52 protein-coding genes are annotated in these 50,483 nt (G+C 73.3%); 16 read left to right on the top strand and 36 right to left on the bottom strand.

The window, feature by feature from the left end:
* The 10 genes from C5507_RS17425 to C5507_RS17385 form a co-directional block, all read right to left on the bottom strand.
* Positions 1 to 195: hypothetical protein (locus C5507_RS17425; protein WP_158657637.1), on the bottom strand; the 195-nt coding region annotated here is incomplete at its 3' end.
* The gene (locus C5507_RS17420) at positions 186 to 485 is read right to left on the bottom strand and encodes a hypothetical protein (RefSeq protein ID WP_104529774.1); all 300 of its coding nucleotides are present in this window, start codon (positions 483 to 485) and stop codon (positions 186 to 188) included. The genes C5507_RS17420 and C5507_RS17425, both read right to left, overlap by 10 nt.
* Positions 482 to 724 (bottom strand): hypothetical protein, encoded by a 243-nt coding sequence (locus C5507_RS17415; RefSeq protein WP_104529773.1) that lies wholly within the window; start codon positions 722 to 724, stop codon positions 482 to 484. Before C5507_RS17415 ends, C5507_RS17420 begins: the two co-directional genes overlap by 4 nt.
* Entirely contained in the window at positions 721 to 1,434 is a 714-nt protein-coding gene (locus C5507_RS17410) for a hypothetical protein (RefSeq protein WP_104529772.1), read from the bottom strand. Before C5507_RS17410 ends, C5507_RS17415 begins: the two co-directional genes overlap by 4 nt.
* The gene (locus tag C5507_RS23550) at positions 1,431 to 1,616 is read right to left on the bottom strand and encodes a helix-turn-helix domain-containing protein (RefSeq protein WP_130504335.1); all 186 of its coding nucleotides are present in this window, start codon (positions 1,614 to 1,616) and stop codon (positions 1,431 to 1,433) included. The genes C5507_RS17410 and C5507_RS23550 overlap by 4 nt, the downstream gene beginning before the upstream one ends.
* 68 nt (positions 1,617 to 1,684) lie before the next feature.
* Positions 1,685 to 2,311: a hypothetical protein gene (locus tag C5507_RS17405; protein ID WP_104529771.1), complete on the bottom strand. Its 627-nt coding sequence runs from the start codon at positions 2,309 to 2,311 to the stop codon at positions 1,685 to 1,687.
* A gap of 80 nt (positions 2,312 to 2,391) precedes the next feature.
* Positions 2,392 to 3,918 carry a terminase large subunit domain-containing protein gene (locus C5507_RS17400; RefSeq protein WP_104529770.1) on the bottom strand — a complete coding sequence of 509 codons (1,527 nt, stop codon included), beginning with the start codon at positions 3,916 to 3,918 and terminating at the stop codon, positions 2,392 to 2,394.
* A complete protein-coding gene (locus tag C5507_RS23360) occupies positions 3,915 to 4,460 on the bottom strand; it encodes a hypothetical protein (protein WP_104529769.1) in 546 nt (181 codons plus the stop codon). The genes C5507_RS17400 and C5507_RS23360 overlap by 4 nt, the downstream gene beginning before the upstream one ends.
* Entirely contained in the window at positions 4,457 to 5,224 is a 768-nt protein-coding gene (locus C5507_RS22895) for a RusA family crossover junction endodeoxyribonuclease (protein WP_207225618.1), read from the bottom strand. The genes C5507_RS23360 and C5507_RS22895 overlap by 4 nt, the downstream gene beginning before the upstream one ends.
* The gene (locus C5507_RS17385) at positions 5,221 to 5,424 is read right to left on the bottom strand and encodes a hypothetical protein (RefSeq protein WP_104529768.1); all 204 of its coding nucleotides are present in this window, start codon (positions 5,422 to 5,424) and stop codon (positions 5,221 to 5,223) included. Before C5507_RS17385 ends, C5507_RS22895 begins: the two co-directional genes overlap by 4 nt.
* A gap of 38 nt (positions 5,425 to 5,462) precedes the next feature.
* Here C5507_RS17385 and C5507_RS22445 point away from each other — a divergent pair, with 38 nt between their 5' ends.
* Positions 5,463 to 5,663 (top strand): hypothetical protein, encoded by a 201-nt coding sequence (locus C5507_RS22445; protein WP_130504116.1) that lies wholly within the window; start codon positions 5,463 to 5,465, stop codon positions 5,661 to 5,663.
* Here C5507_RS22445 and C5507_RS17380 read toward each other — a convergent pair.
* The 8 genes from C5507_RS17380 to C5507_RS17345 all read right to left on the bottom strand — a co-directional run bounded on the left by C5507_RS17380 (position 5,656) and on the right by C5507_RS17345 (position 12,977).
* The gene (locus tag C5507_RS17380; RefSeq protein WP_104529767.1) at positions 5,656 to 6,327 is read right to left on the bottom strand and encodes a recombinase family protein; all 672 of its coding nucleotides are present in this window, start codon (positions 6,325 to 6,327) and stop codon (positions 5,656 to 5,658) included. The genes C5507_RS22445 and C5507_RS17380 overlap by 8 nt on opposite strands.
* Positions 6,328 to 6,607: 280 nt before the next feature.
* Entirely contained in the window at positions 6,608 to 7,744 is a 1,137-nt protein-coding gene (locus tag C5507_RS17375) for an AAA family ATPase (protein WP_104529766.1), read from the bottom strand.
* The gene (locus C5507_RS17370; protein ID WP_104529765.1) at positions 7,741 to 8,115 is read right to left on the bottom strand and encodes a hypothetical protein; all 375 of its coding nucleotides are present in this window, start codon (positions 8,113 to 8,115) and stop codon (positions 7,741 to 7,743) included. The genes C5507_RS17375 and C5507_RS17370 overlap by 4 nt, the downstream gene beginning before the upstream one ends.
* Before the next feature lie 98 nt (positions 8,116 to 8,213).
* Positions 8,214 to 8,429, bottom strand: coding sequence for a hypothetical protein (locus C5507_RS17365; RefSeq protein WP_104529764.1), 216 nt, complete (start codon positions 8,427 to 8,429; stop codon positions 8,214 to 8,216).
* A gap of 165 nt (positions 8,430 to 8,594) precedes the next feature.
* Positions 8,595 to 9,998, bottom strand: a complete 1,404-nt coding sequence (locus tag C5507_RS17360; protein ID WP_104529763.1) for a recombinase family protein — start codon at positions 9,996 to 9,998, stop codon at positions 8,595 to 8,597.
* A 9-nt stretch (positions 9,999 to 10,007) separates the two neighbouring features.
* A complete protein-coding gene (locus tag C5507_RS17355; RefSeq protein ID WP_104529762.1) occupies positions 10,008 to 10,883 on the bottom strand; it encodes a type II secretion system F family protein in 876 nt (291 codons plus the stop codon).
* Positions 10,880 to 11,743, bottom strand: coding sequence for a type II secretion system F family protein (locus C5507_RS17350; RefSeq protein WP_104529761.1), 864 nt, complete (start codon positions 11,741 to 11,743; stop codon positions 10,880 to 10,882). The genes C5507_RS17355 and C5507_RS17350 overlap by 4 nt, the downstream gene beginning before the upstream one ends.
* A 13-nt stretch (positions 11,744 to 11,756) precedes the next feature.
* The gene (locus tag C5507_RS17345) at positions 11,757 to 12,977 is read right to left on the bottom strand and encodes a TadA family conjugal transfer-associated ATPase (RefSeq protein WP_242610903.1); all 1,221 of its coding nucleotides are present in this window, start codon (positions 12,975 to 12,977) and stop codon (positions 11,757 to 11,759) included.
* A gap of 266 nt (positions 12,978 to 13,243) precedes the next feature.
* On the opposite strand from C5507_RS17345, the gene C5507_RS17335 reads away from it, so the two are divergent.
* Positions 13,244 to 13,651, top strand: coding sequence for a YciI family protein (locus tag C5507_RS17335; protein WP_104529759.1), 408 nt, complete (start codon positions 13,244 to 13,246; stop codon positions 13,649 to 13,651).
* Between the two features lie 4 nt (positions 13,652 to 13,655).
* Positions 13,656 to 14,804 (top strand): RNA polymerase sigma factor, encoded by a 1,149-nt coding sequence (locus C5507_RS17330; protein WP_242610902.1) that lies wholly within the window; start codon positions 13,656 to 13,658, stop codon positions 14,802 to 14,804.
* A 38-nt stretch (positions 14,805 to 14,842) separates the two neighbouring features.
* Here the strand turns inward: C5507_RS17330 and C5507_RS17325 are convergent, their stop codons facing one another.
* Complete coding sequence (locus C5507_RS17325) at positions 14,843 to 15,085, bottom strand: hypothetical protein (protein ID WP_130504115.1); 243 nt, start codon at positions 15,083 to 15,085, stop codon at positions 14,843 to 14,845.
* 267 nt (positions 15,086 to 15,352) lie between these two features.
* Here C5507_RS17325 and C5507_RS22720 point away from each other — a divergent pair, with 267 nt between their 5' ends.
* Positions 15,353 to 15,490 (top strand): hypothetical protein, encoded by a 138-nt coding sequence (locus C5507_RS22720; RefSeq protein ID WP_165400413.1) that lies wholly within the window; start codon positions 15,353 to 15,355, stop codon positions 15,488 to 15,490.
* 53 nt (positions 15,491 to 15,543) lie between these two features.
* Here C5507_RS22720 and C5507_RS17320 read toward each other — a convergent pair whose 3' ends face one another.
* Positions 15,544 to 17,082 (bottom strand): acetolactate synthase large subunit, encoded by a 1,539-nt coding sequence (locus C5507_RS17320; RefSeq protein ID WP_104529757.1) that lies wholly within the window; start codon positions 17,080 to 17,082, stop codon positions 15,544 to 15,546.
* 2 nt (positions 17,083 to 17,084) lie between these two features.
* The gene (locus tag C5507_RS17315; RefSeq protein WP_104529756.1) at positions 17,085 to 17,396 is read right to left on the bottom strand and encodes an EthD family reductase; all 312 of its coding nucleotides are present in this window, start codon (positions 17,394 to 17,396) and stop codon (positions 17,085 to 17,087) included.
* Positions 17,397 to 17,627: 231 nt separating this feature from the next.
* Between C5507_RS17315 and C5507_RS17310 the strand changes: the two genes are divergently transcribed.
* On the top strand, positions 17,628 to 17,924 hold the full coding sequence (locus C5507_RS17310) for a WXG100 family type VII secretion target (protein ID WP_104529755.1): 297 nt from the start codon (positions 17,628 to 17,630) through the stop codon (positions 17,922 to 17,924).
* 104 nt (positions 17,925 to 18,028) lie between these two features.
* Here C5507_RS17310 and C5507_RS17305 read toward each other — a convergent pair whose 3' ends face one another.
* Both C5507_RS17305 and C5507_RS17300 read right to left on the bottom strand, forming a co-directional pair.
* Complete coding sequence (locus tag C5507_RS17305; protein ID WP_104529754.1) at positions 18,029 to 22,375, bottom strand: type VII secretion EssC family protein; 4,347 nt, start codon at positions 22,373 to 22,375, stop codon at positions 18,029 to 18,031.
* An 83-nt stretch (positions 22,376 to 22,458) separates the two neighbouring features.
* On the bottom strand, positions 22,459 to 23,394 hold the full coding sequence (locus tag C5507_RS17300) for an NADP-dependent oxidoreductase (RefSeq protein WP_104529753.1): 936 nt from the start codon (positions 23,392 to 23,394) through the stop codon (positions 22,459 to 22,461).
* 188 nt (positions 23,395 to 23,582) lie between these two features.
* Here C5507_RS17300 and C5507_RS17295 point away from each other — a divergent pair, with 188 nt between their 5' ends.
* The gene (locus C5507_RS17295; RefSeq protein ID WP_104529752.1) at positions 23,583 to 24,275 is read left to right on the top strand and encodes a DUF4230 domain-containing protein; all 693 of its coding nucleotides are present in this window, start codon (positions 23,583 to 23,585) and stop codon (positions 24,273 to 24,275) included.
* Between the two features lie 22 nt (positions 24,276 to 24,297).
* Here C5507_RS17295 and C5507_RS17290 read toward each other — a convergent pair whose 3' ends face one another.
* Together C5507_RS17290 and C5507_RS17285 are read right to left on the bottom strand one after the other, a co-directional pair.
* Positions 24,298 to 26,739, bottom strand: a complete 2,442-nt coding sequence (locus C5507_RS17290) for a DUF3376 domain-containing protein (RefSeq protein ID WP_104529751.1) — start codon at positions 26,737 to 26,739, stop codon at positions 24,298 to 24,300.
* Positions 26,740 to 26,965: 226 nt separating this feature from the next.
* A complete protein-coding gene (locus tag C5507_RS17285) occupies positions 26,966 to 28,165 on the bottom strand; it encodes an acyl-CoA dehydrogenase family protein (protein WP_104529750.1) in 1,200 nt (399 codons plus the stop codon).
* Between the two features lie 210 nt (positions 28,166 to 28,375).
* On the opposite strand from C5507_RS17285, the gene C5507_RS17280 reads away from it, so the two are divergent.
* Positions 28,376 to 29,020 carry a dihydrofolate reductase family protein gene (locus tag C5507_RS17280; RefSeq protein WP_104529749.1) on the top strand — a complete coding sequence of 215 codons (645 nt, stop codon included), beginning with the start codon at positions 28,376 to 28,378 and terminating at the stop codon, positions 29,018 to 29,020.
* Positions 29,021 to 29,083: 63 nt separating this feature from the next.
* On the opposite strand, the gene C5507_RS17275 is transcribed toward C5507_RS17280, so the two are convergent.
* The 3 genes from C5507_RS17275 to C5507_RS17265 form a co-directional block, all read right to left on the bottom strand.
* Positions 29,084 to 30,034 carry an HpcH/HpaI aldolase/citrate lyase family protein gene (locus tag C5507_RS17275; RefSeq protein WP_104529748.1) on the bottom strand — a complete coding sequence of 317 codons (951 nt, stop codon included), beginning with the start codon at positions 30,032 to 30,034 and terminating at the stop codon, positions 29,084 to 29,086.
* Between the two features lie 122 nt (positions 30,035 to 30,156).
* Positions 30,157 to 31,119 carry a DMT family transporter gene (locus tag C5507_RS17270; protein ID WP_242610901.1) on the bottom strand — a complete coding sequence of 321 codons (963 nt, stop codon included), beginning with the start codon at positions 31,117 to 31,119 and terminating at the stop codon, positions 30,157 to 30,159.
* Positions 31,116 to 31,988, bottom strand: a complete 873-nt coding sequence (locus tag C5507_RS17265) for a PhzF family phenazine biosynthesis protein (RefSeq protein ID WP_104529747.1) — start codon at positions 31,986 to 31,988, stop codon at positions 31,116 to 31,118. Before C5507_RS17265 ends, C5507_RS17270 begins: the two co-directional genes overlap by 4 nt.
* 104 nt (positions 31,989 to 32,092) lie before the next feature.
* On the opposite strand from C5507_RS17265, the gene C5507_RS17260 reads away from it, so the two are divergent.
* Positions 32,093 to 33,331, top strand: coding sequence for a magnesium transporter MgtE N-terminal domain-containing protein (locus tag C5507_RS17260; RefSeq protein WP_104529746.1), 1,239 nt, complete (start codon positions 32,093 to 32,095; stop codon positions 33,329 to 33,331).
* Positions 33,324 to 33,857 (top strand): DUF1003 domain-containing protein, encoded by a 534-nt coding sequence (locus C5507_RS17255; RefSeq protein ID WP_104529745.1) that lies wholly within the window; start codon positions 33,324 to 33,326, stop codon positions 33,855 to 33,857. The genes C5507_RS17260 and C5507_RS17255 overlap by 8 nt, the downstream gene beginning before the upstream one ends.
* A 39-nt stretch (positions 33,858 to 33,896) precedes the next feature.
* Here C5507_RS17255 and C5507_RS22440 read toward each other — a convergent pair whose 3' ends face one another.
* From C5507_RS22440 to C5507_RS17245, 3 genes are all read right to left on the bottom strand, one after another.
* Complete coding sequence (locus tag C5507_RS22440; protein WP_158657636.1) at positions 33,897 to 34,055, bottom strand: hypothetical protein; 159 nt, start codon at positions 34,053 to 34,055, stop codon at positions 33,897 to 33,899.
* Positions 34,056 to 34,631: 576 nt separating this feature from the next.
* Positions 34,632 to 34,943: an AzlD domain-containing protein gene (locus tag C5507_RS17250; protein WP_104529744.1), complete on the bottom strand. Its 312-nt coding sequence runs from the start codon at positions 34,941 to 34,943 to the stop codon at positions 34,632 to 34,634.
* Entirely contained in the window at positions 34,940 to 35,629 is a 690-nt protein-coding gene (locus C5507_RS17245; RefSeq protein ID WP_242610900.1) for an AzlC family ABC transporter permease, read from the bottom strand. Before C5507_RS17245 ends, C5507_RS17250 begins: the two co-directional genes overlap by 4 nt.
* Before the next feature lie 163 nt (positions 35,630 to 35,792).
* On the opposite strand from C5507_RS17245, the gene C5507_RS17240 reads away from it, so the two are divergent.
* Positions 35,793 to 36,944 (top strand): Mrp/NBP35 family ATP-binding protein, encoded by a 1,152-nt coding sequence (locus C5507_RS17240; RefSeq protein ID WP_104529743.1) that lies wholly within the window; start codon positions 35,793 to 35,795, stop codon positions 36,942 to 36,944.
* 164 nt (positions 36,945 to 37,108) lie between these two features.
* On the opposite strand, the gene C5507_RS17235 is transcribed toward C5507_RS17240, so the two are convergent.
* Together C5507_RS17235 and C5507_RS17230 are read right to left on the bottom strand one after the other, a co-directional pair.
* Positions 37,109 to 37,471: a twin-arginine translocase TatA/TatE family subunit gene (locus tag C5507_RS17235; RefSeq protein ID WP_104529775.1), complete on the bottom strand. Its 363-nt coding sequence runs from the start codon at positions 37,469 to 37,471 to the stop codon at positions 37,109 to 37,111.
* 174 nt (positions 37,472 to 37,645) lie between these two features.
* Positions 37,646 to 38,554 carry a bifunctional methylenetetrahydrofolate dehydrogenase/methenyltetrahydrofolate cyclohydrolase gene (locus tag C5507_RS17230; RefSeq protein ID WP_104529742.1) on the bottom strand — a complete coding sequence of 303 codons (909 nt, stop codon included), beginning with the start codon at positions 38,552 to 38,554 and terminating at the stop codon, positions 37,646 to 37,648.
* 223 nt (positions 38,555 to 38,777) lie between these two features.
* Between C5507_RS17230 and C5507_RS17225 the strand changes: the two genes are divergently transcribed.
* From C5507_RS17225 to C5507_RS17205, 6 genes are all read left to right on the top strand, one after another.
* On the top strand, positions 38,778 to 41,225 hold the full coding sequence (locus C5507_RS17225) for a GcvT family protein (protein WP_104529741.1): 2,448 nt from the start codon (positions 38,778 to 38,780) through the stop codon (positions 41,223 to 41,225).
* Positions 41,222 to 42,073, top strand: coding sequence for a formyltetrahydrofolate deformylase (purU, locus tag C5507_RS17220; protein WP_104529740.1), 852 nt, complete (start codon positions 41,222 to 41,224; stop codon positions 42,071 to 42,073). The genes C5507_RS17225 and purU overlap by 4 nt, the downstream gene beginning before the upstream one ends.
* A 343-nt stretch (positions 42,074 to 42,416) precedes the next feature.
* Positions 42,417 to 43,715 (top strand): flavin monoamine oxidase family protein, encoded by a 1,299-nt coding sequence (locus C5507_RS17215; protein WP_104529739.1) that lies wholly within the window; start codon positions 42,417 to 42,419, stop codon positions 43,713 to 43,715.
* A 51-nt stretch (positions 43,716 to 43,766) separates the two neighbouring features.
* The gene (locus tag C5507_RS22435) at positions 43,767 to 43,937 is read left to right on the top strand and encodes a hypothetical protein (protein WP_158657635.1); all 171 of its coding nucleotides are present in this window, start codon (positions 43,767 to 43,769) and stop codon (positions 43,935 to 43,937) included.
* A 5-nt stretch (positions 43,938 to 43,942) separates the two neighbouring features.
* Positions 43,943 to 45,391, top strand: coding sequence for a purine-cytosine permease family protein (locus C5507_RS17210; RefSeq protein WP_242611348.1), 1,449 nt, complete (start codon positions 43,943 to 43,945; stop codon positions 45,389 to 45,391).
* A 111-nt stretch (positions 45,392 to 45,502) separates the two neighbouring features.
* Positions 45,503 to 45,835, top strand: a complete 333-nt coding sequence (locus tag C5507_RS17205) for a DMT family transporter (protein WP_104529737.1) — start codon at positions 45,503 to 45,505, stop codon at positions 45,833 to 45,835.
* A gap of 34 nt (positions 45,836 to 45,869) precedes the next feature.
* On the opposite strand, the gene C5507_RS17200 is transcribed toward C5507_RS17205, so the two are convergent.
* The 3 genes from C5507_RS17200 to C5507_RS17190 all read right to left on the bottom strand — a co-directional run.
* On the bottom strand, positions 45,870 to 47,390 hold the full coding sequence (locus tag C5507_RS17200) for a PucR family transcriptional regulator (protein ID WP_104529736.1): 1,521 nt from the start codon (positions 47,388 to 47,390) through the stop codon (positions 45,870 to 45,872).
* 170 nt (positions 47,391 to 47,560) lie between these two features.
* Entirely contained in the window at positions 47,561 to 49,078 is a 1,518-nt protein-coding gene (locus C5507_RS17195) for an aldehyde dehydrogenase family protein (RefSeq protein WP_104529735.1), read from the bottom strand.
* A 127-nt stretch (positions 49,079 to 49,205) separates the two neighbouring features.
* Positions 49,206 to 50,483 (bottom strand): S1C family serine protease (locus tag C5507_RS17190; RefSeq protein WP_104529734.1); only part of this gene is annotated, 1,278 nt, incomplete at its 5' end.

Here is a 50,483-nt window from a genome sequence, read left to right as displayed (position 1 = left end):
CTGCAGATCGGAGGCGGCGCCGGTCAGGCTGAAGAAGCCCGCGCTGATCTGGGAGAACGCGAACAGGCCAGCTGCAGCGCCGACTGCGCCCTTCACTGCCCCGCTCACCTTGCTGCCCAGCCCACCCAGGGACCGGTCCAAGGGCCGCTCGTCCACCGAGTAGACGGCCTTGAGCTCAGCCACGGTCAGTGACATGTCGGGACCCCCCTCCAGGTCGTGACCGCCTGCCCCCAGCCCTTCAGCAGCTGACCGGAGGCGGACAGCCGGGCCTGGGCGCCGCAGCGGCGGAGTCGGCTGGCGTGGCGGCGACCGAAAGCCGCAATCTCCACGGCGGCGATGTGCGGCGCGGCAGCGGCCATGTCGGTGTCACCGCTGACCACCAGCGATTCGGCGGCGAGTGCCCGTAGCGCCTCCACGTGGCTGCGGGCGGCCGCCGGCATGGTGTCGGGGGCGCGCAGCGTCAGCCCGCCGGCGCGCACGATCACCGGATCGTCCCTGCTGCGAGCTGGCGGTGGATGGCGTCGGCGTTGGCGTCGAACTCGGCCACGGTCAGCGTGGACAGCTCCTCGCGGGTGAAGACGTGCCCGTCGGGGCGCTTGATGTCCGGGGGTGCCTGCCCGTCGACGGCGCCGGCGGCGGCCCACGCGGTGATCGCGTCAGCGTTGTCGGCGAGCTCCTGCGGGCCCATCGCGTCCAGCTCCGCCCGGGTGAACGCCCGGCTCATGCGCCGAACATCCCAGACGGCCGCAGCAGCCGCTGCGCCGATTCCCTGATGTCTCGGGGCAGCACGTCGGCGACCTCGCCGAGGACCATGCGGTCCACGGCCAGCGGCTCGAGGCTCGTGCCGTCGATGATGACCGCGGCGACCCGGCCGCCGGCGTTGTTGACGATGCCGTCCCAGCGCACCCGGACGCCGGCCACCTCCTCGTGGACCCGCTGGGACTCGATGACCTCCCGGCCGTCGACGGTTCGGGCGACACCGACGGTGAAGGTGCCCGCCGCGTCGGCGAACAGGTCGGTGAGGGCGGCGTTGTGCTCGTCGGCCACTTCGCGCAGCTCGGCGACGGCGGCGGCCAGCTTGCGGCGGGCACGCTCCAGGCGGCTGTCGTCACCGTCCAGGGTGGCGGCGACGGCGCGCGCCCGGTCGGCGACGACCGGCATGTGCGCCACGGTTGCCTCGTTGCGGCGCACCCGCTGCCGGTTCTGGATGCCCATCAACCGCACCTGGGCCATGTGCTTGCGGGAGGTGGCCCGCTCCAGCTCCAGCGGGTCCACCTGGCCGCTGCCGTGCAGCAGCTCCCGGTACAGGGCGTCGTACTGGGCTTCGGCCTTCTCGGCCTCCTGCTGGATCTCCTGGTACTCGAGCGCCTCCTGGGCGCGGAGCCGCTCGTCGCCGTCGATCCACGTCTCGGCGGCGGTCTCGGTGGCGGTCATGCGACGGCGGTCCTCTCGCTGGCGGTCGGCTGTGACCGGCGGGCGAGAGCGGCGGCGACCGCCGAGGCCGGGATGTCCCAGTCCCGACCCCGGCGGACCGCACCTGGCAGCTGGCCCCGTCGGGCACGCTTCCGCACCGCATCTGGCGTCACCCCGAGAAGGGGCGCCACCTCATCCGCCATCACGTGCCCAGCGTCAGGCCCGCGGTGTCAGCCCGGTCGTGCGTACGCGACCGTGGTGGGGCCAGCGGCTAGAACTGCCACTCCCAGCCCGACCCGTCGTAGACGGACGAGGGGCTGTAGACGAGCGTCCCGCTGGGCGCCGGCAGGTCCAGCAGCAGAGTGCCGGCGTACTGCGACCCCGGGCGGAGGGTGTCGGAGGGGAACAGCGCACCTTGGGCCAGACAGCTGTACGTGGCGATCGTGTCGAGGTTGGTGACGGTCACACCGTCAGCGCCGATGAAGTTCCAGTCGTAGGCGCTGACGGAGAGGAACCCTAGGTCCTCTGCGCTCACACCTGGCGCCGTAGCGACCCGCAGTTGCACCGCAGTGAGGTGTCCGTTCTCCGGCGGAGACGCGTAGTCCTCAGTGCACTGCACATCCGGGGTGATCGAGTCCACCGCGAAGGTTAGGACCGGGTCACCGTCCGGACCGGTCAAGCCACCCTCCTCGCCGATGGCCTTCACGATGTTGCCGCGCTCGTTGCGCTCCGGCTGCCCGGCCTCCGCCTCGGCGTCCGCGCTGGCGTTCGCCTCCTCCTCGGTCTGCACGTCGGGGAGCTCAGGGCCGGCGGACGAGTCCTCGGAGACCGAGCTGCCACAGCCGGCCAGCACCAGCACTGCGGAAACGAGGACGGGCAGAGATGACTTGAAGCGCATGGTTCCTCCGGGTTCGGTTTCGTGCAGCTCACCACGAAGAGACGCCCCTGTCTCGTAACGGTTGCGTCACGCCGCGGGGATCAGAACTCGTCACGGCCGTCCCCTCCCCGCGGGGCGGTGAAGGCGCGGGTGTCGTGCACGCACCGCGGGCGGGCGTGGATGCGCGTCCCGGACAACGTCTCCATCACCTCACCTTCGGACCGGGGCTGGCCGGACGGCCGGTCCTGCCAGCGCCTGGCCCGCGGCTTCACCGCGGCCATGGCCTGGGCCAGGCTGAGCGCCAGGTCGTCGTGCCCGAGCCGCTCCGGGACGGCGATCTTCAGGTGACCGGAGTCCCGCGTCTCGAACTCCAGGTTGTTCAACTGCCGCAGCAGCCCCGTCTGCGACTTCGGCAGCAGCAGCCTTCCCTGCTGGATCAGCAGGCGGAGCTGGGCGAACGCGTTCTCCTTGTAGGCAGCCGTCGTGTTCACCCCGACGATGGCCCGCGGGTACCCCCATCGCTCGGCCGCCATCTCCCGCATCGACTGCACCACCGGCGTGCCGGGGCCGTTCAGCTCGGCCAGCACGTGCCGCATGGTGAACCCCGGCCGGTACTTCCACACGCTGGGGTCGTGGTCGCCGTGGTCGATGATCCTGCGCGCGAACTGCGAGTAGGGCATGGCGAAGTTCTCCTCCACCCACGCCACGAAGTACACCCAGCCGTGCGGGTGAAGGTCGGTGTTGAGGTCGCCGTCCTCCAGGGCGCCCACCAGCGCCAGGGCGTTGGCGTCCTGCGCGAAGCCGAAGTCCACCCCGCCGACGACCAGGTCACCGTCCGCGGTCGCCGGGTCGATCAGCTGGTAGTCGGCGGTGACCGCCTCGAGCTCCGCGGTCGGGAAGTAGGAGCCGGCCTCGTCCACCCACTCGGCGAGGACCTCCTGCCGCCACTCCCGGTCCGACACCGCGTTCGACCGCCACATGTCCAGCAGCGTCTGATCCACCAGCGGCGACATGGTGGAGGGCCACCGCCACGACTCGTGGCCCTCCGCCGGCCGGTGCAGCAGCCGCTTCTCCCCGGCCCGCCACGTCACGGCGAAGAACCGGTCCTGCCGCCCGTACGGGGTGGAGGCCATCAGGATGCGCGACCCGGGGCGGGCGATGATCGTCCACCGGGCGGCCGTCCAGATCTCCTCCGCGATCTGGCACGCTTCGTCGAGCACGAGGAGGTCGACGCTGTGCCCGCGGATCTGCTTCTCCGACGCCGGCACCGACAGGATCGTGGACCCGTTCGACAGGGTGACCAGCGACTTGCCCTCGTCCACCAGCGACCCGCGGAGCAGCGGAGACGCCGCCAGGGCCGCGATCTCCGCCAGCAGCCGCTTCGCCGCCTCCTCACCCGCCGACAGGATCAGCACCCGCCGGCCCGACTGGCGGAACGCCTCGTGCAGCGCCGCCACCGCCAGCGTGCGGCTCTTACCGACCTGCCTTCCGGCCAGCACGCTTCGAATCCGGGCCGGGGACGCCAGCACCTCCCGCTGGTGATCCCACAGCGGCTCCCCGAGCAGCACGTCGGCGAACACCGCCGGGTCCTGCCGGGCCCGATCGATCTCGGTCACTGTCAGCGTCACATGCTCTCCTCGTCCTCGTCGTCATCGACGACCTGCCCGTCCACGTGCTGCGCGTCCCGCTCCCGCGCCTCCCGTTCCCGCCGATCCATCTCGGCCATCACCCGCGCCACGTCCACCTCGGTGGCCGCCCGGTCCCGGCCCAGCCGGGCAGCGGCCAGCGGGTCCAGGCCCAGGGCCCGCCGCCCCGACAGGGCCCGCGCCTCCGCCCGGTGGAGCAGCAGGTACGCCGACCGCACCCGGTCCTGCTCCAGGTCCCCCACCCCGTCCGCCGTCTCCTCCCCGGCCCGCGCCAGGTACTCGGTGAGCAGCTGCACCTGGGCCTCCGCCCGCGCCCACGCCCACAGCGCCGGCGCGTATCGCGGGGCCCGCAGATAGTCGGTCGACACGTCGGCGAGCACCGCCGCCCGGAGCTCCGCGGCCAGCGGGTCCACCTTCCGCGGGCTGTACGCCCCATGCTGCAGCGCGAGCGTGTTCCCCGGCGGACCATCGAACGGCGGCCGTTGACCGGGGAACTCCGGCACCCAACCCTCCGGGCCGCTCACGACCCCACCGCCCGCACCGTCACGCACGCCCCCGGGATGTGCAGCGCCCACGGATCACCGACATGCACCTTCGACGCCGTCAGGCGCACCACCTGCGAGTCGTCGCGCATCACCCCCGCGTCGACAAGGGCATCGAGCACCGCCCGCAGCAGCTTGTCCACGTCCCCCGACGACCGGGTGACCGGCCACACCCGCCGCGACTTCGGCGCCGACTTCGGCCGATCGAACGTGAACACCACCGCCACCGACACCGGACCCTCGAGACGGGACCAGCCACTGAGTGACGGGCCGCCACTCAGCGATGAACTGGCCGACACGACGTCGGTCAGTCCACTGAAGGCCTTCGAGGACTCCAGTCGCACCATCTCCGCGGCGTCACGCACATGGGTCGGAGACGGCTCCGACCCCGCGCCGCCAAGGGTGTCGGCAGTACCGACACCCTTCTTCCCGCCGCCGGGAGAAAGGGGGTCCACGGTGTGGGGCCCCTCCGAGATTCCGTCACCAGCAGCGACAGAACCCATCGCCGCCACAGCAGCCGCCTTCACCGACTCCCGCCACGGCAACAACCGGGCAGCGTTCCCATGCACCGACGGACGCCCCCGCCCCAGCGACCGGATCGACCCCTGCGGCGCAGGCTTCCCGAACGCCGAGAACACCAGGCCACCGCCCGCCAGCCGGCAACCCGCCAAGGGCAGGGGTACCCGTTCAGTGGGCACCCCTGCGACCACGGTTCCCGGCGCCGGGAAGCTTTCGGCCCCGGTCACCGCGCACCGCCGTCGCCGAACAACGCCAGCTCGATGAAGTCAGCCGCCGCATCCTCCAGGCCGGGGAACGCCTCGAACAGCCTGCCGCCGTCAGGGCGCTGCTCCACCCGCCCGTAGCCAGCGTCAGCGCAGCGCCGGAACGCCTCCCCCAGCAGCACCTGCCAGGCCAGCGGCACCGCGTCCGGACACCGGGCGCTCATGCCACACCACCAGCGGCAGACAGGGCAGGCTGAGCGTCATGCCCACCGTCATCGAACGACCCCACCACGCGCCCGTCCCCAGCCTCGTGGACGGCGCGGTCGTCCGACACCTCGTCGAGGACGGAGACCAGGAGACCATGTGCGGCGAACCGATCAGCGGAGCCCGCGAAGTGCGAACCTCGTGGAGCAGAACCGCCAACCGCTGCCCGGCCTGCGAACAGGCGCAGGTCGTCAGCTGACCCCAGCAGCCGCCTGGGACTCGCACACCGCCTTGACCGTGGACGCGTGCCAGGTGGCACCACCCCGAGCCGTGGGCACCCCGTCGGCCTGCAGCCGCTCGGCGATGGCCCGGAAGCTGGCACCGTCCCGACGCATCCCCACGACGCGGGCCACCACGTCGCCGCTGAGCGCCTGCGGGCGACCGAGACGGGTACCCCTGGCCCTGGCCGCTGCGAGCGCGTCACGGGTGCGCTGGCCGATGAGCCGCCGTTCGTACTGCGCCGCGGACACGACGACGTTCGCGGTGAACTCGCCGACCGGTGTCGTGGTGTCCACCCCCAGGTCGAGGCAGACCACGGACCAGCCACGGCGGGCAGCCCGGTCGAGCAGGGCACCGAAGTCGCCGACGGAGCGGGAGAGCCGGTCGAGCTTGGCGACGACCAGGACGTCGGCCTGCCGGCGGTCGAGACGGTCGAGGGCAGCGGTGAGGGCAGGGCGGTTGAGGTCCTTCGCCGACAGCCCCTCGTCGGCGAGGACGTCGAGGTCCCAGCCCCGGCGGCCGGCCTCCGCCTCGATCGCGGCGCGCTGGGCTGCGAGGCCCAGGCCGCTGCTGACCTGCTCGTCGGTCGAGACCCGGACGTAGCCGATGGCCCGTGGTGGCTGGTGCTGCAGAGCGGGTGCCATGCCGACGACTGTACAGTAAACAGGCGTATTCCGTACAGTGATCCGGGCTCACAAAGCCCGTGCGCGCGGGGGTTCCGGCGGATCAGCAGCGACCCGACGACGGATCGGATGGCCGTCCGGGGGTCTGTCCTCGTCTCCTGTCTCAGTGGGTGGGTCGCGCGCGGGGTGCGCACGCACTGCTCCGACTGCGCTGACTGCACCGACTGGCCCAGTGAGAGCAGTGAGTGCAGTGAGAGTGTTCTCCCCTGACTGTGCTCTGACTGGGTGCTCTGACTGGGGGTCACGGGGTGTCTCCTGTCTGGGTGCCGGGCAGCGACCAGTAGGTGCTGCGCGGGAAGCCGACGTTGGTGGACTGGATGCCGTTGCGGGTGCGGGCGCGCTTGAGGGCGTCGTAGCTGTGGCCGTTCTTGGCGCCGGCGGTCTTGATGTCGGCGGAGGGGGCGGTGCCGCCGTTGTCGGCGAGGTAGCCGAGGAGCCAGGCGCCGGCGTCGGTGGTGGCGGTGCGGTTGTCGCTGGTGTCGTGGCTGTCTTCGAGGACGGCGGCGAGCGACCGGGGGTCTTCTCCCGACCAGGTGAGGCGGCCGGTCCACACGGCCCCTTCGGGGGTGTCGGCGACGTGGGCGGACTCGATGCGGAACCGCAGCGTGGGCAGGTCCCCGCGGCCGAGGTTGTTCTTCGCCAGGCCGAGGAGCCGCAGCCCCGGGTCGTCCTGGTCCGCGATGACGTAGAGCACCGACCGGGCGACCGCGGCGAACGCCCGGCTGCCCATGAGGGAGCTCAGTGGGTCGCTGGTGCGCCCCTTGTTGACGTGGATCAGGCCGAGGACGGTGGCCCCGGTCCGGTCGGCCAGGGCTGTGAGCGGCTCCAGCGCCTGCCGCACCTCGGAGTCCTTGTGCGTGTCGAGGGCCGCGTCGAGGCGGGACATGAGCGGGTCGAGCAGCAGCAATGCAGCACCCACCGCCCGTATCTCCCGCTCGAGCGCGGTCACATCGGCCGGCAGGGACAGCCCGCCGGCGATGCCCTCACTGGTGGTGACGTCCACCCGGAACACCTGGTCCAGGTCGGCGCCGGCCGCGAGCAGCCGAGGGGCGATGGTGTGGCCCCAGGAGTCCTCGGTGGCGCAGACAACGACCGCCCGGGGGTTGCCCTTGTGGTGGCCGTCGAGCTGGCCGCGGGTGAGGTCCGCGGCCAGCGTGTAGGCGGCCGTCGACTTGCCGATGCCCTCCCGCCCGCCGAGCAGCGCCAGCGAGCCGAGGGGCAGGCGGCCGTCCCACAGCCACCGGACGGCGCGCAGGCGCACCCCGGAGGCCGCGGTCAGCGTGAGCTTTCGGCGGTGGCCTGCGGGGGTCTCGTCGGGCGGGTGGTCCGGTGGGGGCACGGCCTCATCCGGACCGACCAGCCGAGGGGCCGCGGTCATCGGTCCACCGCCGTGACGACGGTCCGCCACCGCAGCCCGTGGTCGGCCACGGCGAGCATCTCCGCCGAGTCCTCGATGTGCACGCAGAACGTGCGGGTGTCCTCCATCCACCGGGTGACGCCGGCGCGGCGGCACAGGGCGATGAACTGGCGGCGGGTGAGCCCGTAGAACCAGGCGGTACGCCGACCCACCTCCACCTCGAGCACGACCTGCGCGCGCCGGGGTGCGATCGGGTCCCGGCGGCCGTCGACCAGCGCAGGCAGGCGCCGGGCAGCCTCACGTCGCCGACGCAGCGCCTCCGGGACGGAGGCGGCCTCGCGGCTGGGCGCCGGCCACAGCTGCAGCGGGGCAGGCGTGTAGCCGGTAGCCAAGCCACCGCGTCCCCTACGCTGGATGTAGGGGTTCGGGCGCTGAGGGGCGACAGACTCCGGGAAGGGGCGGCCTGTGGCGGGCCGCCCCTTCTGCGCGCTCACGCTGCCGACCCGGTGTTGGTCGGGGCGAGGAGGGCGGCCAGGCGGGCGCGCTGCTCATCGGACAGCGGCGGCGCGGAGTCGATCAGCCGCTGGATGTACCGCTCGGCGGCGTACACCTTGCGGGCGGTGAGTGCCGGCGCCAGGCGGGCAGCTCGATCAGGGGTGCGGGCCCAGCTCTCGCGGGCACGCTCGGACGGGGACGTAGCTGGCACGGGACTCTCCCAGGCAGCAGCCAGCGAGCCCTCTCAGGGCTGTACTGGCCGGTGCTGGGTGTCACCGAGTTCTTCCCCTGACGGTGCCCGCGCTGACCGCCCCGGGTTGTGCGGCCCGTCCGCTTGGTGTCGACGCCGATCGCGGGATCGACGTACAGCGGCACGTTACATGGGTGACGTGTCAGCCGTACGTGACGACACGCCGCCCCGCCACTCGATGCGCACCTGCTCCGGGTCGAACGGGCGCCCCTTCCCCGCCGGCAGGATCGTCACGGTCATCAGCATGTCGATCACGGACCGCCGGTCGCGCACGCCCATCCCCTCCCAGGCGGCTTCGACGTCGTCGGCGGTGACCAGCTGCGACGCCGGGGAGTCCCCGAGCGCGGAGTCGATCCGGTCCTGCAGGCCCCGGATGAGCCGCGTGAGCTCCCCGGACCGGTCCCGCACCACCTGGGCGGACAGCAGCCCGTCGGCCAGCAGGTCGGCCAGGTCGTCGCGGCGCTGGTGCAGCGTGGCGACCTCCGCGCGCAGGGCGGCGACGTCCTCGGCCGGGGCGAGCAGGTCCGCGGCGTCCGGCCGGGCCAGCCTGCCGAGCACCACCGCCTCCACCACGCCGTCGACGAGGTCCAGGCGGCGGGACAGGTAGCAGGCCGGGCAGCGATAGCCCATGTACGGGGTGCCGCGGTTCTTCATCGGGGTGGCGAACATGATCCCGTCGCAGCGACCACACCGGGCCAGCCCCGAGAGCAGGTAGCGCAGCGCGGTGCCCTGCTGAACCCGGCGGCGGACGTCGCGCAGCACCTCGGCCAGCCGCTCCTGCGTCGCCGCGTCCAGGATGACCGGCCACGACCCGGTGGCGACGTCGGCGCCGTTGTAGGTGACCCGGCCGGCGTACCGCGGGTTCAGCAGCGCGCGGCGCAGGCTGGTGACGTTCCACCGCTGGCCCGCCGTGGTGGTCAGCCCCTGCCCGTCGAGAGCTCGAACGGCGGACGCCAGCGTGCCGCCGGCGAGCACGGTCTCCGCGGCGGCCTTCAGCCCGGCGGCCTCCGGTTCGACCACGACCACCCCGCCATTCGACCGGTCGTAGCCGAACGGGCGCCGCGTCCAACCCATGTGACCCGCGGCCGCGCGCTGCTCATTGGCCCGCCGCTGCCGCGCCCCCTTCCGCTCCACCTCCCCGCGGGCGACGGAGGCGAGGATGCGGGCGAGCATCCGCCCGGTGTCGGTGCCGAGGTCCAGATCACCGGTCACCGTGGCCAGGCGGACCCCGGTGGACTCGCACAGGGAGATGACCACCTCGAGGTCCACCAGGCGCCGCGTGAGTCGGTCGACGGCCCACACGACCACGACGTCCACGGCGCGGGCGCGCATCGCCTCCAGCAGCCGCTCGTAGCCCGGTCGAGGCTTCCCGGTACTGGCGGACAGGTCGTTGTCGACGATCGTGTCGATCACGTCCCAGCCGCGCTGCTCGGCCAGGCGCCGGCAGTCCTCGATCTGTCGCTCTACCGCTGCACCCTCGCCACCGCGGTCCAAGGACTGGCGGGCGTAGACGATGGCGCGACTCGACATGCCGAAAGGTTAGCGGTTGACAACCGCGACCATCATGGCGATCTCCTTCCGCCCGCCGGCCTCGAGCAGCCGGCGCTTGCCGGCCTCCCGGACGTCCGCGGCCTGGGCGCGCAGCACCTCGGCCAGCGGGGTGCCGCGCTCGATGGCCACGAGCAGGCCGTCGATGAAGCGGGCCAGCGGGTCCAGCGACGTCCGGTCGGCCACCTGCTGCAGCGCGTCGACCAGCGGGACGCCGGCACGGGCACGGCCGAGTGCGGCGCCGAGCTCGCGCGCCAGCTCGCCTCCGGACAGCCGGGCAACCCGGGCGATGGCCGCGGTGGGGCCCTCCCCCGCCGTCACCGCCAGCGCCAGCAGCTCGGCCACGACCGGGAACTCGGCGAGCAGCAGCTCCTCGCGCCGGTCGACCTGCTGGGTCAGCCACCAGTCACGCCCGAGGACGCCGCCGACCAGGCCGGCCACGCAGAGCAGCCCGGCGGAGAGGACGTTCAGGTCGCCCGCGAGGAGCGAGCCCACGGTGGCGACGACGGCCGCGGCGAGCAGGCCCAGCCCGCCCCACACCACCTGCTCGATGCGGAAGTCCTCGACGGTCAGCTCGCCGCCGAGCGCGTCCAGCCGACGGCGCACGGCCGCCCGCCCACCGAGGAAGCGGTCGACGATCCGGGCGCCGTTGCCGATGGAGGGGCCGGCGATCCGCCGCGCGGCGGTCAGCAGCCCCGGCTCGGTCGCCGTGCCCAGCAGCCGGGACGGCGGCGGGGTGTCGTGGACGTAGGGGGCGATCCGGTCGACCAGGCGGACCGAGCGGAACGGCGGCGCGTAGCCGAGCACGAGCAGCAGGCCGGTCGCCGCGGCCAGTCCGAGGAGCATCCCCACCATGCCGGCGCTCATCGGAGCACCCGCACGTCCTCGGGCAGCCGCCCGATCCGCAGCATCAGCCGGTAGGCCACCAGGCACACCGCACCGCCGCCGACGAGGATCGCCGTCCCCAGCGCCGAGTCGTAGGCGGCCAGCGTCGTGGACTGGGTGGCCAGCAGCAGCAGGACGATCCACGGCGCGGCGATCGCCAGCCGGGCGGCCTGCACGACCCAGCCCTGCCGCGTCTCCAGCTCGGCGCGGGCGCGGGCGTCCTCCCGGAGGAACGTCGACAGCGTCCGCAGCACGCGGCCCAGGTCGCTGCCACCGACCTCGCGGGCCACCCGCAGCGTCTCCACGATGCGGTCGCCCACCGGGTCGGCCAGGTCGCCCTTGAGCCGGTCGAGCGCCGCGCTGAACCGGCCGCTGGAGCGGTACTCGGCGGCGAAGCGGGCGAACGGCGGGCGCAACACCTCGGGGCCGCGCGTGGACAGCGCGCCCAGCGCCTCCGGCAGCGACAGCCCGGCGCGGACCGCGGAGGCCAGGTTGTCGACGACCTCGGGCCACACCTCGCGCAGGTCGGCCCGGCGCTTGCCGGCCAGCCGGCGCACCTGCATGTACGGCAGCAGGAAGCCGAACAGCCCGAAGGCCAGGCTGACGGTGATCGCGGCGGTGCTGAGCAGGACGACGACGGTCGCGAGCAGCCCGGCGCCGAACTGCAGGGCCAGCAGCTGGGCGCCGTTGATGCCGGTGAGGCCGGCGGCGGCGAGCAGCTGCTGGCGCCGGCCCGGACGGCGGGGGTCGGTGCGCCGCTTCGGTGCCCGCGACCCGCTGCGCCAGACCAGCAGCAGGCCCACCCCGAGCAGCAGCCCGAGGACGGCGCCGGACTCCGTCATCTCGACTGCCCGGTCATGCCAGCAGGGCCGGCAGGTCGAAGCCGGCGGCCGCGAACCGCTCGGCGTGCGGCGGGTAGCCGTCGGCGCGCACCAGCCGGCCGTCACGGGTGGTGAACACGTCGGCGGTCTCGACGACGCCGTCCTCCGCCCGGCCGGGCAGCGCGACGATCTCCCGCACCCGCCGGCGGCCCTCGGCGTCGGTGGCGGCGTGCACCACCAGGTCGACGCTGGAGGCGACCGTGGGCACGACGAACGACGTCCCGATGTTCTCCCCGGCCAGCAGCGGCAGGGTGCACATCTTCACCACGGCCTCGCGGGCGCTGTTGGCGTGCAGCGTGCACATGCCCGGCAGCCCGGAGTTCAGCGCGATCAGCAGGTCCAGGCACTCCTCCTGGCGCACCTCCCCCACCACGATGCGGGAGGGCCGCATGCGCAGCGCCTCCTTCACCAGCCGGCGCAGCGGGATCTCACCGGCGCCCTCGAGGTTGGGCTGGCGGGTCTGCATCGAGACGACGTCGGGCAGCGGCACCCGCAGCTCGAAGACCTCCTCGCAGGTGATCACCCGCTCCCGGGCGGGGACGGCGGCGCAGAGGCAGTTGAGCAGCGTCGTCTTCCCGGCCTGGGTGCCGCCGGAGACGAGGATGTTGAGACCGGAGGCGACCGCGGCCTCCAGGAAGCGGGCCGCCTGACCGGTGAGGGTGCCCAGCGACACGAGTTCGTCGAGGCTGTGCGCCTGCAGCACGAACTTCCGGATGTTGACCGCCATGTGCCGCCGGGTGATGTCCGGGATCACCACGTGCAGGCGCGAGCCGTCGGGCATCATCGCGTCGACGAACGGGGTCGACATGTCGATACGGCGACCCGAGGTGCGCAGCATCCGCTCGACCAGGTCGGCCAGCTCACCGGGCGCGAGGATCGTCGTCGTCAGCTCGCTGCGGCCCCGCCGGGCGACGAACACCCGGCCGGGCTCGTTGACCCAGATCTCCTCGATCTCGGGGTCGTCGAGGTAGCGCTGCAGCGGGCCGAAGCCGGCGACCCGGTCCAGCACGTCGCGGACGACGGACTCCACGTCGCCGATCGGGGGCAGTGCCGAGGTCAGCGAGCGCTCGGAGTAGTCGGCGACGACGTCGCGCACGAGCAGCCGGACCGGGCCGGGGTCGGTGAACGGGTCCAGCCCACGACGCCGGATCAGCTCGCGGACCTCGCCGTCCACGACATCCAGTGCAGTCGGCACGCCCATCCCCCGTCGAGCCCGTTGATCAACCGACCGGACTGTAAGGAAACGTTGCAGTCCGCGGGCCGCCGTTCACGGGTTCTGTGGACAACCGGGGGCCCACCTCCACCCGCGCGGGTGAACACCGGAGCCGGTTCCGGGTCGCGCCACCCGTGCCCCGACGCGGTCCTCGGAAAGATCTCCCGGCCGATGTCGAGAACGAGGAAGCGGCTCCGTCCCCGGGGTGGACGCGGCCACAATGGGCCGCCCGCACCGAGGAGAACCCCATGGCCAAGTACCTGCTGCTCAAGCACTACCGAGGCGCACCGACGGCGGTCAACGACGTGCCGATGGCCCGCTGGACGCCAGAGGAGGTGGACGCGCACGTCCAGTACATGCGGGACTTCGCCGATCGGCTCCGGGGCACCGGCGAGTTCGTCGGCGAGCAGGCGCTCTCCGAGAAGGGCATGTGGGTCCGCTCCGACGGCCAGGGGCGGCCCCCGGTCACCGACGGCCCGTTCGCCGAGACCAAGGACCTGATCGCCGGCTGGATGATCATCGACGTGGACAGCCAGGACCGGGCGATCGAACTGGCCGGCGAGCTGTCCGCCGCCCCCGGCGCGGGCGGTGCGCCGATCCACGAGTGGCTCGAGGTGCGCCCGCTCTACGGCGAGCCGTCGACGATCACGGAGTGACGCCGTGGTGGACGAGGCTCGGCTGCGGGCGCTCATCCCCACGGTCATCGGGATCCTCGGCCGCCGCGGAGCCGGCTTCGCGGCGGCCGAGGACGCCGTCCAGGAGGCGCTGGTGGAGGCCGTTCGCGTGTGGCCGGAGGACCCGCCGCGCGACCCGCAGGGCTGGCTGGTCACCGTGGCCTGGCGCCGGTACCTCGACGCCGTCCGCGCCGACACCTCCCGGCGACGGCGTGAGGAGCGGGTCGACGACGAGCCGGCACCCGGACCGGCTCCCGACGTGGACGACACGCTCCAGCTCTACTTCCTGTGCGCGCACCCGTCGCTGTCGCCGGCGTCGGCGGTCGCGCTCACGCTGCGCGCGGTCGGCGGCCTGACCACGCGCCAGATCGCCCAGGCCTACCTCGTTCCGGAGGCGACCATGGCGCAGCGCATCAGCCGCGCCAAGCGGACCCTGTCCGGCGTCCGCTTCTCCGACCCCGGCGACCTGGCGACGGTGCTGCACGTGCTGTACCTCGTCTTCAACGAGGGCTACTCCGGCGACGTCGACCTGGCCGCCGAGGCGATCCGGCTCACCCGTCAGCTGGCAGCGCGCACCGACGACGAGGAGGTGGCCGGGCTGCTCGCCCTCATGCTGCTGCACTCCGCGCGCCGCCCGGCACGGACGCGCCCCGACGGCAGTCTCGTGCCCCTCGCCGAGCAGGACCGCTCGCTGTGGGACACCGGCCTGATCGCCGAAGGGGTCGACGTCCTCCAGGCCGCGCTCCGCCGCGACCGCCTGGGCGGGTATCAGGCCCAGGCCGCCATCGCGGCCCTGCACGCCGACGCGCGCACGGCCGAGGAGACCGACTGGGTGCAGATCGTCGAGTGGTACGACGAGCTGGTCCGGCTCACCGGCAACCCGGTCGCCCGCCTCAACCGGGCCGTCGCGGTCGGCGAGGCCGACGGCCCGCGGGCCGGTCTGGCCGCCCTGGCCGAGCTCGACGCCGCCCTGCCCCGCTACACCGCCGTCGCCGCCTACCTGCACGAGCGCGACGGGAACCGGGCGACCGCGGCACGGCTCTACGCCGACGCGGCCCGGGCAGCGGACAACCTGGCCGAGCGCGACCACCTCACCCGGCAGGCGGCCCGCCTCAACGCCGGGCCCCGGACGTGACCGGCCACCGGAGCAGCGCGCCGGGCGGTTGCCCGGGGTCAGCTGAGGAAGGTGTCCCCGCCGGCCAGAGCGGTGAGCGCCACCATGCCGATGAAGGCGAGCAGCACGACCGCGATCACCCCCAGGGCGATCAGCCACGTCCGGACGTCGGACGCAGGGTTCAGCGCCGGCCGGCGGGCTCGTCGCTCGGCACGCTCGGCGGCCGGGGGTCCACCTCGAGCGGGGCGCTCGTGGGCGCCGTGCCGGAGGGCGGACGTCGGGCGCTGCTTGGTGACGCTCATGACCCACTCCACGTGCCGGGTCCGTCGCGGGCGTCGTCCGGCGCCCCGGACCGGATCCTGGGAGGACCCGCCCCGATCCTGGTCCCCGCCGCCCGCCGCGGACCAGAGGCGGACGACCCCGTGCGCTGCCGTCGGGTCACGGAGAACCTGCACCGCCGCGAGGCCGGCCGGTCCGGCGCGCCCGCGCGGAAGCCACCGGGCACTCGGCGACAGGCGTACCGTCCGCCGCACGGAGCCGTTCAGGCTCCCGATGAGGGAGCGCGCACCATGGGTGACAAGTCCCCGAAGCAGTCCATGACCAAGAAGGCCAGCGGGAAGTCGATCAAGGAGAAGCGGATCGACCGCAAGGCCAAGGCGGACACCACGTCGCAGATGGAGAACCTGACGCACGGCAAGAAGCACTGAGGCCCCCGGCCTGACCGGGGAGCGGGCGACGAGCCCGCACCCGGTTCCCCGGTTCAGCGCAGGACGGCGTCGATCAGGTGCGGGCCGGGTTCGGCCAGCGCCGCGCGCAGCTGGTCGGCCAGCTCCTCGGCCGTCGTCGCGCGGGTGGCCGGGACGCCCATGCCCTGAGCGATCGACACGAAGTCCAGCCCCGGGCCGCCCAGGTCCAGGAGCTTGCGGGCCCGCTCGCCGTCGGAGGCCGCGCCCACCTTCTGCAGCTCGTGCTCGAGGATCGCGTACGAGCCGTTGTCGCAGATGATCGTGGTGATGTCGGCCTGCTCGCGGGCGTAGCTCCACAGCGCCGAGATGGTGTACATCGCGCTGCCGTCGGCCTGGATGCCGATCACCGGCCGGTCCGGGCAGGCCACCGCGGCGCCGAGCGCCATGGGCAGCCCGTCGCCGATCGCCCCGCCGGTGAGGGACAGCCAGTCGTGCCGGGGGCCGGTCGAGGTCAGCTCGGTCAGCCCGACGCCGGAGGTCAGGGCCTCGTCGACGACGATCGCGTCCTCCGGCAGCAGAGCGCCCACCACCGCCGCCATCGTGCGCGGGTCCAGCGGCCCGGTCGGCAGCTCGGGGCGCTCGAACTCCGCGACGTCGGGCTTCGCGTCCGGCGCCACCGCCTCGGCCAGCGCCCGCATCGCCGCCACGCCGTCCTCCCCCGGCCGGCTGAGCACGTGCACCGTGCAGTCCTCCGGCACCGGGTGGCCGGGGACGCCGGGATAGCCGAAGAAGTGCACCGGTGCGGTGGTGCCGGCCAGGACCAGGTGCCTGGTGCCGGCGAGCGCGGCCATCGCCATCTCCGGCGGGTACGGCAGCCGGTGCAGGTCGGGCAGCCCGGCTCCGCGCGCGGTGCGGGCCGGGAAGGTCTCGACCACCAGCCGCGCACCCGTCCCGGCGGCGACCTGGGCCGCGGCCAGCTGCCCCTGGGCGGTCATCAGGTCCCCGCCCAGGAAGAGGACGACGTCCTCGCCGCCGCGCACGACGGCGGCGACGTCGTCCACGACCGACGGGGCCACGTGCGGCACCGGCCGCACCGGCTGCGCGTCGGCGACCTCGGCCCCGTCCTCCCAGCAGACGTCGGCCGGGAGGATCAGCGTGGCGATGCCACCGGTGGCGATCGCGGCGACGGCCTCGGCCGCGTCGGCGGCGACGTCGGCCGGGGACAGCGACCGGCGCACCCAGGTGGACACGGTGCCGGCGACGGCGTCGATGTCGGACTCCAGCGGCGCGTCCAGCCGCTTGTGCGAGCGCGCGTGGTCGCCGACGACGTTGAGCAGCGGGGCCTTGCCACGGCGGGCGTTGTGCAGGTTGGCCAGGCCGTTGCCCAGGCCGGGGCCGAGGTGCAGCAGCGTCGCCGCCGGGCGCCCGGCCATGCGCGCGTAGCCGTCGGCCGCGCCGGTGGCCACGCCCTCGAAGAGGGTCAGCACGCCGCGCATCTGCGGGACGTCGTCCAGCGCGGCGACGAAGTGCATCTCCGAGGTGCCCGGGTTGGCGAAGCAGACGTCGACGCCCGCGCCGACGAGGGTCCGGATCAGTGCCTGTGCGCCGTTCATGGTCAGGTCAGCGTCTGCACGTCGAAGTGCGTCATGGTGGCGCCACCGGTGGCGAACCCCGGGACGTCGGCCGCCGCGGCCTGCCCCTCCGGCGAGCCGAAGGCCGCCCCCATGGCCTCCTCTGAGTCGAAGTCCAGCTCGGCGACGAGGTAGGGCGCCGGCTGGGAGGGGTCCATCGCGCTGGGGTGCCCGATCGTGAACCGCACCAGCCCGGGCATCCGCCGCGCCAGGGGCGCGTGCACGTCGCGGTAATGCGCGTCGAATGCCGCCGGGTCCTCCGGCGGGCCGTAGCTGACGACGAGCCTGTGCACCATGGAGCGCTCCGTTCCGGCGGATCCGGCGCCCACCCGGCGACCAGCCAACCGGTCATCGACCGGCCGCGCGACTCCGGCCGGACCGCGGACCTCGCGGCGGCGCGGAATCGCCTGGATCCAGGCTGTGGATAACCCCCGCGAAGCGGCTGGACGGCGGGAAACCGTTGTTACGTTCCCGGACACATCGCTCCGCCGGTACCCGGAGCACCCAGACTCCAGATTGGACTCCTCATGGCGAACGTCAACGTCACCTACCAGCAGATGGAGGACGCGGCCGGCCGACTGGTCAACGGGCGCACCGAGATCGACGGCATGCTCGGTCAGCTCAAGGGCCTGGTCGACCAGCTCGTGGCCGACGGCTACGTCACCGACGCCTCCAGCCGCAGCTTCCAGGCGTCCTACGACGAGTTCACCACCGGCGCCCGCAACATGATCGCCGGCCTCGACGGCATGGCCCAGTACCTGAACCAGGCCGCCGCCACCTTCCGCGACGCCGACACCCAGCTGGCCGGCGCGCTCGGCCGCTGACCTCCCGCACCCGGTGAAGGCCGCCTCGCTCCCCGCGAGGCGGCCTTCGTCGTCCGTGCCGGGCCTTGGTCACGCCACGGACCCCCTGGGGGGCGGGCGGCCGATCAGGGCGTCGGGACGGTGACGGTGAGCAGGGCACCGTCACCCAGGTGCAGCCACCCGCGCCCGGGCTGCACCGGCCCGCCGACGGCGCTGCGCGGCAGGCGGACGCCGATCAGGTCGCCGTCGGTGCTGCCCTGCGGGGAGAGCAGCACGCCCTGCCGCGCCCTCTTCGCGTCCACCTGCCACCCGGACAGGCCGGTGCAGATGCTGTCGGCGTTGCCGGCCAGCACGAGGCTCCGTCCCGGTCCCGCGTAGCCCTTCACGACCTCGCGGAACACCTCCGCCGCCGGGCAGTCGCGCAGCACGTCGCCGTCGTCGAGCAGCAGCACCAGCGGCCGGCCGGGCTCGGCGGCGAGGAGTTCCCTCCACCGGTCGGCCGGGGTGGCGGACTCCTCGATGACGGCCAGCACCCCCTCGCGCCCGGCGAGCGCCCGCAGCGGCGACGCCTTCGGCGCGCAGACGACGACCGAGGTGCCCTGGCGCAGCAGCGACTGGGCCATGACCGCGAGCACCGTGCTCTTGCCGGAGCGGGCCGGACCGGCGACCACGAAGGCCGACCCCCGCTCCACCAGGTCGGGACCGGCGGCCTCCAGCTCGTCGCCGCCGACGCCGACCAGCGCGAAGCCCGGCCCTGCGTCCGCCGGGCGCATCTCCCAGGCCGCCTCGAAGGGAAGGCGCGAGGGCAGCACGTCGACCCGGAACGGCCGGGCCGAGCGCGGCACCAGCGCGTCGCGCACGTGCGCGGCCTTGGCGATCTCGGCGATCGCGGCCGCCTGCCCCTGCCCCGACTCGTCTTGCGCCAGCAGCGCCACCTGCGTCTCCACCACGCCGTCGACGGTGACCCCGCGGCCGGGCGGCAGCACCCCGGGCACCTGCTTCGCGGGGACGCCGACGAGCGGGTAGTCACCCCGGTCGGCCAGCCGCAGGACCAGCTTGTTGTCGGTGAGCGACGACAGCCGGGCGGTGCCGAGCGAGCGGTCCCCGGTCATCACCACCGAGATCCCGACCGAGGCGCCCTCCCGCACGATGCTCATGAGGATGTCGGTGAGCCGGCCCCCGTCGACGTCGCCGAGCGTCGGGGTGAAGCCCTCCCAGCGGTCGAGGAGCAGCAGCACGTACGGCAGCCGCTGCTCCGTCGGTGCCGACCGGCGCTGCTCGGCGATGTCGCCGAAGCCGCCCTCGGCCAGCACCTGCTGCCGGCGCCCCATCTCCCGCGCGAGCCGGTCGAGCAGCCGCACCGCGCGCTCCGTCTGCGTGCGGGCAACCACCGCCCCGCACTGCGGGAGGTCGGCCAGCGGCAGCAGCGCACCGTTGCCGCAGTCCAGCGCGTACAGGTGGACGTCGCTGGTCGAGCAGCGGGAACCCACCGAGCCGGCCAGCGTGCGCAGGAGCTGCGACCGGCCGCTCTTCGGCGAGCCGATGACCAGCAGGTGCCCGTCGGTCGCCGGGTCGAAGGCCGCCACCCGCCGCTCCTGCAGAGCGGGCAGGTCCTGCAGCCCGTAGGGCAGCCGGGCCGCCGCCTCGAGGTCGCCCACCAGCACGCGGGCGGGCAGCGCCTCCAGCCAGGGGCTGCGCTGCGCCGGCAGCTCCTCGGCCACCGATGCCCCCCGCACCGCCTCGACCAGCACCGACAGGTCGGTGATCTCGACGTCGGACCGGCGGGTCGCCGTCGCCGGCTTCTGCGGAGCCGGGTAGCCCACCTGGTGCCAGCCCAGCGGGACCACGAACGGCACCGCCGCGGCGACCGCGCCCTGCCCCGGCCGGCGGCCCCCGATCCGGCCGGCCTGGAACGGCACCAGCGCGCCGTGCCCGAGCCGGGCGAAACCACGGCCGGGCGCGGACTTCGGGATGCGCGCGGCCTCCGGGGCGTCGAGCACGTCGCTGCTGTCCGCGCCGTCGGTGACCCGCAGCGAGATGCGCAGGTTGGTGTTGGCGCGGATCTCCGGGGAGACCACGCCGCTGGGCCGCTGGGTGGCCAGGACCAGGTGGATGCCCAGCGAGCGGCCGCGCTGGGCGATGTCGACCAGGCCGGGAACGAAGTCGGGCAGCTCGCGCGCCATCGAGGCGAACTCGTCGATGACGATGAGCAGCCGCGGCAGCGACGGGCGCCCGGGCTCGCGGGCCTGCAGGTCGATGTAGTCGTCGATGTCCTTGACGCCCGCGCGCGCCAGCCGGTGCTCGCGGTACCTCAGCTCGGCGCCCAGCGAGGTCAGCGCCCGCTCGACGAGGTGGGCGTCGAGGTCGGTGACCATGCCGACGGTGTGCGGCAGGTGCACGCAGTCCTTGAACGCGCTGCCGCCCTTGTAGTCGACCAGCACGAAGTTCAGCGCGTCCGGCCGGTTCGCCACGGCCAGCGACGCGATCATCGTCTGCAGCAGCTCGGACTTCCCGGCGCCGGTGGTACCGGCGATCAGCCCGTGCGGGCCGTCCGTGCGCAGGTCGAGGCTGAACGGACCGTGCAGCCCCGACCCGACCACGAGCCGGGTGGTGCGCCCCTCCAGCTGCCAGCGCGCACGGATGCCGTCGACGGTGGGCGGCTCCAGGCCCAGGACGTCGAGCAACCGCACGCTGTCGGGCAGGACGGCGTCGTCGTCGGCCAGGCTGACGTCCCGCAGCGGCGCCAGCGCCCGGGCCGCCGTCTCGGCCAGCTCGGCGGCCACCGGCTCGGCCAGCACGGCCGGGACCGGGTCGTGCCCGCTGCGGCGGACGAGCAGCTCGTTCTCCTCGGCCGCGTCGAACACCGCCGTCGCGGTGGCCGCCTCCGGCAGGAACCGCTCCTCCTCGTCCGCGCACACCGCGTAGACCCCGACCGCCGGGCCGTCCTCCAGCACCTGGGCCAGGCCGGGGGTGGCGCGCAGCGGCCGGAAGCCGTGGACCACCAGCACGTGCGCCGGGAAGGACTCCGGCTGGAGCCGGCCGCCGCCCGACGCCGTGGCGTCCCGGCGGGCCTTGATCAACGCGGTCAGCTCGGCCACGCGGGCGGTCACCGTCTCGGGGTCGTTGCCCGCGAAGGCCACCGGACCCTCGCCGTCGGCCGGACGGGTGTGCGGCAACCAGCGCACCCAGTTCCAGTCCGCGCGCCCGCGCGGGGCCAGGACGGTGAGGGCGAGGTCCCTCGGCGGGTGGTTCACCGCCAGCTGCAGGACGACCCAGCGCAGCAGGCCGGCCAGCTGTTCGGCCGGCCCGGCCAGGCCGACGACGCCCGCGTCGCGCAGCGGGACCACGACCGGCACCGCACGCACGGTGCGCTGCTCCGGCGGCTCGTCGCTGCCGGACCGGTCGGTGACCACGACGCGGGCGGGCAGGTCCGCGGCACCCAGGCGCAGGTCGAGGGCGTCGGGGTCGGTGCGGCGACGCTCCCACAGCCGCCGGCCGGGCAGCACCGCGGTGAGGACCGCGGTGGCGGGGTCGGGGTGGCCCTCGCGGCGGCGCACCGTCTCCTCGGCGACTGCCGAATCGATCCGCTCCAGCGCCCGGGCGAGTTCCTGCTCGTACTCCTCGCGGGCGCGGCGCTCCTCCCGGGCGCTCTGCTTCCGGTCGGCGATCGTGTTGCTGATCATCATGACCGGGCTGGCGACGGCGAACACGAGGTAGAGCGGCGAGCGCAGGACGATCGCCAGCACGATGCCGATGACCAGCGGCGCCAGGATCATGACCAGCGGGAACCGGCGGGGTTCCCTCGCCCGGGGTTCCTGCGGGAGCTGGATCCTGGCCTCACGGGTGGACGGCAGCAGCCGGGGCGCCCGCACGAACGCCCGGGAGCCCGGGCCCGACGGCTCGATGGCGGCGTCGGCGACCACGGCCGGTCCGATGACCAGCTGGGTGTCGCCCAGCCGCACGATCCGGCCGGGCGCCACCTCGACGCCGTCGTCGTGCTCGGACACCGGCTCGCCCTCGAGGAAGGTGCCGTTGGCCGAGCCGAGATCGCGCAGCGTCGCGCCGTCGGCGCCGACCCGCAGGAGGGCGTGCCGCCGGGACATCGACCGGTCGGCGAAGCCGAACGCGCTGCTGCGGCCCAGCTCGTGGTCACCCATCGGCAGCTCGGCGATCCGGCCGCTGCTGGGGCCGCTGAGTACCCGGAGCTGCCAGCCACGGGGAGGCGGACCGGCCGGAGCGGCGAGCGCGGCGCCCTCGGACAGCTGCACGACGACGCCGTCGACGAGCGGGCTCTCCCCCACCGGCCGGTCGTCGTCGAGCCGGGCCCCGCCGAGCCAGACGCCCCCTGCGGGCACACCGGCGACCCGGGCCAGCTCCGCACCGACCCGGCCGACCGGCAGGTCGTCGTCCACGTCGACGGCGACGTCGAGCAGCGTGCCGTCGACCTGGCCGACGCTCACCTGGACCCGCACGCTCGGGACCGTAGGCGGGATCGTCGATCCCCGGCTCCGGGCCTGTGGAAAACACCCGGTCGCGGGACACCCGCACGGGCGGGTCAGAAGGTGAGGACCAGCCGCCCTCGCACGCCGCCCGCCTCGAGCGCGCGGTGCGCCTCGGCGGCTTCCTCGGCGGGGAACGTCCGCGCCACCCGCAGCGTCACCGCGCCGTCCTCCACCAGCTGCCGGAGGGCGTCGAGCGCGGCACGGTCCTCGGCGACCTTGCGCACCATCGTGGGGAACACGCGCAGGTCGCGCTCACCGTTGCCGCGGTAGCCGCGGACGGTGGCCACCGCTCCCCCGTCCCGCACGGCCGGGAGCACCAGCTCGTCCTGCACCGACCCGTCGGCCAGCCCGTCCACCCCCTCGGGGACGTGCTCGCGGATCCGCTCGGCGACGTCGTCCCCACGCCGGACGACCACGTCGGCCCCGAGCCCGCGCACCAGCTCCTCGTCGGCCTCGGAGGCATCGGCGACCACGGTGAGCCCGCCGGCCTTGGCCAGCTGGACCACGTAGCCGCCGTACGCGCCGGCGGCGCCGGTCACCGCGAGCACCTGGCCGGGCCGCAGGCCCATGAGGTCGAGGGAGAACCGGGCGGTGAGCCCGTTCATCGGCAGCGTCGACGCCTCCACGGCGGAGACGCCCGCCGGCGCGCGCACGACGGAGTTCCCGGGCAGCACCTTGTCCTCGCGGTAGGCGCCGTGCGGGCCGAACGGGACGACGACGCCCATCGCGAGGTCGCCCACGGCGAGGTGGCCGACGCTCTCCCCCAGCTCCGTGACGACGCCGGCGACGTCCATGCCGGGGACCCACGGGGGCGTCGTGACCGGGTCGCGTCCGGCGTAGGCACCGGAGCGCGCGTGGGTGTCGGTCGGGCTGACCGCGGCGGCCTGGACCCGCAGCCGCACCTGTCCGGGGCCGAGGGGCTCGGGCTCCACGTCGACGATGTGCAGAACCTCGGGCCCACCGAACTCGGTCACTCCGACAGCGCGCATGGACACCTGCCTACACGGTCGGCGGGGACGCGGCGCGGGACGGCGGCGACCGGCGCGGACGGCTGCCCGTCGTCGCCGGCGGGCATGGCCGGTGCACGCGTGTCGGGAATGACGTCGGCGGCACGGTCGCTGCAGGGATCAGCACCGCACGAGCACGGCACCCCTCCCCTGCCCCCGAGAGGCCCCGCATGCCCACGCTGCTGTCGTCCCACCCCGCCTCCGTCGCCCGACGCCGTCGCCGGCCCTCGCTCCGGCTCGTCGCGGCCGGGGTGGGCGTCGCCGTCCTCGTCCCGGTCGGCATGGAGGTCGCCGGCTGGCTGCCCGACGACCCGTTCGCGCAGGACGTGGTCGACCGGAGCACGACACCGCTGCTGCTGGCCCTCGAGGACCTGGAGGAGTACCACGCGGCGACGGGCACCTTCCAGGTCGTCGTCGACCAGGAGAAGGACACCCGCTACGTGCCGTCGGTCATCAGCGGCGAGCGGGTCCAGCTGCTCGCGACCGGCACCGCCGACGCCTACGTCGACTTCGCCACGCTCGACGAGGGCGCGGTGACCCTCTCCGCCGACGGCACGTCAGCGACCATCGAGCTGCCGGCACCGCGGCTGGACGAGGCCCGGATCGACCCGCGGGAGACCCGCGTCCTCGACCGCGACCGGGGACTGGTCGAGCGGGTCGGTGCCGCGGTCGGCGACGACCCGGTCGACGACAGCGCGCTCTACGCCCTCGCCGAGGACGAGCTGACCGCGGCCGCCGCGGCGAGCGACCTCCGCGCGCGTGCCGAGACCAACACCCGCGCCATGCTGACCGGCCTCGCGTCCGCCCTGGGCGTCGACGACGTCGAGGTCAGCTTCGCCGAGACCGCCGACAGCGCGGGCTGATCGCACCGGCGCCCGGCCCCCGCTACCGCCCCAGCCGCGAGGTCCAGCGGAGCCACTTCCACCGCACCACCGGCCGGGCGACGGGGGCCCACCACCTGGCGGTGCGCGTGACGGGCGAGCGGGCGACGAGCGAGTTGAGCAGCTGCCCGGACCTGCCGAGCGCGAGGTCGTGCGGCAGCGCCCGCATGACGGCGTCGACGACGGCGACGGCCAGCGTCTCGCCGTAGGGCTCCCGCCGCAGGTCGCGGAGCAGGCTGCCGTCGTCCTTGCCGAGCAGCTCCCCACGCTGCTGCGCCCACTCGGCGGGGCTCCGGCCGAGCTCCGCCCGGACGGTGACCTCCTGGACCGAGGCGGTCCAGTCCACCGTGGCGGCGGGACCGTCCGGGGAGTCGAGCAGGGCCCGCGCGAGATGGGTCTGGGCGTCCAGCCGGCCGGCTGTCCAGTCCCACGCCCGCCACGTGTCCAGCCCGAAGGCGGCGAAGTGGCCCATGCGTGTGCCGTAGAGCTTCTTGTCCCCCGTGCGCCGAGCGTCCCGTGCCCTTGTGCGGACGACGTCGGGCGCGGCGTCCACGCAGTCGACGAAGGGGGCCTCGACGTCGGGGCCCAGCCGCAGGAACTCGAACGGTGACGTCCGCCGGAACGGCTGGTAGGCGCTGAACGCGTTCGTGGCCACCTCCACCGTGAGGCCGGCGCGGACCACCGCCGCGGGCTCGACCACCCCGGAGCGCGCCGCCGCGTAGCCCCGGGCCGCCGAGCCGACGCAGTGGGCGAGCGCCTCCTGCACCTGCAGTGCCGCGAACCGGTCCGAGGCCCAGGCCACCAGCCCGAGGTCGTCGAGCGGCGCCTTGTCGGCGTTCTGCACGATGCTGACGGTGACCGCGTCGCGGACCGCCTCCACCCGTGCCAGCGCGGCGGTCACGGGCGCGGCCGCCGCGCCGCCGAGCCCGCGATCCCAGAGATCCCGGACGAAGAGCCGGCACACGCGCTCGGCCGCGCCGAGGCCCCAGCGCCACTGGTCCCCCTCCCCCGTCCAGTCGGGCTCCGCCGGAGGAACCCACGGCACCTCCTCGCCGAGCAGCTCGGCCAGCGCCGGGCCCGAGACCGGGGCGAGCACGAGACCCCTGCCCTGCCGCGCACGGGACAGGGCTCTCCGGACGTCCTGCAGACCGCCGATGGCGCGTGCCCGCCGGTACTGCTCGAGCAGGCCGTCGGCCGCACCGGAGGCCGCGTCGACCTCGATCCCGAACAACGCCTCGGGGCCGACCTCCGGACTGCCCTCGGTGGCCTCCCCCTGGCGGAGCAGATTCGCCGCGGACTCCATGTCGGCGCGCACGTCCCCCTCCCGCGGGAAGCCGACGGCACCGCCGAGGATGTGCTTCCACGCGGGATGTGCTGCCGCCGCCCCGCCGGCGGTCTCGGGCGGCGGGGCGTCCAGCCCCTCGTTGCCGGCCCCGCGGGAGGGGACGACGTAGACCAGGAGGCGCCGCACCGGCTCGGTGGCGGGACGACGGCTGATGGCGTCGAGCACCGGCTCGAAGGGCGCGTTGTCCAGGATGCCCCCGTCCACCAGCCAGCGCCGGCCGTGGCAGTCGACGGAGGTCGCCGGCAGCACCCTCCGCCGGGCCAGCGCCTCCCCCTCCTGCACCGGGGCGAAGGCGACCGGGAAGGACGCCGAGGCCCGCGCCGCCGTCACCAGCGCCTCGTGGCAGTCGGCGTCGTCCCGGTCGAAGTCGTCGACGAACGCGGCATCCCCGTCGACGGCGCCGGTCGGCCACCAGCCGTCCGGGTCACCGGCCCCCGGGCGGAACACCACCGCGTCCTCGTCGGTGCGGCGGAAGCGGTAGAGGTGGCGGTGATCGGCGACGTCGAAGGGCTGACCGAAGGAGTCCACGTACTTCTGGCTGGACTCGCCGAGCGCCGTGGCGGTGACGAAGAGCGTCACCGGCTCGGGCGCCGGGCGACCGGGTGCCGCGCCGATCCGGCCGACGACCCGGTCGATCTCGCGGCGGAAGAAGTCCCCGTCCAGGACGCTGGAGAGGGCCGGGGCCTGGGTGAGGCGCAGGAGACTCCCGTCCTCCAGGCTGGCGCTGTCGCTCCACACCGTGCGCAACGCCGGACGGACCCCCTGCCCGGGCGGGTCCAGCGGCACACCCCGCGCCACCGCCGTCGCGAGGAGCGTGCCGTTCAACCCGCCGGCACTGGTGCCCGCGATGACGTCGACGACCACGGCTCCCACGTCGGACCGCCGGCACAGCTCGACCCACTTCTCGAAGACCGGGCGGTCGTAGACGGCCACCGTCTCCGGGTCGTACTCCTCCATGCCGCAGGCGACCCGGGAAGCCCGCCGCAGCAGGTCGATCTCGTGGGTGACGCCGCCCATCCAGACGGCGAGGCTCACCCCGCCGTTGAGCACCAGCGCCACCCGCAGTTCCCGCCGGCGTCGTCCCTGCGTCGCCTCTGCCATGGCACTCCCCCTCGACGGCGGTGGGAGCCAGGGTCCTGCGCCTGCGTGCAGCCGGACCACGGTCCGGCGTCCCGCCGGTCGTACCGATGCCGAGCCCCGTGGTTCGCGCCCCTGGGTGAGCACAGGGGGACCTGCTGTCAGCGGGCCACGCCTCGACGAGGGCACCGCCGGCCGAGCGGACGACAGCGGCCCGGGACCACCGGTCCCGGGCCGCTGTCGTCGCCCGTCAGCCCTTGAGCTTGTAGGTCTTGAGCAGACCCCGGCTGATGATCGTCTTCTGGATCTCGCTGGTGCCCTCGCCGATGAGCAGGAACGGCGCCTCGCGCATGAGCCGCTCGATCTCGTACTCCTTGGAGTAGCCGTAGCCGCCGTGGATCCGGAACGACTGGGTGGTCACCTCGGCGCAGTACTCGCTGGCGATCAGCTTGGCCATGCCGGCCTCGACGTCGTTGCGCTTGCCGGCGTCCTTGAGGCGGGCGGCGTTGACCATCATCAGGTGGGCGGCCTCGACCTTGGTGGCCATCTCGGCCAGCTGGAAGGCGATCGCCTGGTGCTGGGCGATCGGCTTGCCGAAGGTCTCGCGCTGCTGGGCGTAGGCGACGGCGAGCTCGAAGGCGCGGATGGAGATGCCGCAGGCCCGGGCCGCGACGTTCACCCGGCCGACCTCGACGCCGTCCATCATCTGGGCGAAGCCCTTGCCGGGCTCGCCACCGAGGATGTCGGCGGCCTCGGCCCGGTAGCCGTCGAACACCAGCTCGGTGGTGTCGACGCCCTTGTAGCCCATCTTGTCGATCTTGCCGGGGATGGTGAGCCCGGGCTTGACCTCGCCGAAGCCGGCCGGCTTCTCCACGAGGAACGTCGTCAGGTTCTGGTGCGCCTTCTCCGCGCCCTCGTCGGTGCGCACCAGCGCCGCGACCAGGGTGGAGCTGCCGCCGTTGGTCAGCCACATCTTCTGGCCGTCGATGACGTAGCCGCCGTCGGGCTGCTCGACCGCCTTGGTGCGGATGCCGGCGACGTCGGAGCCCAGACCCGGCTCGGACATCGAGAACGCGCCGCGCACCTCGCCGGTGGCCATGCGGGGCAGGTAGTGCTCCTTCTGCTCCTGCGTGCCGTGCTGCTCGAGCATGTAGGCCACGATGAAGTGGGTGTTGATGACGCCGGAGACGCTCATCCAGCCGCGGGCGATCTCCTCGACCACCAGCGCGTAGGTCAGCAACGACTCGCCGAGACCGCCGTACTCCTCGGGGATCATCAGCCCGAAGATGCCGAGCTCCTTGAGCCCGTCGACGATCTCCTGCGGGTAGGTGTCGCCGTGCTCCAGCTCCTGGGCGTTGGGGATGATCTCCCTGTCGACGAAGCTCCTGACCGTCGACAGGATCTCCTGCTGGATGTCGGTCAGGTCAGCGGTCTGCGCCAGGCGGGTCATCGGTCTCCTCCGGGACTCCGGTGTCCGTTGTTACCGGGGAGTATGGGCCACGGTCGGGCGTCGTCCCGCGTGTGCCTGGTCACGCCGATGGTGGCGGGACCGTGGTCGCCCCGCTGCCCGTGGAGCGGGGCCTGGACCGAGGCCCCTCCCGACGATGAGTTCCGCTCGCCCGCGCGGTCTGACCCGTCGACGACCACGAAGGAGTGCCCGGTGAGCCAACTGCTCAGAGTCCAGAACTTCACCGTCTCCAGCGACGGCTTCGGTGCGGGTGAGCACCAGAGCCTGGAGCGACCCTTCGGCACCGCCGATCCCGGCCGGTTGATGGCCTGGCTCCTGGCCACCGCGAGCTTCCCCCACCGCGCCGAGCCCGGCGGGAGCCGGGGTCTCGACGACTGCCTCGTCCGCGACTTCGGCACCAACATCGGCGCCGAGATCATGGGCCGCAACAAGTTCAGCCCGCACCGCGGCCCGTGGACCGACCTCGAGTGGCAGGGCTGGTGGGGCGACGAGCCGCCGTTCCACACGCCCGTGTTCGTGCTGACGCACCACCCGCGCCCGTCCTTCACGCTGTCGGACACCACGTTCCACTTCGTCGACGGCGATCCGGCCACGGTGCTCGGAACGGTGAAGGAGGCGGCGCAGGGCAGGGACGTGCGGCTCGGCGGTGGCGCCACGACCATCCGGGAGTTCCTCGACGCCGACCTCGTCGACACCCTGCACGTGGCCGTCGTGCCGCTGGAGCTCGGCTCCGGTGCCCGGCTGTGGGAGTCGCCCGACGAGCTGCTCGACCGGTTCCACTGCGATGTCGTCCCGAGCCCGAGCGGGGTGACCCACCACCTGTTCTGGCGGAAGTGACCGGCGCGGCCCCGTCCAGAGGCTCGTCGCGAGCGTGCGAGCGATGAGGAGGACGGGGTCCTTCTACTCGGGCGGCGTGAAGGACGACGTCCGCGTCATGCCGGCGGCCCGGCCCTTGCCGGCGACGACCAGGGCCATCTTGCGGCTGGCCTCGTCGATCATCTCGTCGCCCAGCATCGCCGAGCCCTTCTTGCCACCGGCCTCCGAGGTCGCCCAGTCGTAGGCGTCGAGGATCAGCTCCGCGTGGTCGTAGTCCTCCTGCGACGGCGCGTAGATCTCGTTGGCGGCGTCGATCTGGCCCGGGTGCAGCACCCACTTGCCGTCGAAGCCCAGCATCGCCGAGCGCTTGGCGACCTCCTCGAAGGCCGGCACGTCGCGCACCTGCAGGAACGGGCCGTCGATGGCCTGCACGCCGCGGGCGCGGGCGGCCATGAGGATCTGCATGAGGATGTAGTGGAACGGGTCGCCCGGGTAGTCGGGGTGCAGGGCGCCGACGACCAGCGACTTCATGTTGATGCTGGCCATGAAGTCGGCCGGGCCGAAGATGATCGTCTCGATCCGCTGGCTGGCGAAGGCGATGTCGTTGACGTTGATCAGGCCCTGCGCGGTCTCGATCTGCGCCTCGATGCCGATCCGGCCGACCTCCAGGCCGTTGGCCTTCTCGATCTGGGTCAGCAGCATGTCCAGCGCCTTGACCTGCGCGGCGTCCTGAACCTTCGGCAGCATGATGCAGTCGAGGTTCGCGCCGGCCCCGCCGACGACCTCCAGGACGTCCTGGAACGTCCACTCCGTCGTCCAGTCGTTCACGCGGACGGTGCGGATCTTCTCGCCCCAGCCGCCCTCGTTCAGCGCGGCGACGATGTTCTTCCGCGCGCCCGGCTTGGCCAGCGGCGCGCACGCGTCCTCCAGGTCGAGGAAGACCTGGTCGGCGGGCAGCCCCTTGGCCTTCTCGAGGAAGCGCGGGTTGCTGCCGGGAACGGCGAGGTTGGAACGACGGGAGCGGAGCTCGGCCACGGTGCCTCTCTTCGTGCAGACGACGGCGTCTTCAGCTACCGGAGAGTAGCCACGCCGTGTCGGCCCCCGTCGCAGTGTCCTGCCGCGAGCTCGCGAGTGGTGGGGGGCGAGGGGGTCCTCTTTCAGGTGCCCGGCTCGACCAGCGTGGTCGGCCGGCTCGCGCGCACGACCAGGGCCACCCCCGCGACGACGAGCACGACGCCGGGCAGCGCCAGCAGCGGCGGGACCTCGCCCAGCAGCACGAGCGCGAACACCAGGGCGCCGGGGACCTCGAGCAGCACCGCGAGGCTGACCACCGTCGGGCCGACCGAGGAGAGCACGAGGTTGAGCAGCGTGTGGCCGAACAGCTGCGCGGAGACGGTGATCGCCGCGATCAGCCACCAGTCGCGCGCCTCGAACCCGGCCAGCGGCGCGTCGACCAGCAGCGCCGAGGCCGCGATCGCCACCGCGCAGACGGAGTAGGCCACGACCGCGTACGCCGACGTCGCCAGCCGCTCCCGCGCCCGCGCGCCGGCCAGCACGTAGCCACCGGCGCAGATCGCGCCGAGCAGCGCCAGCCCGTCACCGGCGAGCGCCTCCAGGCTCACCGTGACGTCCACGCCGACGATCAGCACGACGCCGACGAAGGCGAGGAGTAGCCCCCACCAGACCGCGGCGGGCAGCCGCAGCCCCGAGATCCGCGCCGCCAGCGCCGTCCAGATCGGGGTGGTGGTGACCAGCGCGACCGACGCGGCGACCGTCGTCATCGACAGGCTCGGCAGCCAGGCGGCGAAGTGGGCGGCGAGGAAGAGGCCGGCCACGACCGAGCTGCGCAGGTCCCGCCAGCGCAGGCCGGTCAGCGTCGAGCGCTCCCGGGTCAGCAGGACCGGGAGGAGTGCGACCGCGCCCGCGGCGTTGCGCCAGAAGGCCAGCGCCAGCATCGGCGCCGCGACCATCGTCGTGAGCGGCGCCGACAGCGAGACGCCGACGACGGCGAGCCCCAGCAGGCCGCTGTCCCGCAGGCCGGGGCGGGACAGCGCCCACGCGTCGGCCCCACGCGCGGCGTCGCTGCGCGCGGGGCCAGGAGACGGCGCGGAGTTCCTCATGGCCGGCGGACGGCGCCCGAGGCGATCGGTCGCACCGCGCCGGCCACGCTGACGGACTCCACCGCGCCACCGGTGACGGTCACCCGGCCGGCCAGCTCCGACGGGCGGCCGACGGCAGCACCCTGGGCCAGCCGGTAGTCGGTGACGCCCTCGCCGGCCAGCCCCTCGGCCGCGAGCCAGATCCCGGTGCCGAGCGCCGCCGAGCCGGTGGCTGGGTCCTCCTGCCAGTCGAGGCCGGCGGCGAACACACGGACCGTGCCGGTCGACGTGCCAGGGTCCCAGGCGAGGACCGACACCCCGCCCTCGACGCCGGGCAGCAGGGCGTCGAGCGCGGCGCCGTCGGCCACGGCCCGCTCCAGCACCTCGGGACGCACCTCGAGCTGCGCGAAGTCGATCCCGCAGCCCACCAGGTGCGCGGGCCGGCCCGTGACGTCGCCGGCGTCCAGCCCCACGGCGGCGGCGAGCGCACGCACGTCCGGACCGGGGCGCAGCGACACGGTCCCCCCGGTCAGCCGTGCGCCGTCGGCGTCGACCTGGATCGCGACGACGCCCGCGCCGCACTCCTGGCGGACGGTGCCACCGGGGAGCCGGCCGAGGCGGACCAGCGTGTGCGCCGTGCCGACGCTCGGGTGACCGGCGAAGGGCAGCTCGGTCCGCGGCGTGAAGATGCGCACCCGGTAGTCGGCGTCCGGACCGCTCGGCGCGCTGACGAAGGTCGACTCGGAGAAGCCGAACTCGGCCGCCAGTGCCTGGCACTGCGGCGTCGTCAGGTCCCCGGCGTCCAGGACGACGGCCAGCTGGTTGCCGCTGAACGGGTGCGGCGCGAACACGTCGACGATCTCGTAGTCCAGCAGGTCCGGGGCGCTCACGGCAGCGACGGTAACCTCAGCCACCGGTGGCCCGGCGTGCCAGGTCGCCGAGGGCCACCGCACCCCGACGACGGGGCCGACGAGCGCCGGCGAGGAGGCTGTCCGTGAGCACGGTGACCAGGGCGTACGTCTCCCGGCTGGCCGGGCTGACCGTCTTCGACCCCAACGGTGACCGCGTCGGCAAGGTGCGCGACGTCGTCGTCGCCCTGCGCGTGGGCACCGCCTGCCCGCGGGTGCTGGGGCTGGTCGTGGAGGTCGTCGCGCGCCGCAGGATCTTCGTGCCGATGGGACGGGTCACCGCCCTGGACCCCGGCGCGGTGATGCTCGCCTCGGGCACGATCAACCTCAAGCGCTTCGAGCAGCGGGCCGGCGAGACCCTCGTGCTCGGCGAGCTGCTGGACCGGCAGGTGACGATCGACGAGTCCGGCCGGCCGGCGCACGTCGTCGACGCCGGCATGGAGCAGACCCGCACCGGCGACTGGATCCTCTCCCGCCTCGCCGTGCAGGAGCCCGGCCGGATCGGCCGCCGCGGGCAGCTGCACCAGGTGGCCTGGGACGAGGTGACCGGGCTGGCGCTGCCGGAGAGCGGCCAGGGCGCAGAGACGCTGATCGCCACCTACCGGGAGCTCAACGCCGCCGACATGGCGCACGCACTGCAGGAGCTGCCCATCAAGCGGCGGCACGAGGTCGCCGAGGCCATGGACGACGAGCGGCTGGCCGACGTCCTGGGCGAGCTGCCCGAGGCCGACCAGGTGGTCATCCTCGGCACCCTCGACGAGAGCCGGGCCGCCGACGTCCTCGAGGAGATGGACCCCGACGACGCCGCCGACCTGCTGTCGGAGATGACCAACGTCGACCGCAACCGGCTGCTGGAGCTCATGGAGCCCGACGAGGCCGAGCCGGTGCGCCAGCTGCTCAAGTACTCCGAGGACACCGCCGGCGGGATGATGACCAGCGAGCCGGTGATCCTCGCCCCGGACGCCACCATCGCCGAGGCGCTGGCCCGCGTGCGGGAGCCGGAGCTCACGCCGGCGCTGGCCAGCCAGGTCTACGTGTGCCGCCCCCCGTCGGCCACGCCCACCGGTCGTTACCTCGGTCTGGCCCACATCCAGCGGCTGCTGCGCGAGCCACCGTCCACCCTCGTGAGCGGGGTTCTCGACGACCTGGAGCCACTGCGCCCGGAGGCACCGCTGGCCGAGGTGACCCACTACTTCGCCACCTACAACCTCGTCGCCGCACCGGTGGTCGACGAGCAGGGCCGGCTGGTCGGTGCGGTGAGCGTCGACGACGTCCTCGACCACCTGCTGCCCGACGACTGGCGGGAGCGGGCCCGCCGTGGCTGACACCCCCCGGCTCGACGTCCCCCGGGGGCAGCACCGCCGCTTCGCCTTCCTGCGGCTCAACCCCGACGCGGTCGGCCAGTTCGCCGAGGGCATCGCGCGCTTCCTCGGCACCGGCCGGTTCCTCGCTGTCCAGACCTTGATCGTGCTGGTCTGGATCGCCCTCAACGTCTTCGCCGTGCAGCTCCGCTGGGACCCCTACCCCTTCATCCTGCTGAACCTGGCGTTCTCCACGCAGGCCGCCTACGCCGCGCCGCTGATCCTGCTCGCGCAGAACCGGCAGGCCGACCGCGACCGCGTGCAGGCCGAGGAGGACCGCGCCCGGGCGGCGTCCACCCGTGCCGACACCGAGTACCTGGCGCGCGAGCTGGCGGCGGTCCGGGTGGCCGTCGGCGAGCTGGCCACCCGCGACTTCATCCGCAGCGAGCTCAACCGCCTCGCCAGCGACGACGGCGAGGACGCCGAGAAGCGCGAGAAGAAGCGCAAGAAGCGGGACCGCGAGGAGGCCGAGGCGCGCGGCGCCGGCTGATCACGACGCCGACTCACGCCGGATGGCGCGCCGCTGGCCTCAGACCAGGTCCTTGGCCGCCACGACGACGAGGCTCACGATCTGCACGCTTGCACCGACGTGCCAGATCGTCGCCGACCGCCGCTGGTGCTCGGCGCGCTCCCGGATGCACCGCTGCAGGTCGTCCGCATCGGCGTTGACCCGCTCCACCACCTGCATCCGCGTGTCCTCGATGACGTCGACCAGGCCCCGAATGGCACCGGCGGCGTTCCCGCGGGCCTCCGGTTGGCGTCGCGCGCCGCGAGGTACGCCTGCTGCACCGCCAGCGCCGCGGGCGGGGTGGGGTCAGGCCACGGACCATCCGGAGCCGCGGCGAACGGCGCCACGCTGAGTCCTGACTGCGCGTACCGGAGCAGCCCCGAGTCGATGTAGGCCTGCCGAGCCTCCGGGGTCGGCCGCCCCGTCTCGACCAGGCCTATGAGCACCCGGCCGAAGGCGAACTGCGACAGGGAATCCGCGATGCCGGCATGACCTCGCTGGATGCGCTGCTCGAGGTCGCTGATGTCAGTGGTCAGCGCGACCTCGCGACGGTTGCGCACCGCGAGCACCACGTTGGTGATCACCGCCGCAGCGACGGCGAGCACCAACCCCAGCACGACCAGGGCCGTCTCCACACCGCTGAGATCGACCGACTCCGCGGCGCGGCGCTCCACCATGACAACCCCCGAGCAGGGCTCCCGACGGGAACGACGGCAGGCTACTCCCGAAGCCGGACGCGCGAGCCTCCTCGGCACCTCACCCGGTGAGCGCGTGCACCAGCGCGCCGGCGGCGCCGGCCAGCACGAGCACCACGATGAACGGCGCGCGCAGGGCCAGGGCCAGCGCGGCGACCGCCAGCCCCGCCAACCGGCCGTCGACCACGATCTCGTTGCCGCTGGTCAGGCCCTGCACCGCCACCAGCGCGGCGAGCAGCGCGGCGGGCACGAAGTCCACGACCCGGGCCACCCAGGGCTGCTCCACCCAGGTGGCCGGCACCGACAGGCCGGCCAGCTTGAGCAGGTAGCAGCCCAGCGAGGCGGCGAGCACGGCGATCCAGGTGGCGCTCACGCGGTCACCCCCCGCCGCGGCCGGCCGGCGAGCACCACGGCCACGACCGCGGCGATCACCTGCACCCCGGCGGGCACGAACGGGGTGAGCGCCAGCGCCACCACCGCACCGCCGATCGCCACCCGCCGCTGGACGGCCGGCTGGGCGTTGCCCTTCCCCAGCCGGGGCCAGAGCAGCGCCAGGAAGGCGGCCGGGACGACGGCGTCGAGCGCCGCCCGCGCCGTTCCGCCCAGCGCGGCCGCGCCCAGCGCCCCGACGACGGTCGTGGCGTTCCAGGTCAGGTACAGCACGACGCCGCCGACCAGGAAGCCCAGCCGGGCCAGCCGGCGGTCCGGCGCGGCGAGGGCGAGCGCCGTGGTCTCGTCGATGACCAGGTGAGCCGTGCCGGCCCGCGTCACGGCGCCGCGGGGCCGCAGCAGCGGGACCAGGCGGACGCCGTAGACGGTGTTGCGCACGCCCAGCAGGAGGGCGCTGCCCACCGCTGCCGCCGCGCTGCCCCCCGCGCCGAGAACGCCGATGATCGCGAACTGGGAGGCCCCGGTGAACATGACCGCCGACAGCACCAGCGCCTGCCACACGTCCAGACCGGCGGCGTCGGCCGCGGCGCCGAAGGCGACGCCGTAGAGGCCCACCGCCAGGCCCAGGCCCACGGCGTCCCGGACGGTCTCGGCACGGTCGGGTGGCACGGGCACGACCCTAGGACCCGGCCCTGCGCGGCAGATCACCCTCCGACGGACGGCGCCGCGTGCCGCCCGCCGTACAGTGGCAGGCGCCCCGATCGCGCAGGTCGCCGCTCCCGACGCCACCGCCGCCGGACGGGGTCCCCCGTCGAAGGAGACAGACGCAACCATGTCCGACCAGCTGACCGGCGCGCCGGCGCTCGACGCCATCACCGCCGCTCTGGCCACCGTGCAGGACCCGGAGATCAACCGCCCGCTCACCGAGCTGGGCATGGTCAAGGACGTCCAGATCGGCGCCGGCGGCGCGGTCCGGGTCGAGGTCTACCTGACCGTCTCCGGCTGCCCCATGCGCGAGACGATCACCAACCGGGTCACCCAGGCCGTCGGCAACGTACCCGGCGTCACGGGCGTCCAGGTCGTCCTCGACGTCATGAACGACGAGCAGCGCGCCGAACTCCGCAAGACCGTGCGCGGCACCGACGCCCCCGACCCGGTCATCCCCTTCGCCCAGCCCGGGTCACTCACCCGCGTCTACGCGGTCGCCTCCGGCAAGGGCGGCGTCGGCAAGTCCAGCGTCACGGTCAACCTGGCCGCCGCCCTGGCCAAGCGCGGGCTGTCGGTGGGTGTCGTGGACGCCGACATCTACGGCCACTCGGTGCCGCGGATGCTGGGCGTGGACGACAAGCCCACCCAGGTCGACAACATGATCATGCCGCCGCAGTCGATGGGCGTGAAGGTCATCTCGATCGGCATGTTCACCCCCGGCAACACGCCGGTCGTGTGGCGTGGCCCGATGCTGCACCGCGCGCTGCAGCAGTTCCTCGCCGACGTGTGGTGGGGGGACCTCGACGTCCTCTTGCTGGACCTCCCGCCGGGCACCGGCGACGTCGCGATCTCGATCGCGCAGCTGCTGCCGAACGCCGAGATCCTCGTCGTCACCACCCCGCAGCTGGCCGCCGCCGAGGTGGCCGAGCGGGCCGGCGCGATCGCCACGCAGACCCACCAGCAGGTCATCGGCGTCATCGAGAACATGAGCTGGATGGAGCTGCCGGACGGCACCCGCATGGAGGTCTTCGGCTCCGGCGGCGGTCAGACGGTCTCCGACGCGCTCACCCGCACCCTCGGGGCCCGGGTGCCGCTGCTCGGCCAGGTGCCGCTCGACCCGCGTCTGCGGGAGGCCGGCGACGCCGGTGCCCCGATCGTGCTGGCCCAGCCGGAGTCCCCCGCCGCCCAGGCGCTGGAGAAGATCGCCGACGGGCTGGCCAGCCGCCAGCGCGGGCTCTCGGGCATGTCGCTGGGGCTCACCCCCGTCAAGCGGTGAGTTGATTCGCTCCGGGGAGCGGGGGCCGGAGGCTCCCCGAGCCGGGGCGAGCAGCGCTTTGCCGCGACGAGCGGGGGGCCGGAGGCTCCCCCGAGGAGTGACGGCAGCGGCTCAGCGCAGCAGGGGACGGCTCGTGGCCGCGGTGTCGTCCGGAGGACGACAGGTCATGTCGCGTCGACGTCGAACGGGGGCGGGGTGGCGCGGTCACGCGCCTGGGCGGCCACCACCGAGGCCGCGGTCGCGCCGGTGGGCCCGACCGGGCGGACCGGGACCTCGTCGTCGCCCAGCAGCTGGTCGCGGATGAACGTGCGCGGGTGGTACTTGCGCAGGTCCAGGTCACGGAGCTCGGAGAAGTCGTCGCCCATCGACTCGTGCACCTGCTCGCGGACGCCGGTGATCGCCGCCTTGGCCTTCTTCAGGCCGCTGGCGGCGTCCTTGGCCAGGTGCGGCAGGCGCTCCGGGCCGAAGATGAACAGCGCGGCCAGCGCGAGCACGATGATCTCGCCCCAGCCGATCGAGTCGAACACCACCGCTCCCGTCCTAGACGGCCGCACCGGCGCGGCCGCCCACCAGCCTAGGCCGATGCGCCAGAGCCGGGAGACCCCTGCCCGACCGGCGGGTGGGATGGTTTGGCCCGTCGGACCACGGCGACGCCCGCGGCGTAGTAGCAGGCCGCTGCGGCCGGCCGCCAACCTCGACCGTCAGCCGGCGTGCTCCACGGCATCGGCATGGGAGCGGCTCGGCCGGTCCTGCTCCGCACGGCGCTCGGCCAGGTCCACGACGTTGCGCAGCAGCATGGCCCGCGTCATCGGGCCCACGCCGCCCGTGGCGCGGGTCCACTTCCCCGCCACCCCCTCGACGTCGGGGTGGACGTCGCCCAGGATGCCCTCGACCGTCCGGGTGATGCCGACCGAGAGGACCGTGGCGCCCGGCTTCACCCAGTAGGGCTTGACGAGGTGGGCCACGCCGGCCGCCGCGATGACGACGTCCGCGACGCGCGTGTGCGCCGCGACGTCGACGGTCGCCTCGTGGCACATCGTCACGGTGGCGTGCTCCGTCACCCGGGTCAGCATCAGCCCCAGCGGACGCCCCACCGTCGTGCCGCAGCCGATCACGCAGAACTGTGCGCCGGTGATCGGCACCTCGTTGCGCCGGAGGAGCTCGAGGATGCCCTGGGGAGTGCACGGCACGGTGCCGGGCTGATCGAGGACCAGCCGGCCCAGGTTCACCGGGTGCAGTCCGTCGGCGTCCTTGTCGGGGTCGATGGCCTGCAGCACCACCCGCATGTCCATGTGCGGCGGGAGCGGCAGCTGCACGATGAAGCCCGAGCAGGCCGGGTCCTCGTTGAGCTCGCGGACCACACGCAGGACCTCCTTCTGCGTGCTGTCGGCCGGCAGCTCGCGGCGGATGGACTCGATGCCGACATCCGCGCAGTCGCGGTGCTTGCCCCTGACGTAGGACCGGGAGCCGGGATCGTCGCCCACCAGGATGGTGCCCAGACCGGGCCGCACGCCCGACGCGGCGAGGCGCTCGACCCGCGCGCGCAGCTCCTCCTTGATCTCCTCGGCGGCCAGGTTGCCGTCGATCAGGGTGGCTGCGCACGTGGTCATGGGTGGGTTCGTCTGCCTTTCGTCGCCTGCGTGCTCACGGCGGCCGGCGGGCCCGGCCGACGCCGCAGTGGCCGACCGGCGCCGTCCGGCGACCACTGTCGCGGGGTCGCGGGCCGGAGGGAACTGGACGATCGAACGACCGGCGGCGTCCGATTCGAGCGATCGATGCATTGCTCCCCTCCGTGGCGCGCGTCAGCGTGAGGCCGGACTAAGGGGGTCTGCCATGGGAGCCACACTGCCCGCCCGGGCTCAGGTCGTCATCGTGGGTGGCGGCATCATCGGTACCAGCACCGCGTACCACCTGGCCCGCCGCGGCTGGACCGACGTCGTGCTGCTCGAGAAGAACACGCTCACCTCGGGCACCACCTGGCACGCCGCCGGCTTGATCACCCAGGCGCGGGGCACCGACGGGACCCGCCAGATCGTCCAGCGCAGCCTGGAGGTCTTCCGGTCGCTCGAGCAGGACACCGGGTTCTCGACCGGCTTCGTGGAGACCGGCACGATGAACCTCGCCAGGTCCGCCGAGCGGCTCGAGGAGCTCCGGCACCAGGCCAGCGCGGTGCGCAGCAGCGGCGTCGACGCCGTGCTGCTCGACGTCGACCAGACCCTCGAGCTCCACCCCCTGCTCAACCCCGAGGGACTGCACGGCAGCCTGCACTTCCCCCGGGACGGCCGGGGCAGCGCCACCGACACCACGATCTCCCTCGCCCGGGGTGCCACCGCGCGCGGGGTGCGGGTCGTCGAGAACGTCAGCGCCCTCGACGTCACGACCAGCAACGGTCGGGTGACCGGCGTGGTGACCGAGCAGGGCACCATCGAGGCGGAGTACGTGGTAAACGCCACGGGCATGTGGGGCCGCGAGTTCGGCGCGAAGGCCGGCGTGCAGGTGCCCCTGCAGGCACTGGCGCACTACTACGTGGTCACCGACGCGATCCCCGGCCTGCCGCGCAACCTGCCGACGGTCAAGAGCGGCGACGAGTACTGCTACGTCAAGGACGAGGCCGGGGCACTCATGGTCGGCTTCTTCGAGCCGGGCAGCTACGCGTGGGCCTCGGACGGCATCCCGGAGAACAAGAGCTTCATCCAGCTACCCGAGGACTGGGACCACCTCGGACCGTTCTACGAGAAGATCATCGACCGGGTGCCCGTCCTGGCCGACGCCGGCATCCGGCTGCACTTCTGCGGCCCCGAGAGCTTCACCCCGGACGGCAACTACCACCTCGGTGAGGCACCGGCGCTGCGGAACTACTTCGTGGCCGCCGGGTTCAACTCCGTCGGCTTCCTCTCCGGCCCCGGTGCCGGTTCCGTCCTCGCGGACTGGATCGTCGACGGTCGCAGCCCGATCGACCTCCCGGAGGCCGACCCCGCGCGCGTGCAGCGGCACGAGACCAACCGGCGCTTCCTCGAGCAGCGCGTCGTGGAGTCGCTCGACCTGTCCTACGAGATCCACTGGCCGTTCCAGCAGCGGTCCAGCGCCAGGCCGCTGCGGGTAAGCCCACTCTACGAGCGCACCGAGGCCGCCGGCGCCGTGTTCGGCGAGCTGGCCGGGTGGGAGCGGGCCAACTGGTACGCCCCCGATGGCGTGGCGAAGGAGTACCAGTACTCCTTCGGCCGGCAGAACTGGTTCGAGCACTCCGCGGCGGAGCACCGGGCCATCCGCGAGAACGTCGGCGTCATCGACACCTCGTCGTACGGCAAGCTGCTCGTGCAGGGCCGGGACGCGCTGCGCGTGCTGCAGCGCCTGTCGGTCAACGACGTCGACGTGGCCGTGGACCGGATCGTCTACACCCAGTGGCTCAACGAGTTCGGCGGCATCGAGTCCGACGTGACGGTGACCCGTCTCGGAGAGGACCAGTTCCTGGTCCTCTCCGGGCCGGCCACGGTCAACCGGGACCTCGCCCACCTGCGCCGTCACATCGGACCGGAGGACTGCTGCACCGTCGCCGACGTGAGCGGGACCATGGCCATGCTCGCCGTCATGGGCCCGGACGCCCGTCGCCTGCTTCAGCCGCTCACCGACGCCGACCTGTCGGCCGATGCCTTCCCCTTCGGCAGGTCCGCGGAGATCGACCTCGGCCTGGGCTTCGTCCGCGCCACCCGCGTGACCTTCGTCGGCGAGCTCGGCTGGGAGCTGCTCATCCCGGCCGACATCGCCCGGCACATCTGGGACACCGTCGCCGACGGCGGGCGCGACCTCGGCCTGCGCCCGGTCGGCTACCACGCCATGAACTCGCTGCGGCTGGAGAAGGCCTACCGCAGCTGGGGCCACGACATCTCGTCGGGGGACAACCTGCTGGAGGCAGGTCTCGGCTTCACCGCCAAGTGGGACAAGCTCGGCGGCTTCATCGGGCGGGAAGCCCTGCTCGCCGCGAAGGACGCGGGCGTGTCCCGCCGCCTGGTGCAGTTCGTCCTCGAGGACCCCGAGCCCCTGCTCGTCCACGACGAGCCCATCTACCGGGACGGCCGGCTCGTCGGCCGGGTCGCCTCCGCCCAGTACGGGCACACCCTCGGCGGTGCCGTCGCCCTCGGCTGGGTGACCGCTCCGGGACCGGAGACCCCCGGCTGGTTCGAGACCGGTTCCTACACCATCGAGGTCGCCGACCGCAGGGTGCCGGCCCGCACCTCGGTGCGTCCCATGTACGACCCCAAGTCGGAGAGGCCGAAGAGTTGACCGACGACGTCGTCCTGACCCTCGCCTGCAAGGACAGGCCCGGCATCGTCGCGAGCGTCTCGGGCTTCCTCGCCGACCGCGGTTTCACCATCCGCGACAGCCAGCAGTACGGCGACGAGGACACCGGCCTGTTCTTCATGCGCGTCCACGCCGCCGCCGACGACAAGATCGGCGTGGGCGAACTCCGCTCGGCGTTCGCGCCCGTCGCCGACGCGTTCGACATGGACTGGGAACTGCACGACACGGTCCGGCCTCATCGGCTGCTCGTCATGGTCTCCAAGCAGGGACACTGCCTCAACGACCTGCTGCACCGGATGTCGACGGGCGCGCTCCCGGCCGAGATCGTGGCCGTGGTCTCCAACCACCCCGACCTCCGGGACCTGGTGGAGTGGCACGGCATCCCGTTCCACCACGTCCCCGTCACCGCCGGGGACAAGGCTGCGGCCGAGGACGAGCTCCGGCGTCTCGTGGCCGCCTACGCCGTCGACACGGTGGTCCTGGCCCGGTACATGCAGATCCTCTCGGACGACCTGTGCCGGGAGCTGTCGGGCCGGGCGATCAACATCCACCACAGTCTCCTGCCCAGCTTCAAGGGGGCCCGCCCGTACTTCCAGGCCCACGCCCGGGGAGTGAAGGTCATCGGCGCCACCGCCCACTACGTCACGGCCGACCTGGACGAGGGGCCGATCATCGAGCAGGACTTCACCCGCGTGGACCACAGCCTCTCGGCCGCCGGACTCACCGCCGTCGGCAGGGACCTCGAGGCGCTGGCAATGGCCCGTGCGGTCGCGGCCCACGCCGAGAACCGGGTGCTGATCAACGGCACGAAGACCGTCGTCTTCCGCTGAGGGACCCGACCCGTACCGCTCCTCCGCGCTCCCCGGACCAGAGCCCTGGTCCGGGGAGCGTTCGTGTCACCGGCGCGCCGACGGGGACGGGGGAACGCCGTCGCACAGCGCTTCCGGCGGCCGAGCGCTCTCGTCCGTCGCGTCCCGCACCGGCGCGGACGGCCGCGCCGCCCCTTGTACGCCGTGACAAGTCGGAGCGCGCGATTGCACCTTTCTTCCAATAGCCCAGCTCCGTGCATCTGCGGCACTGTCCTCGCACTCGGTCCTGTGAGGAATCTCAAGGTGCAGGACCTGGAGTCCGGGTGGTCAACCCCTTGAGTGGCGCAGCTGGGATGGGAGCGAGATGAGCGACTTCGACGTCGTCGTGGTGGGGGGCGGGTTCGCCGGCGTCACGGCCGCGCGGGACCTGAGCGGCGCGGGCTTGTCGGTACTCGTGCTCGAAGGGCGCGACCGGCTGGGTGGTCGCACCTACTACCGCGAGTTCGCCGGTCGCGACAAGAAGCTGGAGATGGGTGGCACATGGGTGTCCCCCGGCTACCAGAAGTACGTCACCTCGGAACTCGAGCGCTACGGCATCCCCACCTTCCAGAGCCCGGAACCGGAGCAGTTCGGCTGGGGGCTCGACAAGAGCATCCTCCGGGCGCCGTTCCCCATCCCGGCCGCGGAGTGGGTGGCCTTCGAGCGGGCCATCACCACCATCAACACCCAGGCCGCCCGTATCCGCTTCTACGAGGAGCCGCTGGGCCAGGACGGGCTCGAGGACCTCGACGTGTCCTTCGAGCACTTCGTGGATGCCATGGAGCTCCCGCCGACCACCCGGGAGTTCATCCTCGCGTGGCCGGCCTTCTACTTCGGCGCGTACCCCTCCCGGCTGTCAGCGCTGCATGTGCTGTCCTGGGTCGCGGGGTGGGGCAACAGCTCCATGGCGTGGCTGACCGAGCTCACCGACAAGATCGTCGACGGGACCAAGAACCTCGTCGACCGGATCATCGGTGATTCCGACGCCGAGGTCCGTCTGTCGACCCCTGTCGACTCGATCACCGAGGGCTCCGACGGGGTCCAGGTGACCACCCGACTCGGCGAGGTCTTCACCGCTCAGGCCGTCGTCGTCGCTACTCCCATCAACACCTGGGGCAGCATGACCTTCAGCCCGCCGCTCACGGGATCGCACCTGGCGATGGCCCAGGAGAAGCAGGCCGGCGAGTCCGTGAAAATTTGGGCGCTCGTCCGCGGGGTGGACGACAACTTCTTCGGCGTCGGCTGGCACACCTCGATCAAGTGGCTCGCGACGGAGTACACCACCGAGGAGGGGTCCTACCTGGTCGGCTTCGCCAGCGCCGCCGCCGACCTCGACCCGAGCGACCCGGCCGACATCACCCGGGCCGTGCAGGAGTTCCTGCCAGAGGCGGAGATCGTCGCCGTGGACGCCCACGACTGGAACGCCGACGAGTTCTCCCAGGGCACCTGGATGGCGTACCGCCCGGGCCAGGTGATGGCCCACTCCAGGGCGCTGCAGGAGCCACGGGGCCGGATCCTGTTCGCGAACTCCGACCTCGCCAGCGGCTGGGCCGGCTGGATCGACGGAGCCATCGAGTCCGGCGGACGGGCAGCACGAGCGGCCCAGGACCTGGTGCAGAAGTAACCAGGCGATCAACGCACCCCCCGATCACCGACCCCACACGAGGAGACCACGATGTCCGACATCCACACCCAGGCCCGGGACGGCGAGCTCGAACGGCGCCTGGAGGAGCTGTCCCTGCCGGAGAACCAGGGTGAGGGCCTGAGCCAGCGGGACCTCACCGTGCTGACCGCCGTCACTGTGGTCGCTCCCGTCATCGCGCTCCTCGTGGGGTGGAATCTGTGAGCGACATGCAGACCCGCGCCGTCGAAGGTGCCTACCCCCTCCGCATGGGCGAGCGCACCTGGGGACCCTTCGCCCTGTTCGGCAACTGCGCATCCGCAGCCGTGGCGACCTGGTGCTTCATCATCGGCGGCTACGTCAGCTACTACCTCCCGGCCGGCAAGGGCTCCGTGGTGATGCTGGCCGGCATCCTCCTCGGGATGTTCCTCATCTTCCTGGCCTGCGTGCCGATGGGCACCCGTTACGGCCTGGAGGCCGTCCGCTCCACCAAGCCGCAGCTGGGTGCCCGCGGGTCCTACTTCACCCTCGCCCTGCTGTTCTTCTCCACGCTCGGCTGGAACACGCTGCTGGTCATCTTCTGCGGTCGAGCCGGCGCGGAGATCCTCATTGCCAGCGGGCTGCTGCCCGAAGCCGCACGAGGCGCGACCCAGATCGGGGTCGGCCTGGTCGCCCTGGTGGTGGTGTGGCTGCTGCTCCGCGGTGGACCGGCCGCCCTGCGGAACATCGGGCCGATCGTCGCCATCTCCGTCCTTCTCCTGGCGTTGTTCATCATCGGGCTCATCATCAACCAGCTGGGCTGGTCGGCGATCGCCGACGCCGAGCCCAGCTTCGCCTCCGGTGACGACCTGCTGGACTACACCATCGGCGTCGAGCTGCTCATCGCCACGGCGCTGTCGTGGTGGCCCTACGTGGGCGCCATGGTCCGCTTCAGCCCCAGCACGCGCTCGTCCATGTTCCCCGTGCTGGCCGGGCTGGGCATAGCGGTCGCGGTCGTGTCCTTCATCGGCCTGTATTCGGGGCTCGCGGTGCCCGAGTCCGGCGGTGACCCCACCACGTACCTGGTCGAGCTCGGTGGGCTGACCTTCGGGCTCCCGGCGCTGGCGTTCATCATGCTCGCCAACATCGGCACCACGATGGTGGGCGCGTACGCGGCAGCGCTCGCCTTCAAGCAGGACCCGACGATCGACCGGAAGCTGCCCTGGAACGTGGCGACGGGTCTGGCCCTGGGCGCCACCGCTCTGGTCCTGATCTTCCTGTCGACCCCGTTCTTCGACAACTTCGGTACCTTCCTCGCCTTCTCGGGAGTCATGTTCGGCCCGATCTGCGGCATCCAGATCGCCGACTTCTACCTGGTGCGCCGCCAGCGGCTCGACATGCGGAGCCTGTACCTCGACGGCCCCGGAACCGCGTACTGGTACACCGGCGGGGTGAACCTGGTGGGCTTCCTCAGCCTGGCCGCCGGCGTCGGCACCTACTTCGCGCTGCTCGACCCGATCACCTTCGAGGCGGCCGGGCTGTTCAAGTACACGACGGCCAGCCTCCCGGCCGCCGCCATGGCGCTGGTCGTGTACCTCGTGCTGACCCCGCTGCTGAATGGCAAGCGCACCGAAAGCCTGGCGGGCACGGGCCGGCAGCAGGGCACCTCAGGGGCGTCGGTCCGCGGCGCCCGGGGCTGACACGCCACCCGGCAACAGCAGGCCGGGGGTCGGGCACGGCGATCACGCCGTGCCCGACCCCCGGAGCCATGTTCGGCACCCCACCTGACGAAGGACGGCAAGACCCCCGCGATGTTCGTGTACCTGCTGCTGCTGATCGCCATCGCAGCCGAAGTCGGGGCCACCGTCATGCTCAAGGTCTCCGACGGGTTCAGCCGCTTCGGCCCGAGCGTCGCCGTCGTCGTCGGCTACCTCTGCTCCTACGTAGCCCTGGGCTTCGCGCTGAGGTTGGGCCTTAACCTGAGCACCGGCTACGCCGTGTGGGCCGGCCTCGGGGCGGCGATGGTGACCGTGGCCGGGCTCTTCCTGTTCCAGGAGCGGCTGACCGTGCCGGCCCTGTTCGGGATCGTGCTCATCATCGCCGGAGTGGTCCTCATCCATGCCGGGGACGGCGCCGAGGCCTGACACACCGGGCATCCCGGCCGTACCGCGACCGGGATCAGGGCCGGGCCCCGGTGCCCCGGAGCATCTGCAAGGTCTTCAAGGCCAGGTAGAGGTCGGTCTGGTCCTGGAGGTTCTGCAGCTTTCGCCCGGTGAGCTCCTCGATCCGGTGCATCCTGTAGACCAGGGTCTGCCGATGGATGCCCAGCCGGTCGGCGCCCTCCTTCCAGGACCGGTTGCAGTCCAGGAATACCTCCAGCGACTGCACCAACCGTGAGTCGTTGTCGGCGTCGTAGGCGATGACCGGGCCCAGCACGCGTGCGACGACTGCCTCCCCCTCGGCCACCGTCCGCGGCATGAACGTGGGCGACTGCTCGCCGTAGACCACGACGGTGCTCTGCTCGCTCCGCGCGGCCTCCAGCGCCCAGCGGGCCTGACGCGCGGCGTCCCCCACGGCTCGGAGGCTGTGCACCGGCTGGCTGACACCTCCCCGGAAGCGTGGGTCCCGCGGCGCGCCGAAGATGTCGGGCGTCGTGTGCTCGTCTGCCAGCAGCGCCAGAACCTCGTCGTGGCTCTCCAGCAGGAGATGCGGCACGCCAGCCGCGGTCAGCGGCGCCTGTGCCCGCTCCAGGGTCATCGGACCCTCGGTGCTGCTGGCGCACACGACCCGCCACGGCCGTCGCCCCAGCCCCAGGGCGGACAGCCGCGACTCAGCGCCCTCCACGTCGATCGACCCGTCCACCAGCTGGGCGAGCAGCCGAGCGCCTGCCTCGCGGCGCCTGAGCGCCCCCGCCGCTCGGCGCTCCACCTCCAGGTCGGCGATCGTCGCGACGTGCTGCAGGACCACCAGGTCGGGCACCGTGCCCGACGGTGATGCCTCGATCACCAGCACTGCTCGCTCGCCGGCCTGGACAGGCAGCGCGAGCACGGTCTCGTCGGCGACGGTCACCCGGATGAAAGTCGGCAGGGGCCGACTCCTGCAGGCGATGGTCTCCAGCAAGGCCTCCCGCACGGGGGCGCCGAGCGCTTCCCGGGTCGGGAGGAGGGGCTCTCCGGTGTTCACGTCGATGACGTGGAGATCGACACCGGCCTCGCTGCCGAGCTGGTCGAGCAGTGCCTCACCACGGAAGTTGGCCTGGTGCGCACGGCGCAGGGCGTCGTACAGCCGGATGATCTTCGTGAGCCGAGCGCTGGCCTCCTGGCTGTTGCTGTCGGCGACGGTCCGCGCCACCGTCACGAAGGGGACCGCGTACGCCGTCTCCAGCACGGGAAACCCGAGCGCGTCGGCCGTCGCCATGGCCTCGGCGGTCAGGGCCGGGGCGTGCATGCCCTCGGCGAGAGCCAGACCGGACAGGGCCGCCTGCGCGAGGTTCTCGAGGAACTGGACCTGCCCCTCGGCGTCGACCGGGAAGTTGTACCCATCCGACAGGAGGAGGTCGCCGGTGCCCAGCCAGTTCCACGGGTCGGGCAGCTCGCAGGTGTGCGCCCACAGCACTGCCCGTCCCTTGCCGGACCGGCCGGCGAGAAACCGCGTGCGGAGGGCGGGAAGGGCGACCAGGGCCTCGATGGTGATGCTCATCCGGGTGACATCGTAGATCCGGACGGCAAGACGTCCTGTCCTCTCGTCCGAGGTCTCCCCCGAAGGGGCGGCACGGACACCGGGAGCCGATGCAGGCCTCCAGGATGCGGCGACGGCGTGGGCCCCGGGGTCCGTTGCCGGACCTGGACCCACGCCGGCGCGCTGAGACGTCAGTCCTGCGGGAAGGCCTCGTCGTCGGAGTAGGGGAACCACCAGAAGTCGTGCTCGCTGGCGGCCGGGTCGATCATGACGAGCTTCGTGTGGCGAAACGTGTCCAGCCCCTCGGCGCCCAGCTGGCGTCCGAAGCCGGAGAGCTTCCGCCCGCCGAACGGGCCGGCGTCGTTGTCCAGCAGCGGCGCGTTGATCCACACCATCCCGGTGGCGATCTCGGTCGTCGCCCGGTGGACCTCCTGCAGGTCGGTCGTGTAGACCGTGGCTCCGAGCCCGACGAGCGAGGCGTTGGTCAGCTTCAGCGCCTCGTCGAAGCTCTCCACCCGGCACAGGGGCGCCAGCGGGCCGAAGATCTCCGCCTGCATGACCTCCATGTCCGGGGTGACGTTCACCAGGACGGTCGGCTCGACGAAGAAGCCGTCCCGGTTCTCCTCGGGCAGGTCCAGCGGGCGGCCGCCCCCGTGCACCACCTTCGCGCCCTGCTCGACCGCCCGGGCGAGGATCCGCTCGTACCGGTCCCGTTCCTCCGCGTGCTCCATCGGGCCGAGGTCGACGGCGCCGAGCCCGCTGCCGATCCGCAGCTTGGCCGCCTCCTCGACGAGGAGGTCCGCGAACTCGTCATAGACGTCGGTGTGCACGTAGATCCGCTCGGCGGACGTGCACACCTGTCCGCAGTTCAAGAAGGCGGCGAAGGCCGCGGCCCGCGCGGCCGTCCGGAGCGGCGCGGAGGGCATCACGACGAAGGCGTCGTTGCCGGACGCCTCGATCAGGTGCGGCTTGAACTGCTCGGCGCAGGCCTTCGCGATGGCCTGCCCGGTCGGCACGCTCCCGGTGAAGCCCACCATGTGCGTCTGCGGGTGGCGCACGAGCCGGTCACCGACCTGCCCACCGCCGGGGACACACTGCACCAGCCCGGCCGGGAGTGCGGTGAAGACCTCCATGAACTTGAGCGTGGTGAGGGAGGCCCACTCGGACGGCTTGACGATCACGGCGTTGCCGGCGGCGAGCGCTGCTGCGGCCTCCCACATCAGGAGCAGGAGGGGGAAGTTCGCCGGCAGGATCACCACCACGACGCCCATCGGCTCCTTGAGCGTGTAGTGGAGCTGCCCGGCCACGGACGGTCCGAGCACCGACCCGTGGGAGTGCCGGCCGAGCTCGGCGTAGTAGTCGGTGGCCGAGATCGACCACGTGAGCTCGTCCCGGCTCTCCTTGTACGGCTTGCCCGTCTCGCGGGTCAGCAGCTCCGCCAGCTCGGGAGCGAGCCGGTGCATCTCTCGGGCGACCTCGTGCATGAGCTCGGACCGGTGCAGCGCGCTCTCCGCCCACCACGCCTTCTGCGCGGCATTCGCCGTGGTGACGACCTGGTCGGCCTCCTCCGCCGTGACGTCGGCGAACTCGCCGATCGGCTTGGCGGTGGCGGGGTCGAGGACGGTCCGCCGCTCCCCGGCACTCGGCAGGAACGAGCCCCCGCTGTAGAAGACGCCGCTCAGCCGGCCGAACTCCGCTGCTGCATCCATGTGATCGCTGCTCCGCCCGTCGGGAATCGAGGAGGCCAGAATCCCCGGGGGAACGGCGCCCGCTCAATCCGCCATGTGCCCAAAGCGATCCGTCGTCGTCGTACTGCCGCACAAGGCGGCCGCCGGGTCACGCCTGGTCGAGCGTTGCCTGAACCTTCTGCGAGCTGCCGCCGCGCACCAGCTCCACCGTCACCACGTCACCGGGCGCCCGGGCGTCGACGGCCACGACCAGCTCCTCGGAGCTGCCGACCTCGGTGTCGTCGATCGCGATGATGATGTCCTCCTCGCGGATGCCGGCCTCCGCCGCGGCGCTGCCGGGTTCCACGTTGAGCACCAGGGCGCCGTCACGGGTGCCGTCGGTGACCGACCGGGCGTTGACCCCCAGGGCGGCGTGCACCGCGGTGCCGCTGGAGATGAGCTGCTCGGCGATCCGCTTCACCGTGTCGATCGGGATGGCGAAGCCGAGACCGATCGAGCCGCCGGCACCGGTGGAGGCGATCGCGGTGTTGATGCCGATCAGCGCACCGGAGGCGTCCACCAGCGCGCCACCGGAGTTGCCGGGGTTGATCGGTGCGTCGGTCTGGACGGCGCTGATGACGGCGTTGGTGTCGGTGCCCTCGCCGGACAGCCGCACCGGGCGGTCCAGCGAGCTCACGATGCCGCTGGTGACCGTGCCGGCGAGGCCGAGCGGCGAGCCGATGGCCACCACCGGGTCGCCGACGACGACGTCGCCGGAGCGGCCCAGGCTCGCCGTCACCAGGCCCGGCTTCTCGACCTTGAGGACGGCGAGGTCGCTGGCGGGGTCGCGGCCGACGATGCGGGCCGCCGAGCCGCTGCCGTCGGAGAACACGGCCCGGATCTCGGCGCCCTCGACGTCGTCGGCGCCGGACACCACGTGGTTGTTGGTGACGATGTAACCGTCGGCGCCGTCGATGACCACGCCCGAACCGGTGGCGCCGGCCTGCCCGACGCGCACCTCGATCGAGACGACGGCGGGGATCACCTGCTCCGCGATGCCGGACACCGAGCCGGGCTCGCGGGTGATGCCCGGTTCCACCTGCGACAGCGTCGTGCCCGGGCTCAGCAGCGGCGTCTCCTCGGCGGTGCGGGTGAGGTACCACCCGACCCCGCCACCGACGACCGCGACGAGCAGCAGGCCGAGGACGGCGAGGGTCATCAGCCGGATCGACAGGTCGCGCAGCCGCACCTTGCGGCGGCCCTGCGCGTCGACGACCACCGGCCCGGGCTGCGCGTCCTCGTCGTACACGGCCGGCGCGCCGAGCCCGGCCGGGGCGGCGGGGTCGCGCCAGGGATCGCTGCGGGCGTCGGCCTTCCACCACGGCCCCGCGGCGGTGCGCCGCCGGCCCGGGCGCCCGGACGGCGGGTCCTGCAAGCCACCCCGGCC

Origin of the sequence: Blastococcus saxobsidens, assembly GCF_002938435.1 — a bacterium.
GTDB lineage: Bacteria > Actinomycetota > Actinomycetes > Mycobacteriales > Geodermatophilaceae > Blastococcus > Blastococcus saxobsidens.
Note: the sequence above shows the minus strand (reverse complement) of the source record. Positions and strands in the feature narration are given on the sequence as shown.

What these genes read in the sequence shown, in the direction of transcription:
- C5507_RS17295 (WP_104529752.1), top strand. Translation starts at nt 23,583, where the DNA reads ATGCCCACGCTGCTGTCGTCCCACCCCGCCTCCGTCGCCCGACGCCGT.
- C5507_RS23550 (WP_130504335.1), bottom strand. Translation starts at nt 1,616, where the DNA reads ATGGCGGATGAGGTGGCGCCCCTTCTCGGGGTGACGCCAGATGCGGTG.
- C5507_RS17375 (WP_104529766.1), bottom strand. Translation starts at nt 7,744, where the DNA reads ATGACCGCGGCCCCTCGGCTGGTCGGTCCGGATGAGGCCGTGCCCCCA.
- C5507_RS22440 (WP_158657636.1), bottom strand. Translation starts at nt 34,055, where the DNA reads ATGCAGGTGGTGGAGCGGGTCAACGCCGATGCGGACGACCTGCAGCGG.
- C5507_RS17385 (WP_104529768.1), bottom strand. Translation starts at nt 5,424, where the DNA reads ATGAGCGCCCGGTGTCCGGACGCGGTGCCGCTGGCCTGGCAGGTGCTG.
- C5507_RS17270 (WP_242610901.1), bottom strand. Translation starts at nt 31,119, where the DNA reads ATGAGGAACTCCGCGCCGTCTCCTGGCCCCGCGCGCAGCGACGCCGCG.
- C5507_RS17335 (WP_104529759.1), top strand. Translation starts at nt 13,244, where the DNA reads ATGGCCAAGTACCTGCTGCTCAAGCACTACCGAGGCGCACCGACGGCG.
- C5507_RS17310 (WP_104529755.1), top strand. Translation starts at nt 17,628, where the DNA reads ATGGCGAACGTCAACGTCACCTACCAGCAGATGGAGGACGCGGCCGGC.
- C5507_RS17360 (WP_104529763.1), bottom strand. Translation starts at nt 9,998, where the DNA reads ATGTCGAGTCGCGCCATCGTCTACGCCCGCCAGTCCTTGGACCGCGGT.
- C5507_RS17325 (WP_130504115.1), bottom strand. Translation starts at nt 15,085, where the DNA reads ATGAGCGTCACCAAGCAGCGCCCGACGTCCGCCCTCCGGCACGGCGCC.
- C5507_RS17320 (WP_104529757.1), bottom strand. Translation starts at nt 17,082, where the DNA reads ATGAACGGCGCACAGGCACTGATCCGGACCCTCGTCGGCGCGGGCGTC.
- C5507_RS17195 (WP_104529735.1), bottom strand. Translation starts at nt 49,078, where the DNA reads ATGGATGCAGCAGCGGAGTTCGGCCGGCTGAGCGGCGTCTTCTACAGC.
- C5507_RS17200 (WP_104529736.1), bottom strand. Translation starts at nt 47,390, where the DNA reads ATGAGCATCACCATCGAGGCCCTGGTCGCCCTTCCCGCCCTCCGCACG.
- C5507_RS17290 (WP_104529751.1), bottom strand. Translation starts at nt 26,739, where the DNA reads ATGGCAGAGGCGACGCAGGGACGACGCCGGCGGGAACTGCGGGTGGCG.
- C5507_RS17410 (WP_104529772.1), bottom strand. Translation starts at nt 1,434, where the DNA reads ATGACCGCCACCGAGACCGCCGCCGAGACGTGGATCGACGGCGACGAG.
- C5507_RS17315 (WP_104529756.1), bottom strand. Translation starts at nt 17,396, where the DNA reads ATGGTGCACAGGCTCGTCGTCAGCTACGGCCCGCCGGAGGACCCGGCG.
- C5507_RS17405 (WP_104529771.1), bottom strand. Translation starts at nt 2,311, where the DNA reads ATGCGCTTCAAGTCATCTCTGCCCGTCCTCGTTTCCGCAGTGCTGGTG.
- C5507_RS22720 (WP_165400413.1), top strand. Translation starts at nt 15,353, where the DNA reads ATGGGTGACAAGTCCCCGAAGCAGTCCATGACCAAGAAGGCCAGCGGG.
- C5507_RS17415 (WP_104529773.1), bottom strand. Translation starts at nt 724, where the DNA reads ATGAGCCGGGCGTTCACCCGGGCGGAGCTGGACGCGATGGGCCCGCAG.
- C5507_RS17300 (WP_104529753.1), bottom strand. Translation starts at nt 23,394, where the DNA reads ATGCGCGCTGTCGGAGTGACCGAGTTCGGTGGGCCCGAGGTTCTGCAC.
- C5507_RS17210 (WP_242611348.1), top strand. Translation starts at nt 43,943, where the DNA reads ATGCAGACCCGCGCCGTCGAAGGTGCCTACCCCCTCCGCATGGGCGAG.
- C5507_RS17355 (WP_104529762.1), bottom strand. Translation starts at nt 10,883, where the DNA reads ATGAGCGCCGGCATGGTGGGGATGCTCCTCGGACTGGCCGCGGCGACC.
- C5507_RS17225 (WP_104529741.1), top strand. Translation starts at nt 38,778, where the DNA reads ATGGGAGCCACACTGCCCGCCCGGGCTCAGGTCGTCATCGTGGGTGGC.
- C5507_RS22445 (WP_130504116.1), top strand. Translation starts at nt 5,463, where the DNA reads ATGCCCACCGTCATCGAACGACCCCACCACGCGCCCGTCCCCAGCCTC.
- C5507_RS17380 (WP_104529767.1), bottom strand. Translation starts at nt 6,327, where the DNA reads ATGGCACCCGCTCTGCAGCACCAGCCACCACGGGCCATCGGCTACGTC.
- C5507_RS17215 (WP_104529739.1), top strand. Translation starts at nt 42,417, where the DNA reads ATGAGCGACTTCGACGTCGTCGTGGTGGGGGGCGGGTTCGCCGGCGTC.
- C5507_RS17205 (WP_104529737.1), top strand. Translation starts at nt 45,503, where the DNA reads ATGTTCGTGTACCTGCTGCTGCTGATCGCCATCGCAGCCGAAGTCGGG.
- C5507_RS22435 (WP_158657635.1), top strand. Translation starts at nt 43,767, where the DNA reads ATGTCCGACATCCACACCCAGGCCCGGGACGGCGAGCTCGAACGGCGC.
- C5507_RS17230 (WP_104529742.1), bottom strand. Translation starts at nt 38,554, where the DNA reads ATGACCACGTGCGCAGCCACCCTGATCGACGGCAACCTGGCCGCCGAG.
- C5507_RS17240 (WP_104529743.1), top strand. Translation starts at nt 35,793, where the DNA reads ATGTCCGACCAGCTGACCGGCGCGCCGGCGCTCGACGCCATCACCGCC.
- C5507_RS17350 (WP_104529761.1), bottom strand. Translation starts at nt 11,743, where the DNA reads ATGACGGAGTCCGGCGCCGTCCTCGGGCTGCTGCTCGGGGTGGGCCTG.
- C5507_RS17285 (WP_104529750.1), bottom strand. Translation starts at nt 28,165, where the DNA reads ATGACCCGCCTGGCGCAGACCGCTGACCTGACCGACATCCAGCAGGAG.